General features: G+C 71.9%; 48 protein-coding genes, 3 rRNA genes and 1 pseudogene (1 of these 52 cut by a window edge). 25 read left to right on the top strand and 27 right to left on the bottom strand.

What is annotated here, in order from left to right:
- The coding region (locus HDA43_RS34215) for a hypothetical protein (RefSeq protein WP_218911528.1) at positions 1-196 on the bottom strand (196 nt) is incomplete at its 3' end.
- Between the two features lie 47 nt (positions 197-243).
- Between HDA43_RS34215 and HDA43_RS00005 the strand changes: the two genes are divergently transcribed.
- Positions 244-1,233 carry a hypothetical protein gene (locus HDA43_RS00005; RefSeq protein ID WP_179817695.1) on the top strand — a complete coding sequence of 330 codons (990 nt, stop codon included), beginning with the start codon at positions 244-246 and terminating at the stop codon, positions 1,231-1,233.
- Positions 1,234-1,375: 142 nt separating this feature from the next.
- On the opposite strand, the gene HDA43_RS00010 is transcribed toward HDA43_RS00005, so the two are convergent.
- Positions 1,376-1,768 carry a cell division protein SepF gene (locus HDA43_RS00010; protein ID WP_179817696.1) on the bottom strand — a complete coding sequence of 131 codons (393 nt, stop codon included), beginning with the start codon at positions 1,766-1,768 and terminating at the stop codon, positions 1,376-1,378.
- Positions 1,769-1,959: 191 nt separating this feature from the next.
- On the opposite strand from HDA43_RS00010, the gene HDA43_RS00015 reads away from it, so the two are divergent.
- Positions 1,960-2,748 (top strand): PhzF family protein, encoded by a 789-nt coding sequence (locus HDA43_RS00015; protein ID WP_179817697.1) that lies wholly within the window; start codon positions 1,960-1,962, stop codon positions 2,746-2,748.
- A gap of 367 nt (positions 2,749-3,115) precedes the next feature.
- Here HDA43_RS00015 and rrf read toward each other — a convergent pair.
- The 3 genes from rrf to HDA43_RS00030 all read right to left on the bottom strand — a co-directional run bounded on the left by rrf (position 3,116) and on the right by HDA43_RS00030 (position 8,444).
- Positions 3,116-3,232 (bottom strand): 5S ribosomal RNA (rrf, locus tag HDA43_RS00020).
- A 172-nt stretch (positions 3,233-3,404) separates the two neighbouring features.
- Positions 3,405-6,530 (bottom strand): 23S ribosomal RNA (locus HDA43_RS00025).
- A 395-nt stretch (positions 6,531-6,925) separates the two neighbouring features.
- Positions 6,926-8,444: ribosomal RNA gene (locus HDA43_RS00030) — 16S ribosomal RNA — on the bottom strand.
- The 16S, 23S and 5S rRNA genes sit together here, the layout of an rRNA operon.
- Positions 8,445-9,473: 1,029 nt before the next feature.
- On the opposite strand from HDA43_RS00030, the gene HDA43_RS00035 reads away from it, so the two are divergent.
- The 6 genes from HDA43_RS00035 to HDA43_RS35645 all read left to right on the top strand — a co-directional run bounded on the left by HDA43_RS00035 (position 9,474) and on the right by HDA43_RS35645 (position 17,378).
- Complete coding sequence (locus tag HDA43_RS00035; RefSeq protein ID WP_179822510.1) at positions 9,474-10,850, top strand: glycosyltransferase family 4 protein; 1,377 nt, start codon at positions 9,474-9,476, stop codon at positions 10,848-10,850.
- Positions 10,851-10,961: 111 nt separating this feature from the next.
- Positions 10,962-12,410: an NADP-dependent phosphogluconate dehydrogenase gene (gene gnd / locus HDA43_RS00040; RefSeq protein WP_179817698.1), complete on the top strand. Its 1,449-nt coding sequence runs from the start codon at positions 10,962-10,964 to the stop codon at positions 12,408-12,410.
- 213 nt (positions 12,411-12,623) lie between these two features.
- Complete coding sequence (locus tag HDA43_RS00045; RefSeq protein WP_179817699.1) at positions 12,624-13,400, top strand: hypothetical protein; 777 nt, start codon at positions 12,624-12,626, stop codon at positions 13,398-13,400.
- Positions 13,397-14,500, top strand: coding sequence for a hypothetical protein (locus HDA43_RS00050; RefSeq protein WP_179817700.1), 1,104 nt, complete (start codon positions 13,397-13,399; stop codon positions 14,498-14,500). Before HDA43_RS00045 ends, HDA43_RS00050 begins: the two co-directional genes overlap by 4 nt.
- Complete coding sequence (locus HDA43_RS00055) at positions 14,497-15,966, top strand: hypothetical protein (RefSeq protein WP_179817701.1); 1,470 nt, start codon at positions 14,497-14,499, stop codon at positions 15,964-15,966. The genes HDA43_RS00050 and HDA43_RS00055 overlap by 4 nt, the downstream gene beginning before the upstream one ends.
- Positions 15,963-17,378, top strand: a complete 1,416-nt coding sequence (locus HDA43_RS35645) for an AAA family ATPase (protein WP_312872845.1) — start codon at positions 15,963-15,965, stop codon at positions 17,376-17,378. The genes HDA43_RS00055 and HDA43_RS35645 overlap by 4 nt, the downstream gene beginning before the upstream one ends.
- A gap of 15 nt (positions 17,379-17,393) precedes the next feature.
- On the opposite strand, the gene HDA43_RS00065 is transcribed toward HDA43_RS35645, so the two are convergent.
- Both HDA43_RS00065 and HDA43_RS00070 read right to left on the bottom strand, forming a co-directional pair.
- Complete coding sequence (locus tag HDA43_RS00065; RefSeq protein ID WP_179817702.1) at positions 17,394-18,395, bottom strand: GNAT family N-acetyltransferase; 1,002 nt, start codon at positions 18,393-18,395, stop codon at positions 17,394-17,396.
- Between the two features lie 65 nt (positions 18,396-18,460).
- Entirely contained in the window at positions 18,461-20,002 is a 1,542-nt protein-coding gene (locus HDA43_RS00070) for an MDR family MFS transporter (RefSeq protein ID WP_246423872.1), read from the bottom strand.
- A gap of 156 nt (positions 20,003-20,158) precedes the next feature.
- Between HDA43_RS00070 and HDA43_RS00075 the strand changes: the two genes are divergently transcribed.
- The 3 genes from HDA43_RS00075 to HDA43_RS00085 all read left to right on the top strand — a co-directional run bounded on the left by HDA43_RS00075 (position 20,159) and on the right by HDA43_RS00085 (position 21,995).
- Complete coding sequence (locus tag HDA43_RS00075) at positions 20,159-20,710, top strand: TetR/AcrR family transcriptional regulator (protein WP_179817704.1); 552 nt, start codon at positions 20,159-20,161, stop codon at positions 20,708-20,710.
- A gap of 164 nt (positions 20,711-20,874) precedes the next feature.
- On the top strand, positions 20,875-21,420 hold the full coding sequence (locus tag HDA43_RS00080) for a type 1 glutamine amidotransferase domain-containing protein (RefSeq protein ID WP_179817705.1): 546 nt from the start codon (positions 20,875-20,877) through the stop codon (positions 21,418-21,420).
- Between the two features lie 125 nt (positions 21,421-21,545).
- Positions 21,546-21,995 (top strand): ATP-binding protein, encoded by a 450-nt coding sequence (locus tag HDA43_RS00085; protein WP_179817706.1) that lies wholly within the window; start codon positions 21,546-21,548, stop codon positions 21,993-21,995.
- Here the strand turns inward: HDA43_RS00085 and HDA43_RS00090 are convergent.
- From HDA43_RS00090 to HDA43_RS00100, 3 genes are all read right to left on the bottom strand, one after another.
- Positions 21,960-23,396 carry a WS/DGAT/MGAT family O-acyltransferase gene (locus tag HDA43_RS00090; RefSeq protein WP_179817707.1) on the bottom strand — a complete coding sequence of 479 codons (1,437 nt, stop codon included), beginning with the start codon at positions 23,394-23,396 and terminating at the stop codon, positions 21,960-21,962. The two genes, HDA43_RS00085 and HDA43_RS00090, sit on opposite strands and share 36 nt — an antisense overlap.
- 3 nt (positions 23,397-23,399) lie before the next feature.
- Positions 23,400-23,558: a hypothetical protein gene (locus tag HDA43_RS00095; RefSeq protein WP_179817708.1), complete on the bottom strand. Its 159-nt coding sequence runs from the start codon at positions 23,556-23,558 to the stop codon at positions 23,400-23,402.
- 480 nt (positions 23,559-24,038) lie between these two features.
- Positions 24,039-25,412 carry an NADP-dependent succinic semialdehyde dehydrogenase gene (locus HDA43_RS00100; protein ID WP_179817709.1) on the bottom strand — a complete coding sequence of 458 codons (1,374 nt, stop codon included), beginning with the start codon at positions 25,410-25,412 and terminating at the stop codon, positions 24,039-24,041.
- Between the two features lie 259 nt (positions 25,413-25,671).
- On the opposite strand from HDA43_RS00100, the gene HDA43_RS00105 reads away from it, so the two are divergent.
- Complete coding sequence (locus tag HDA43_RS00105) at positions 25,672-26,091, top strand: DUF2795 domain-containing protein (protein ID WP_179817710.1); 420 nt, start codon at positions 25,672-25,674, stop codon at positions 26,089-26,091.
- 152 nt (positions 26,092-26,243) lie between these two features.
- On the opposite strand, the gene HDA43_RS00110 is transcribed toward HDA43_RS00105, so the two are convergent.
- The 9 genes from HDA43_RS00110 to HDA43_RS00150 all read right to left on the bottom strand — a co-directional run bounded on the left by HDA43_RS00110 (position 26,244) and on the right by HDA43_RS00150 (position 34,626).
- Positions 26,244-26,414: a hypothetical protein gene (locus tag HDA43_RS00110; RefSeq protein WP_179817711.1), complete on the bottom strand. Its 171-nt coding sequence runs from the start codon at positions 26,412-26,414 to the stop codon at positions 26,244-26,246.
- A 230-nt stretch (positions 26,415-26,644) separates the two neighbouring features.
- Positions 26,645-27,166, bottom strand: coding sequence for a hypothetical protein (locus tag HDA43_RS00115; protein WP_179817712.1), 522 nt, complete (start codon positions 27,164-27,166; stop codon positions 26,645-26,647).
- A 161-nt stretch (positions 27,167-27,327) separates the two neighbouring features.
- Entirely contained in the window at positions 27,328-28,662 is a 1,335-nt protein-coding gene (locus HDA43_RS00120) for a DUF58 domain-containing protein (RefSeq protein WP_179822515.1), read from the bottom strand.
- Positions 28,662-29,639 (bottom strand): AAA family ATPase, encoded by a 978-nt coding sequence (locus tag HDA43_RS00125; RefSeq protein ID WP_179817713.1) that lies wholly within the window; start codon positions 29,637-29,639, stop codon positions 28,662-28,664. The genes HDA43_RS00120 and HDA43_RS00125 overlap by 1 nt, the downstream gene beginning before the upstream one ends.
- On the bottom strand, positions 29,640-30,038 hold the full coding sequence (locus HDA43_RS00130) for a hypothetical protein (protein WP_179817714.1): 399 nt from the start codon (positions 30,036-30,038) through the stop codon (positions 29,640-29,642).
- Between the two features lie 61 nt (positions 30,039-30,099).
- Positions 30,100-30,810, bottom strand: coding sequence for a DUF4129 domain-containing protein (locus HDA43_RS36215; RefSeq protein WP_179817715.1), 711 nt, complete (start codon positions 30,808-30,810; stop codon positions 30,100-30,102).
- Positions 30,811-30,821: 11 nt separating this feature from the next.
- Complete coding sequence (locus HDA43_RS00140) at positions 30,822-32,783, bottom strand: Xaa-Pro dipeptidyl-peptidase (RefSeq protein ID WP_179817716.1); 1,962 nt, start codon at positions 32,781-32,783, stop codon at positions 30,822-30,824.
- A gap of 310 nt (positions 32,784-33,093) precedes the next feature.
- A complete protein-coding gene (locus HDA43_RS00145; protein WP_179817717.1) occupies positions 33,094-34,212 on the bottom strand; it encodes an MBL fold metallo-hydrolase in 1,119 nt (372 codons plus the stop codon).
- Positions 34,213-34,323: 111 nt separating this feature from the next.
- Entirely contained in the window at positions 34,324-34,626 is a 303-nt protein-coding gene (locus tag HDA43_RS00150) for an MTH1187 family thiamine-binding protein (RefSeq protein ID WP_218911778.1), read from the bottom strand.
- A gap of 495 nt (positions 34,627-35,121) precedes the next feature.
- On the opposite strand from HDA43_RS00150, the gene HDA43_RS00155 reads away from it, so the two are divergent.
- Entirely contained in the window at positions 35,122-36,117 is a 996-nt protein-coding gene (locus HDA43_RS00155; RefSeq protein ID WP_179817718.1) for a phosphotransferase family protein, read from the top strand.
- Between the two features lie 34 nt (positions 36,118-36,151).
- On the opposite strand, the gene HDA43_RS00160 is transcribed toward HDA43_RS00155, so the two are convergent.
- The 3 genes from HDA43_RS00160 to HDA43_RS00170 form a co-directional block, all read right to left on the bottom strand.
- Positions 36,152-36,643 (bottom strand): hypothetical protein, encoded by a 492-nt coding sequence (locus HDA43_RS00160; RefSeq protein WP_179817719.1) that lies wholly within the window; start codon positions 36,641-36,643, stop codon positions 36,152-36,154.
- Between the two features lie 169 nt (positions 36,644-36,812).
- Entirely contained in the window at positions 36,813-37,571 is a 759-nt protein-coding gene (locus tag HDA43_RS00165; protein WP_179817720.1) for a protein phosphatase 2C domain-containing protein, read from the bottom strand.
- A 57-nt stretch (positions 37,572-37,628) separates the two neighbouring features.
- Positions 37,629-38,423: an MOSC domain-containing protein gene (locus HDA43_RS00170; RefSeq protein ID WP_179817721.1), complete on the bottom strand. Its 795-nt coding sequence runs from the start codon at positions 38,421-38,423 to the stop codon at positions 37,629-37,631.
- A gap of 26 nt (positions 38,424-38,449) precedes the next feature.
- Here HDA43_RS00170 and HDA43_RS00175 point away from each other — a divergent pair, with 26 nt between their 5' ends.
- The 8 genes and pseudogenes from HDA43_RS00175 to HDA43_RS00210 form a co-directional block, all read left to right on the top strand.
- On the top strand, positions 38,450-39,109 hold the full coding sequence (locus HDA43_RS00175; protein WP_179817722.1) for an endonuclease V: 660 nt from the start codon (positions 38,450-38,452) through the stop codon (positions 39,107-39,109).
- Positions 39,110-39,194: 85 nt separating this feature from the next.
- Positions 39,195-40,163, top strand: coding sequence for an ankyrin repeat domain-containing protein (locus HDA43_RS00180; protein WP_179817723.1), 969 nt, complete (start codon positions 39,195-39,197; stop codon positions 40,161-40,163).
- A 141-nt stretch (positions 40,164-40,304) separates the two neighbouring features.
- Positions 40,305-40,853 (top strand): hypothetical protein, encoded by a 549-nt coding sequence (locus HDA43_RS00185; RefSeq protein WP_179817724.1) that lies wholly within the window; start codon positions 40,305-40,307, stop codon positions 40,851-40,853.
- A gap of 197 nt (positions 40,854-41,050) precedes the next feature.
- Positions 41,051-41,623 carry a DUF4396 domain-containing protein gene (locus tag HDA43_RS00190; protein WP_179817725.1) on the top strand — a complete coding sequence of 191 codons (573 nt, stop codon included), beginning with the start codon at positions 41,051-41,053 and terminating at the stop codon, positions 41,621-41,623.
- Between the two features lie 162 nt (positions 41,624-41,785).
- Positions 41,786-42,748, top strand: a complete 963-nt coding sequence (locus HDA43_RS00195) for a LysR family transcriptional regulator (RefSeq protein ID WP_179817726.1) — start codon at positions 41,786-41,788, stop codon at positions 42,746-42,748.
- Positions 42,749-43,055: 307 nt separating this feature from the next.
- The gene (locus tag HDA43_RS00200; RefSeq protein ID WP_312872848.1) at positions 43,056-45,137 is read left to right on the top strand and encodes a M4 family metallopeptidase; all 2,082 of its coding nucleotides are present in this window, start codon (positions 43,056-43,058) and stop codon (positions 45,135-45,137) included.
- 281 nt (positions 45,138-45,418) lie between these two features.
- Positions 45,419-46,885, top strand: coding sequence for an MFS transporter (locus tag HDA43_RS00205; protein ID WP_179817727.1), 1,467 nt, complete (start codon positions 45,419-45,421; stop codon positions 46,883-46,885).
- Between the two features lie 172 nt (positions 46,886-47,057).
- Positions 47,058-47,731, top strand: a pseudogene (locus tag HDA43_RS00210) (transposase); the annotation flags it as partial.
- Positions 47,732-47,749: 18 nt separating this feature from the next.
- Here the strand turns inward: HDA43_RS00210 and HDA43_RS00215 are convergent.
- The 3 genes from HDA43_RS00215 to HDA43_RS00225 form a co-directional block, all read right to left on the bottom strand.
- Positions 47,750-48,514 carry a maleylpyruvate isomerase family mycothiol-dependent enzyme gene (locus HDA43_RS00215; RefSeq protein ID WP_179817728.1) on the bottom strand — a complete coding sequence of 255 codons (765 nt, stop codon included), beginning with the start codon at positions 48,512-48,514 and terminating at the stop codon, positions 47,750-47,752.
- Between the two features lie 53 nt (positions 48,515-48,567).
- A protein-coding gene (locus HDA43_RS00220) for an IS5 family transposase (protein WP_179817729.1) occupies positions 48,568-49,394 on the bottom strand; the annotation gives its coding sequence in 2 pieces (ribosomal slippage) (positions 48,568-49,052 and positions 49,052-49,394; 828 coding nt in all).
- Between the two features lie 244 nt (positions 49,395-49,638).
- Positions 49,639-50,889 carry an alpha/beta hydrolase family protein gene (locus HDA43_RS00225; protein WP_179817730.1) on the bottom strand — a complete coding sequence of 417 codons (1,251 nt, stop codon included), beginning with the start codon at positions 50,887-50,889 and terminating at the stop codon, positions 49,639-49,641.
- A 193-nt stretch (positions 50,890-51,082) separates the two neighbouring features.
- On the opposite strand from HDA43_RS00225, the gene HDA43_RS00230 reads away from it, so the two are divergent.
- On the top strand, positions 51,083-52,294 hold the full coding sequence (locus tag HDA43_RS00230; protein ID WP_218911530.1) for a sensor histidine kinase: 1,212 nt from the start codon (positions 51,083-51,085) through the stop codon (positions 52,292-52,294).
- Complete coding sequence (locus tag HDA43_RS00235) at positions 52,291-52,959, top strand: response regulator (RefSeq protein ID WP_179817731.1); 669 nt, start codon at positions 52,291-52,293, stop codon at positions 52,957-52,959. The genes HDA43_RS00230 and HDA43_RS00235 overlap by 4 nt, the downstream gene beginning before the upstream one ends.
- Positions 52,960-53,219: 260 nt before the next feature.
- Here the strand turns inward: HDA43_RS00235 and HDA43_RS00240 are convergent, their stop codons facing one another.
- Both HDA43_RS00240 and HDA43_RS00245 read right to left on the bottom strand, forming a co-directional pair.
- Positions 53,220-53,408: a hypothetical protein gene (locus tag HDA43_RS00240; protein WP_179817732.1), complete on the bottom strand. Its 189-nt coding sequence runs from the start codon at positions 53,406-53,408 to the stop codon at positions 53,220-53,222.
- A 167-nt stretch (positions 53,409-53,575) separates the two neighbouring features.
- The gene (locus HDA43_RS00245) at positions 53,576-54,037 is read right to left on the bottom strand and encodes an alpha/beta hydrolase family protein (RefSeq protein WP_179817733.1); all 462 of its coding nucleotides are present in this window, start codon (positions 54,035-54,037) and stop codon (positions 53,576-53,578) included.
- A gap of 378 nt (positions 54,038-54,415) precedes the next feature.
- On the opposite strand from HDA43_RS00245, the gene HDA43_RS00250 reads away from it, so the two are divergent.
- Together HDA43_RS00250 and HDA43_RS00255 are read left to right on the top strand one after the other, a co-directional pair.
- Positions 54,416-54,883 carry a BP74-related protein gene (locus HDA43_RS00250; protein WP_179817734.1) on the top strand — a complete coding sequence of 156 codons (468 nt, stop codon included), beginning with the start codon at positions 54,416-54,418 and terminating at the stop codon, positions 54,881-54,883.
- Positions 54,884-55,053: 170 nt separating this feature from the next.
- Positions 55,054-57,172 carry the 5' portion of a polysaccharide lyase 8 family protein gene (locus HDA43_RS00255; protein ID WP_246423874.1) on the top strand. It continues 290 nt past the right edge of the window, so only the first 2,119 of its 2,409 coding nucleotides appear in the window; its start codon is at positions 55,054-55,056; the stop codon falls past the right edge of the window.

The following is a 57,172-nucleotide window of genomic DNA, read 5'->3' on the forward strand; positions in this document are numbered from 1 at the left end:
GCCGCCGGCCTCCGATGCCACCGGAGGCCTCGGACGCGCCCGAGCACTGGCTGAGGCCCGCGTCCAGGCGCTTGAGAGGATCCTGCGGGGCGAGGACGCCCTCGAACCCCTCGGCCGCGCGCCCAGCTCGACGGCCGGCGGACCGCGCTCTTCCTCTGCTCGCCCTGGCCGTCGCCGGGCAGGGCGAGCGATCCACGCCTCCTGGCTCGGCTCGCCTTCGGCGAGCTGTCGCTGAACCAGCCGGTGACCCACGGCCAGCGCGCGCTCTGGCTCGCCGCCGCCCGGGGCGCGTACGGCCCCGCCGGCAAGATCTTCGTGCTCCGCAGGCTCGACGCGGTGGCGATCCCCGCGCACACCGAGCCCGAACGCTGGCTGAGCGCGCTGACCCCGCACGAGCCCGCGATGGTGGTACCGCCCTCGCTGGTCGACTTCCCCGAGCTCGCCGAGCTTCCCGAGCTGGCCGAGCCGGTTGAGGCCGCCGCACAGCTCGCCCACCTCCGCGGCCGCTGCACCGAGATCACCTCCACCCGGCAGAACGGTTCCGGCCGCAAACCGGCCACCCCCGAGGGAAGGTCCGCGGAAGCCGAGGAGAAGCTCCTCGTCGCGCTACGCCACCTGATCGGCGCCGCCGAGCCCGAGACACCGCCCGGCCCGCTCATCGACCATCTCCTCGCCGACCTGCGGCCGGGCTCCGACCTGCACCTCGCGGGCATTGCCCTGCACGTGGCCGCGCCCATCGTGCGGTCCGCCGCGGAGACCCTCGTCACGACCACCCAGGCCGAGCCGCCGGAGTCGGTCACCATGCCGATCCTGGGGCACAGCGTGGTGCTCCGTCCCGAGGGTCCGGACCCCGAGTCGCTGGCCGCGGCCGAGGAGCGGATCTCCGTCGAGGGTGTGCCGGACCGCGGCCGTCCCTGGATGGGTTACGCGCTCCTCGTCTTCGGCGTGGCCGTACTGGCGACGGCGTTCGCCACCTCGGCGACGCTCCCCCTCGCGGGCCTCGCGCTGGCCCTGTTCGCGGCGGGCGGCTACGGGCTCTGGCACCGGCGCAGGCGCGAGCGGGCCGACGCCGAGTACGTCACCGCGCAGCTCTCCGAACTGAGGGAACTGGCGGAGGGCGCCGTGTGGGCGCTGCACGAGTACGCCCGGGAGAACGAGAAGCGCGTCCAGGACGCGGCGGCGGACCTCGCCGAGCTGACCCGCCTGCTCCGCAGGGGCCCCCGCGCCCGCTAGGTTCCGTCCTGCGGGTCGTCCCGCCCTCCGCGGGCGACCGGACGGAGACCCACGGAACCGGAACCCGGGTCATACCGCCTCCCGACACGGACGTGCCCGGAGGCGGCGTGGCATCTCCGGGCACGTTCCAAGATCGAAAGGGTCAGCCGGTGGTGATCTCCACGTCGGCGGGCGCCAGCAGGAAGACCTTCTCGGCGATGCGCTCGATACGACCCTCGCAGCCGTAGGCCAGACCCGCCGCGAAGTCGACCATCCGGGTGGCCTCGGCGGTGCTCATGCAGTTGACGTCCATGATGACCGTCTGACCGTCACGGAAGTGCCGCCCGATGAGCGGCGCGTCGTTGTACTTGCGCGGCGTCAGCATCACGATCTGCGAGGGCTCGCTGGTCGAGTGCCAGCGCCTGGCCGCGCGCTCCGACGCGGACTGCCAGTCCTCACCCTCGCCTTCGACGTCGTCCACGTACTCGTAGGACTCGTCGTAGTCCTCCACACCGCTCAGGCCAAGGTATGTCGCCACCTTGCGCACTGCCCCCATCGGCTCGTCCTTTCCTACAGGACCACGCCGCAGCCGGCTTGTCCCTCCACCTTGGACGGTAACCGACGAATTGAAGTTCGCCGCGCGACACGCCCAGGGCTTATTCCCACTTTGTACGGCTAGCGCACTGGTCCACCCGACCCTCATACCCACTTCTGGGCGGATATTGCATCACGACTAGCATTATGGACATGCGCATCTACACGGTCGATTCATTTACCGACCAGTTTTTCAAGGGTAACCCGGCGGGGGTCTGCCTACTCGACAATCCGGCACCGGACGCCTGGATGCAGGCCCTCGCCGCGGAGATGCGGCACTCCGAGACCGCCTTCCTCCTCGGAGGAGAGGCCGGCGAGCCGTACTCGCTCCGCTGGTTCACCCCGGCGACCGAGGTGGCCCTGTGCGGACACGCGACCTTGGCGACGGCGCACGTCCTGTATTCCACCGGAACGGCTCCGGAAACCCTGAAGTTCGCCACGAAGAGCGGAATCCTCGCCGTGACCAGGGACGAAACGGGTCTGATCACCATGGACTTTCCCGCCAAGCCCCTGGAGGAGACCGATCCGCCGGAGGGCCTGACGGAGGCGCTGGGGGTCACTCCCCGGTGGGCCGGCAGGAACGTCTGGGACTACCTCGTGGAGGTGGAGTCCGAGGACGCCGTACGCGCCGTCTCCCCCGACTTCCCCGCCCTGGCGGCCGTGGACGCCCGAGGGGTCATCGTGACCGCCCCTTCGGCTCGTCCCGGCGTCGACTACGTCTCGCGGTTCTTCGCCCCCAGGGTCGGCGTCCCGGAGGACCCGGTCACCGGTTCGGCCCACTGCGCCCTGGCGCCGTACTGGACGGCCAAGCTCGGCTCGGCCACCCTCCTCGGGGAGCAGCTCTCCGAGAGGGGCGGGACGATACGCACGACCGTGCGGGGGGACCGCGTCGAGCTGTCGGGCCGGGCGGTGACCGTCCTCTCCGGCGAGCTCCACGCCTGAGACCCCGAGCGCGTCATCCGAGACCCCGCCCCGGGGCCCCGAACGCTTCCCGGGGACTTCAGGCGTGCCGACCGGGGCCATGGGCGCTTCCCGGAGGCTCCGGGGCGCCGGCGGAGACTCCAGGTCGTGTCGGTCCCGCGGCCCATCGGGAGCCACGACCTCCAGCCGGTTCGCGCCGAACGCGCTCGAACAAAAGCCCGTCTGACGTTTGGACACGAGAATCCCGGCAGATGGAAAAGAACCGCACATACTAAAAAAGCGCCTCACCCGGGCAGTGGAAAAACATGCATGAATCGCAAGAGAACCCCGGAAATGCGGAAAGGGCCGCTCCCCGGTGAAACCAGGGGGCGGCCCTCTCCAAAAGATTGTCCGGCGGCGACCTACTCTCCCACACCGTCCCCGGTGCAGTACCATCGGCGCTGAAGAGCTTAACTTCCGGGTTCGGAATGTAACCGGGTGTTTCCCCTTCGCCATAACCGCCGTAACACTATGAAACACACAAACACACGCACCCGACCCGGAACCGACATCCCGGGGGTGCAGACGGTGCCTGCTGCCTCAGAATCACACAGTGGACGCGAGCAAAACCAGTGATCACGCGCTGCTCCGGACCCGGCGAAGAGTACAGAGCGCTGCAGAAACCACACGAACGCTTTATGGTCAAGTCCTCGGCCTATTAGTACCGGTCAGCTCCACACATTACTGCGCTTCCACCTCCGGCCTATCAACCCAATCGTCTATTGGGAGCCTTACCCCCTCACGGGGTGGGAGACCTCATCTCAAGGCAAGCTTCCCGCTTAGATGCTTTCAGCGGTTATCCCTCCCGAACGTAGCCAACCAGCCGTGCTCCTGGCGGAACAACTGGCACACCAGAGGTTCGTCCGTCCCGGTCCTCTCGTACTAGGGACAGCCCCTTTCAAGTCTCCTGCGCGCGCAGCGGATAGGGACCGAACTGTCTCGCGACGTTCTAAACCCAGCTCGCGTACCGCTTTAATGGGCGAACAGCCCAACCCTTGGGACCTACTCCAGCCCCAGGATGCGACGAGCCGACATCGAGGTGCCAAACCATCCCGTCGATATGGACTCTTGGGGAAGATCAGCCTGTTATCCCCGGGGTACCTTTTAGCCGTTGAGCGACGGCGCTTCCACATGCCACCGCCGGATCACTAGTCCCAGCTTTCGCTCCTGCTCGACCCGCCGGTCTCACAGTCAAGCTCCCTTGTGCACTTACACTCGACACCTGATTGCCAACCAGGCTGAGGGAACCTTTGGGCGCCTCCGTTACCCTTTAGGAGGCAACCGCCCCAGTTAAACTACCCACCAGACACTGTCCCTGATCCGGATCACGGACCCAAGTTAGACGTCCAAAACGACCAGAGTGGTATTTCACCAATGACTCCACCGGAACTAGCGTCCCAGCTTCACCGTCTCCCACCTATCCTACACAAACCGTTCCAAACGCCAATGTCAAGCTGTAGTGAAGGTCCCGGGGTCTTTCCGTCCTGCTGCGCGTAACGAGCATCTTTACTCGTAGTGCAATTTCGCCGGGTCTGCGGTTGAGACAGCGGGGAAGTCGTTACGCCATTCGTGCAGGTCGGAACTTACCCGACAAGGAATTTCGCTACCTTAGGATGGTTATAGTTACCACCGCCGTTTACTGGCGCTTAAGTTCTCACCTTCGCACACCCGAAGGCATGCTAAGCGGTCCCCTTAACGTTCCAGCACCGGGCAGGCGTCAGTCCGTATACATCGTCTTACGACTTCGCACGGACCTGTGTTTTTAGTAAACAGTCGCTTCCCCCTGGCCTCTGCGGCCCCCACCAGCTCCGAGTGCAAGACTCATCACCAGCGAAGGCCCCCCTTCTCCCGAAGTTACGGGGGCAATTTGCCGAGTTCCTTAACCGCAGTTCACCCGATCGCCTTGGTATTCTCTACCTGACCACCTGAGTCGGTTTCGGGTACGGGCCGCCATGACACTCACTAGAGGCTTTTCTCGGCAGCATAGGATCACCCACTTCGCCACAATCGGCTCGGCATCACGTCTCAGACCCATGAGAGGCGGATTTGCCTACCCCTCGTCCTACACGCTTACCCCAGGAACAACCATCGCCTGGGATGGGCTACCTTCCTGCGTCACCCCATCGCTTACCTACTACCAGATCAGGTCAGGCGTTCACCCTGACGCCCGCTCCGAAGAGCAGACCGGGTTAAGGACCCTTAGTATCACTGGGTTCAGTATGGGCGCATCACAGCGGGTACGGGAATATCAACCCGTTGTCCATCGACTACGCCTGTCGGCCTCGCCTTAGGTCCCGACTTACCCTGGGCGGATTAGCCTGGCCCAGGAACCCTTGGTCATCCGGCGCAGAAGTTTCTCACTTCTGATTCGCTACTCATGCCTGCATTCTCACTCGCACGGCCTCCACAACTGGATCACTCCGCTGCTTCGCCGGCCGCACGACGCTCCCCTACCCATCCACACCCCTCGACAAAAGCCAGGGTTGATGTGTGAATGCCACGACTTCGGCGGTGTACTTGAGCCCCGCTACATTGTCGGCGCAGAATCACTTGACCAGTGAGCTATTACGCACTCTTTCAAGGGTGGCTGCTTCTAAGCCAACCTCCTGGTTGTCACTGCGACTCCACATCCTTTCCCACTTAGCACACGCTTAGGGGCCTTAGTCGGTGGTCTGGGCTGTTTCCCTCTCGACTACGGAGCTTATCCCCCGCAGTCTCACTGCCACGCTCTCACTTACCGGCATTCGGAGTTTGGCTGACGTCAGTAACCTTGTCGGGCCCATCGGCCATCCAGTGCTCTACCTCCGGCAAGAAACACGCGACGCTGCACCTAAATGCATTTCGGGGAGAACCAGCTATCACGGAGTTTGATTGGCCTTTCACCCCTAAACACAGGTCATCCCCCAGGTTTTCAACCCTGGTGGGTTCGGTCCTCCACGCGGTCTTACCCGCGCTTCAACCTGCCCATGCCTAGATCACTCCGCTTCGGGTCTGCAGCATGCGACTCAAACGCCCTATTCAGACTCGCTTTCGCTACGGCTACCCCACACGGGTTAACCTCGCCACACACCGCAACTCGCAGGCTCATTCTTCAAAAGGCACGCAGTCACATCACAGACACCCCGAAGAGTGTCTACGCTCCTACGGCTTGTAGGCACACGGTTTCAGGTACTGTTTCACGACCCCTCACCGGGGCACTTTTCACCTTTCCCTCACGGTACTAGTGCACTATCGGTCATCAGGGAGTATTTAGGCTTACCAGGTGGTCCTGGCAGATTCACACAGGATTTCTCGGGCCCCGTGCTACTTGGGATCCCCTCCAGCAGTCGACAGGATTTCGCCTACCCGGCTCTCACGGTCTCCGGCGCCCCTTCCCAGAAGCTTCGGCTACCCCATCGATTTCTCACTGCTCGTGGCTCCGGCAGAAACCACAAGAAGGTCCCACAACCCCGAACACGCAACGCCCGCCGGCTTTAACACGCGCCCGGTTTAGCCTCTTCCGCTTTCGCTCACCACTACTCACGGAATCACTATTTGTTTTCTCTTCCTACGGGTACTGAGATGTTTCACTTCCCCGCGTTACCACCAACCGCCCTATACATTCAGGCGGAGGCAACACCACATGACTGGTGCTAGGTTTCCCCATTCGGACATCCCCGGATCAACGTCTGGTTGGCGACTCCCCGGGGCTTAACGCAGCCTCCCACGTCCTTCATCGGCTCCTGATGCCAAGGCATCCACCGTGTGCCCTAAAAAACTTGGCCACAAAGATGCTCGCGTCCACTATGCAAATCTCAAACAACACGCAGCGACCATCACGACCCCACCACCAGACACCCACCCCACAAAGAGGCGAGCCGGTATGACAGGCGGACGGTCCCGCAGAGGGAAACTCAGAACCTCACCAGCCGCGCGGTCTCCCGCGCAGCTGCTGGTCCGTTTCCTCAGGACCCAACAGTGTGTTCACCCGGACCTCACCCCGACGACCCCGTTCCCACTCCCCCATACAGGGGCGGTACTAGCGGCCCGGCGACCCGGTCCGACTGACTAGCCAGTGCTCCACTAATGAGCGCACCGTGCGCGAGACGTTCGCTCGCGGCCACGGCATGGACCGACCAGGCCACCCAGCGGGTGAACCGGATCAGCCGGTGCTCCTTAGAAAGGAGGTGATCCAGCCGCACCTTCCGGTACGGCTACCTTGTTACGACTTCGTCCCAATCGCCAGCCCCACCTTCGACCGCTCCCCCCCAAAGGGTTGGGCCACGGGCTTCGGGTGTTGCCGACTTTCGTGACGTGACGGGCGGTGTGTACAAGGCCCGGGAACGTATTCACCGCAGCGTTGCTGATCTGCGATTACTAGCGACTCCGACTTCATGGGGTCGAGTTGCAGACCCCAATCCGAACTGAGACCGGCTTTTAGGGATTCGCTCCACCTTGCGGTATCGCAACCCTCTGTACCGGCCATTGTAGCATGTTTGCAGCCCAAGACATAAGGGGCATGATGACTTGACGTCATCCCCACCTTCCTCCGAGTTGACCCCGGCAGTCCCCCATGAGTCCCCACCACCCCGAAGGGCGTGCTGGCAACATGGAGCAAGGGTTGCGCTCGTTGCGGGACTTAACCCAACATCTCACGACACGAGCTGACGACAGCCATGCACCACCTGTCACCCAGTCCGAAGAGGGCTCTGTCTCCAGAGCTTTCCGGGCGATGTCAAGCCTTGGTAAGGTTCTTCGCGTTGCGTCGAATTAAGCAACATGCTCCGCCGCTTGTGCGGGCCCCCGTCAATTCCTTTGAGTTTTAGCCTTGCGGCCGTACTCCCCAGGCGGGGCGCTTAATGCGTTAGCTACGGCGCGGAAACCGTGGAAGGCCCCCACACCTAGCGCCCAACGTTTACGGCGTGGACTACCAGGGTATCTAATCCTGTTCGCTCCCCACGCTTTCGCTCCTCAGCGTCAGGTAAGGCCCAGAGAACCGCCTTCGCCACCGGTGTTCCTCCTGATATCTGCGCATTTCACCGCTACACCAGGAATTCCGTTCTCCCCTGCCTACCTCTAGCCAGCCCGTATCGAATGCAGACCTGGAGTTAAGCCCCAAGCTTTCACATCCGACGCGACAAGCCACCTACGAGCTCTTTACGCCCAATAATTCCGGACAACGCTTGCGCCCTACGTATTACCGCGGCTGCTGGCACGTAGTTAGCCGGCGCTTCTTCTGCAGGTACACGTCAACTTCGTCCCTGCTGAAAGAGGTTTACAACCCGAAGGCCGTCATCCCCCACGCGGCGTCGCTGCGTCAGGCTTCCGCCCATTGCGCAATATTCCCCACTGCTGCCTCCCGTAGGAGTCTGGGCCGTGTCTCAGTCCCAGTGTGGCCGGTCGCCCTCTCAGGCCGGCTACCCGTCGTCGCCTTGGTAGGCCGTTACCCCACCAACAAGCTGATAGGCCGCGAGTCCATCCCCAACCGAAAAGACTTTCCACACGCATCCCATGCGGAAGCGTGTCGTATCCGGTATTAGACCCAGTTTCCCGGGCTTATCCCAGAGTCAGGGGCAGGTTACTCACGTGTTACTCACCCGTTCGCCGCTCGAGTACCCCGAAGGGCCTTTCCGCTCGACTTGCATGTGTTAAGCACGCCGCCAGCGTTCGTCCTGAGCCAGGATCAAACTCTCCAAACAATGTCTACAGAGTTTCTCCCGGCTGAAAGCATCCCCGTCCCGGCAAAGGAGACGAGGTGCATCAACCAAAGGAATCCGTCCTCCCACCGAGGCGGGTGGGACGGGGTTGTGCATCATGCACTGGCTTTTAACACACTGTTGAGTTCTCAAGAAACGGACGCGTTCACCGTCGATCCGGACCCTCAGGCCCGTTTCTCCGGGGCGTTTCGTTCGTTTCGTTGTGCCTTTATTCTTTCAGACCGGCTTTTTCGTGTCAAACCGCTCTTTCGGAGCGATTTTCTTCGATTCCACCGACCCGAAGGGAATTCGGGCGTCCCGTTTCCGGGACAACCCCTCTAACTTACTCCGTCATCCGATTCATGTCGAATCGAACGCCGCCGGGACACAGAGATCCCAACGGATGGATCAAGTAGTGGGGTGGCTCTGAGATCACGGCGACTCCGCCGTCTCCCTCAGGCCTGGTGAACTTTATGAACACCGGGCCGCATCGTCAAATCGACCGCGCGCCTGCGGCCCTCGCTGGTCCGCCGGCCCTCCGGCCGGGGAAAGGGCGCCTTCTGACGCCTCCCACCGGCACCCGGCCCCACCCTCCGTGGACCCGGAGCGTGGACCCGATACCGGTGCTATTAAGAAGAACAAGTGGATCGCCGGGTTTGTTCCCGGATCTCCGCCTCCACCGGAGAGCGCGTCCGCTGGCAGAACACGCTCCCCGGCACGAACGCCGTGCCCCCGGCCTGATCCCGTACCGGCGATGGGCGTCCCACGCGAGAGCCGCCCCGCCGCTTGGCGGCAAAGCGGGAACAGACCCGCGGCAAAGCGAGAACGGACCCGCAGCGAAGCAGGGACGGAGGGTGCCTGTCCCCGCGGAGACGAAGCCGTGGCTCCGCCCCCTGCCCGGGAATGTTCTTCGCGTTCCCGGGCAACCAGGAGACACGCGGAACGGTTCTCAAGGCCGTGTGGACGTTCACCTCCGCGTGAGCATCCACACGAGCCACTTCTACAGGGGGAGACACGCAGGTGACGGGGAGAATGCGCGTGGCGGCCAGGCGTGCGGGGGTACGTCTGCTGGACACGGTCAACGGGAGGCGCGCGCGGCGCGCGCCGGCGGCCGACACCGGAACGGTCCGGATCCTGCTCCAGCACGCCTACGGCATGGGCGGCACCATCCGGACGGTGCTGAACCTGGCGGGCCATCTCGCCCGGGAACGCGACGTGGAGATCATCAGCGTGGTCCGCGCGGCCGAGCATCCGTTCTTCCCGATCCCGCCGGGGGTGCGGGTGACGTTCCTGGACGACCGGACGCGACCGCGCGGCCCGGTCGCCCGCCTGCTGTCGCGCTTCCCGAGCGTCCTGGTGCCGAAGCAGGAGAACGTGTACGGGTCCGTCTCGCTGTGGACCGACCTCCGCCTGGTGGCCTATCTGCGGTCCATGCGGACCGGCGTGGTCATCTCCACCCGGCCGGGGTTCAACCTGATCACCGCGCTGTTCGCGCCGCCGGAGGTGCTGACGATCGGCCAGGAGCACGTGGCGCTGGAGGTCCACGCCCCCGAGATGCGACGGCTCATCAAACGGCGGTACGGCAGGTTCGACGCGTTCGTCACCCTCACCGAGGCCGACCGTGCGCACTACGCCAAGGTGTTGCGACACGACCCTCCGGCCCGTCTGCTGTGCATTCCGAACGCGGTCCCCGAGCTGGCCGGTGACGTCTCCTCCCTGGAGGAGAAGAGCGTGGCCGCCATCGGCAGGCTGGTGCACGCCAAGGGCTTCGACCGCCTCGTCAAGGCGTGGGCGCCGGTCGCGGAGGCGCACCCGGACTGGGTGCTGCGCATCTACGGCGGCGGTACCCAGAAGGCCGAGGAGCGGCTCCGCGCCAGGATCGAGAAGGCCGGTCTGACGGGCAGGGTGCTTCTCATGGGCAGTTCGAGCGAGATCGGCGCCGAGCTGGCCAGGTCGTCGATCTACGTCGTCAGCTCCCGCTACGAGGGGTTCGGCATGACGATCCTGGAGGCGATGAGCAAAGGCGTGCCCGTGGTGAGCTTCGACTGCCCGCACGGCCCCAGGGAGATCATCACCCACGGGCGCAACGGGCTGCTGGTGCGCCCGCAGAAGCCTGCGCTCCTGGCAGAGGCGATCTCGCGGCTGATCGAGGATCCCGGGCTGCGCCGTACCCTCGGCCGGAACGCCCTGCGCACGGTGCCCGCCTACTCCCTTGACGCGGTCGGCGCCAGGTGGGACGCGCTGCTCGACGATCTTCAGCGTACGGCGCGCGGCGGCGTCGAGACGCTCCCGGTCCGCGACGAGACCCGCGGCGAGACCCGGGAGGAGACCCGCGGCGAGGTCCGCGGCGAGACCCCCGGTGAGGCCGACGGTGAGGCCGACCGCACGCCGTACCCGATCGCTTCGTAGTCCCGAGGGGTCCCCCTCGACGCTCTCCTCGGCGGCGCTTCGGGGGGCCCCGGCACCTCCGGACATGGGCCCATGAAATCGTGGGAGAAAGCCCATGATCGGGAGTTGAAGATGACGAAGGCGCGTATCGGAGTCACCGGTCTGGCCGTGATGGGAGCCAACCTCGCGCGGAACCTGGCCCGGCACGGGCACACGGTGGCCGTGCACAACCGCTCGCGGTACCGGACCGACGCCCTGCTGAAGGAGTACGGCCACGAAGGGGAGTTCGTCGCCTGTGACACCCCGGAGGAGCTGGTCGCAGCGCTGGAACGGCCCCGGCGCGTTCTCATCATGGTGAAGGCGGGCGCGCCGACCGACGCGGTGATCGAGGAGTTCGCCCCGCTCCTGGAGCCGGGCGACATGCTGGTGGACGGCGGGAACGCCCATTTCCTGGACACCCGGCGTCGGGAGGCGGCGCTGCGGGAGCGGGGGATCCACTTCGTCGGCACGGGCGTGTCCGGCGGCGAGGAGGGCGCGCTGCTCGGGCCGAGCATCATGCCGGGCGGGTCCAGGGAGTCCTACGAGGCGCTGGGCCCGCTGCTGGAGGACATCGCCGCCAAGGTGGACGGCGTGCCCTGCTGCACGCACATCGGGCCGGACGGCGCGGGGCACTTCGTCAAGATGGTCCACAACGGCATCGAGTACGCCGACATGCAGCTCATCGCCGAGGCGTACGACCTGCTGCGGCAGGCCCTCGGGATGAGCCCGGCCGAGATCGCCGACGTCTTCGAGGAGTGGAACCGGGGCGAGCTGTCGTCCTACCTCATCGAGATCACGGCGGAGGTGCTGCGGCAGGTGGACGCCGCCACCGGCCGGCCGCTGGTGGATGTGATCGCCGACCGGGCCGAGCAGAAGGGCACCGGCCGCTGGACCGTCCAGAACGCGCTGGAGCTGGGCGTCCCGGTGAGCGGCATCGCCGAGGCGGTGTTCGCCCGGTCGGTGTCCGGCCACACGGAGCTGCGGCGGGCCGCGCGGGACCTGCCCGGCCCGGCGGACGCGCCGCAGGCCCCGCCGGCCGGGGACCGTGAGGGCCGCGCGGAGTTCGTGGAGGACGTACGGCGGGCGCTGTACGCGTCGAAGATCATCGCCTACGCGCAGGGGTTCGACCAGATCCGGGCCGGCAGCGCCGAGTACGGCTGGGACGTCGATCCGGGCGCGCTGGCCACGATCTGGCGTGGCGGGTGCATCATCCGGGCGGTCTTCCTCGACCGCATCCGCGAGGCGTACGAGCAGGAGAGCCCTCCGGTGACGCTGCTGACGGCGCCGCTGTTCGCCGAGGCGCTGGGCCTGGCGCAGGAGCCGTGGCGGCGGGTGGTGGCGACGGCGGCCGGGGCGGGCGTCCCGGCGCCCGGTTTCTCGACGGCGCTGGCCTACTACGACTCGCTGCGGGCGGGCCGGCTGCCCGCCGCGCTCGTCCAGGGGTTGCGCGACTTCTTCGGCGCGCACACCTACCAGCGGTCCGACCGGGAGGGGACCTTCCACACGCTGTGGTCCGGCGACCGTACGGAGATCGAGGTCTGACGGCGGCGGGGACGGGCGTCTCCGGGTGAGCCCGGACGGCTCACCGCACGGGTGAGGGACGCCCGCTCCCGCGGCGGGCACCGGGCGGCACGACTCAAAGAGCGGACACCGGGCGGCACGACCCGAAGAGCGGACACCGGGCGGCGCGACCCGAAGACTGGAATTCGCTGGAATTCCCAGGAGACTGGTGGAACTCCTGTTACGCTCCGTGCCGTGAGTGAATCATTGGACGCGTTGGAACGGCGGATCGCCGACCTTCGCGCCGAGGTCCGCCGCGCGGTCAAGGCCAGGGAGCACTCCCTGGCCCGGTCGTTGCGCGGTGAGCTGCGCCGGATGGAGCACGAGTGGGACCGGGCCGTCGGCGCCGAGGAGCTCCCGGCCCCCGAGCCGGAGGCGCCGCTGCTGCCCGTCCGGGAGCAGGTGCACCAGGCCCTGGCCCTGCTGGGCGTGCCCGCCGCCCCCAAGCTGATCGTCGCGGTCAACGACGCGTTCTTCTCCCGCGCGCTGCGCGGCTCCCAGTTCACCAGCCTGCGGCGGGACGAGGAGCGCTCGTTCCGGAGCGACCCGTACGCGCGGCCGTACTACCTGTGCGCGGCGCTGACCGACCGCCTCTCCCCCGCCCGCGGGCTGCTCGCGGTCAGCACGTGGGCGCCGGAGCTGCGGGTGCTGGGGCCGCTGAGCCCGCGCGTCGACTTCCTGACCTCCGCGGTGCGCGTCGCCGAGCACCTGGCCCGGCTGCCCGAGCCGCCGTCCGGCGCGGTGCGGCTGCTGACGCGGATGGCGCAGAACATCCCCGGCGCGGCCGAGGGCTTCGCGCCGGCCGACCCGGTGACCGCGATCCGCGCCGCGCGAGCCGAGCTGGAGGTGCACCGGGCGGCCGACGCGGCGCAGCGGGCAGAGGTCGCGGCGCGGGCGGGCAGGCGGCTGCCGGACGTGGAGCGCCTGTTCGGCGCCGCCACGCTGGGCGCGCTGAAGGAGGCGGCCTGTTGAGGGGCAGGCTGGACGAGCTGCGCGGGCCGGTGCCGCCCCGCGCCCACGACGCCAGGGCCATCGCGGCGCTGGCCGCCAACCCCGGCTGCGCCCGCCGGGCGGTGCTGGACGCCGCCGGGGTGGACAAGGACCTCACGGCGCGGCACGTCGGTTTCCCGGCCCCGTTCGGCCAGTCCCAGTTCGCGATCACCCGTGGGAACGTCTTCGAGGCGCTGGTGAAGGAGAACGGCTGCGCCGAACTGCTGCGGCTGCTGCGCGAGCTGCTCGGGCTGCCGATCGCGCAGGTGGGCTACCAGGACGTGGAGAGCGTCGGCTCCCACCTGCGCCACTCCCACACGCGCGCCCTGATCGACCGGGCGGCGCGCGAGGGCGACGACGCGGCGGCCTTCTACGACCATCCGCTGCTCAGCCTCCGCATCGCCGGTCAGACCTCCTATCTGGAGCCCGACGTGGTGGCCTTCCAGGTGGGGGGCCGCTTCCACATCGTGGAGATCAAGTCGTTCGCGGTGATCGACGGCCAGGCCGAGCCGGAGAAGGTCGCGGCGGCGGCCCGGCAGGCCGCCGTGTACGTGCTGGCGCTGCGCGCGCTGCTGGCCGATCTCGGGCACGACCCGGAGCGGGTGTCGCACGACGTGGTGCTGGTGTGCCCGGAGAACTTCGCCAACCGGCCGGTCGCGACGCTGGTGGACGTGCGCAGGCAGCTCGCGGTGCTCCGGCGGCAGCTCGACCGGATGACCCGGGTGGACCACCTCGTCGAGGAGCTGCCCCCGGGGATCACCTTCGACCTGGCCCCCGACGCGGAGGGGACGCCGACCCGGCCGGCGCGGGAGGTGGCCGGCGCGCTGCGCCAGGTCCCGGCCCGGTACGCGCCGGACTGCCTGTCCGCGTGCGACATGTGCATGTTCTGCCGGGACGAGGCCCGCTGCGGCGGCTCCACCGACCAGCTCGGCCGCCAGGTGCGCGACCAGCTCGGCGGGGTCTCGGGCGTGGCCGAGGCGCTCGCCCTGGCCGAGGGCGCCGCGGAGCCCGCCGAGGGGCAGGAGGAGATCGCCCAGCTGCTCCGCCTGGCCCACCGCCTGCGTGAGGAGAGCCTCGGATGAGCACGCTGACGGCGCTGGCCCGCCTCAAGGCCGTCCGCGACGGGACCGCGCAGCGGATCACCACGGTCCGCCACTGCCACCTGGCCCCGCGCCCCATGGTGTTCGTGCCGCTCCAGCTCGCCGGGGAGGCCCTCGCCCCGCTGGCCGCCATGGTCGGCACCGACCCGGACCATCCGCGGCTGCTGGTTGTGCCCCAGCCGCGCAACCGCGACCTGCGCTTCGCCTTCGCCGCGGAGCTGGCCGAGGTGCTGCTGCCGTACGTCGAGGGGTTCGCCAAGACCACCGAGACGGTGGAGCGCAAGAGCGGCGACCCGTACGAGCGGTGCCTGGAGGCGCCGCAGATCCTGGTGCCGAACCGCTCCGCGGCGGCCTTCACCGGGCTGCTGGGCCGCTCCACCCGGTTCCGCCGGGCCGACGGCCCCTACCCGGTGCACCCGTCGGTGCCGCTGCTCGGTCGGTGGCTGACGTACTTCGCCGACCGGTCGCGGCGGCCGGGGTCGTGCCTGATGACGGCGATGACGGAGGCGTTGTCGGCGCACTGGGCGACCGGGCAGAGCGCCCTGGAGGACGCCAACCTGGCGGCGCTGGTGGGGTGGATCGACCCGCCCGCCGGGATGGACGGCAGGCGGGCCGCCGAGGAGGCCGAGGACCCGCTGCTGTGGCCGCCCGCCGGTCCGGCCACCGACCCGGGGTTCGACAACGAGGTGCTCGGCCCGGCCGTCCGCGCCTACGAGGAGGCGCCGACCGCGCGGGCGGTGGAGCGCGTCGCCCAGGCGCTGCGCACCCAGCTGGAGCCGACCTGGCGGCTGATGTGGCGGGCGGTGGAGCTTCTGCGCGCCCTGCCGGAGGGCTCGCGGGTGGCCGGCCGCTGGGAGACCGACCGGGGGTCGTTCACCCGGTTCCTCGAACTGATCGCCGAGGGCGGGCCTCCGCAGGCGCGCCGGGACGGCGCGGTCGGCGCCGCGGCGCGGCTGGCGGCCCTGGAACGGGCGCGGGCGAGCTACGACGTGCAGCGCGCCTACGACGACCCGCTGGTGATGGCCGAGTACCGCCTGACCGGTGAGGCGTTCACCGGGACGGTCGTCTCCGCCGATCCGGAGAACACCGAGGGCGAGGGCCGCTCGCGCAAGCTGCGCCCGCTGGTCACGGTCCGCACCGCCGACCCGGCGCGGCTGACGCCCGGCGCCGTGCTCGGCAGCCCCGACCGGCGCGGCCACGCCGCCGAGGTCGTGGAGGTCGACGGCGACGAGATCACGCTGAAGGTGACCAAGGGGATGGGCCGCGGGAAGGTGGCCGCCCCCGGGGCGGTGCCCGAGCCGGGCGAGCGGGTCACCTACACCACGCTGACCGACGACTTCCAGTCCTCGGCGGCGCTGCCGGAGCCCGAGCGGACGCCGTGGACCCACGGCGGCCCGCCGGAGGAGTACGTGCCCGATGACGACGACGCGCGGGAGGAATGGTCGTGAACGTTCACCGGGGGACGCCGGGGGCGCGCCGCACGGGGGTGCTCGGGGTGGTGCCGGAGGCGCGCCCCGAGGCGCTGCCGTACGGCCCGGCCGGGATGCGCGGCGCGGTTCCCGTCGTGTCGCCGCAGCGGGAGGCGGCGGCCGTGGTCGAGGCGGTGCTGGCCGACCTGCCGCGCCACCGGGGCGTGGTGGTCGACTCCCCGCCCGGGGCGGGCAAGTCGACGCTGGTGGTCCGGGCGGCCGGGCACATCGCGGAGACCGGCGAGCCGCTGATGATCGTCGCGCAGACCAACGAGCAGGTCGACGACCTGGTGGACCGGCTGGCGACCGAGCACCCGGACCTGACGATCGGCCGGTTGTCGGCGAGCGGCTACGTCACGCCCGGCCGCGTCCTGGGCCACCCCAACGTGTCGGTGGCGGGCAAGCTGCCCGACCTGGGGGATCCGGCGGTGGTGGTGGCCACGGCGGACAAGTGGGCCTGGATCGGCGACCGCACCTGGCCGTGGGCGATCGTGGACGAGGCGTACCAGATGCGCTCGGACAAGCTGCTGCGCATCGCCTCGCTGTTCGAGCGGGCGTTGTTCGTGGGCGACCCCGGTCAGCTCGACCCGTTCTCGATCGTGGACGGCGACCGCTGGGCGGGGCTGTCGTGGGACCCGGTGCAGAGCGCGGTCTCGGTGCTGCTGCGGCACAACCCCGACCTGCCGGTGCACCGGCTGCCGGTGTCCTGGCGGCTGCCCGCCTCGGCGGCGCCGGTGGTGTCGGAGGCGTTCTACCCGTTCACCGGGTTCCGCGCCGGGACCGGTGACGCCGACCGGGCGCTGGAGCTGACCGTGAACGGCATGCGCACCTCCTACGACCGGGCGCTGGAGGAGGCGGCGGCCTCGGGGTGGGCGCTGTACGAGCTGCCGAGCCGCCACACGGTGCGCACCGACGCCGAGGCGGTGCAGGCGGTGGCGGTGCTGGCGGTACGGCTGCTGCAGCGGGCGCCGGTGGCGCACTCGGAGCGGGGCAGCCACCGGGTCACGGCCGACCGGATCGCCATCGGCGCGGCGCACCGCGACCAGGTCGCCGCGATCCGCGCCGCCGGGGTGCCCGAGGAGATCACGGTGGACACCGCCAACCGGCTGCAGGGCCGGGAGTACGACATGACGATCGTGCTGCACCCGCTGTCGGGCCGCCGCGACGCCACGGCGTTCCACCTGGAGTCGGGGCGGCTGTGCGTGCTGACCTCACGGCACCGGCACGCCTGCGTGGTGGTGGCGAGGGCGGGCATCCCCGAGCTGCTGGACGCCCACCCGTCGGCCGAGCCGGTGCAGCTCGGGGTGCCGGTGAAGTTCCCCGACGGGTGGGAGGCCAACCAGGCGGTGCTGGCGCACCTGGCCAAGCACCGGGTGGCCGCCGACCACTGAGGCGCCCCGGGACGGTCAGAGGGTCCGCCGCCAGACGTCGATGGCCAGCACCTGGCGCATGCCCACCGACAGGTACAGGTCCAGGGCTGGGGTGAGGTTGCCCGCGTCCACGTGGAGGTAGGTGCCGATCCGGCCGCGCCGTACGTCGTCGGCGAAGGCTGCGCGCAGCATGAACCGGCCCAGACCGCGCCCCCGGAAGGCGGGCAGTACGGCGAGCCGGCGGACATAGCCGCAGTTCTCGTCGCCGGCGAAGGCGTCGGTGCCCAGGAGCATCGCCACCGGCTCGCCGTCGAGCCGGGCGACGGCGAGCTGCGCCCAGTCGGTGCTGGCGGAGGAGCCGAGCTCGGCGTGCCACTCGTCGTAGTCCTTGGGGGCGAACCCGAAGTGCCGGGCGAATCCGGCCTGCTCGACGGCGTGGGCCTGGCGGCGTACCTCCTCGGTGGCGCCCCGGTGGACCGTCACGCCGGGCGGCGGCTCCGGCGGGGCGAGGGACGGGCCGTGGTCGGCCCGGAGCCGGATGAAGCTGGTGGTGTGTGCGAAGCCGCGGGCGGTGGCGAGGGCGCGCTTACCGCTGTCCTCGCGGTACATGGCGATGTCGGTCACGGCGCGGTCGTGGCCGAGGCCGGTGGCGATGCGGCGGGCGCGGTCGAGGACGGTGTCCCACAGGCGGCCGGTCAGCTCGGGGGCCGCGGGGTGGACGACCACGTCGATCTCCACGGCGCCGCCGTCGCCCCTGCGGCAGGCCCAGGCCCAGGCGACCAGGCGCCCGGAGGGGTCGTGGACGAGCCAGCCGTCGGCGCCCGGGTCGAAGGAGGGGTCGTTCAGCTGGTCGGCGACGTCGTCCAGGGTCATGTCGGCCTTGCCGATCACCTGGGTGTCGCACAGGGAGATCAGTTCGTGGACGGCCCCGGCGTCGCCGGCCGCGGGCCGCCGGGTGGTGTACCCGGCGGCCGTGACGGCCGGCGCGGTGGCGTGGCCGGGCTCGTGGACGGGGGGCGCTTCGATGGTGTCTTCCATGTCCCCGAGTGTGTCCGGCCCGACTTGCCTTCCGCTGGGCCGCGGCTTGGCGCCCGCCCCGGTCCCTACTCCAGGACGGGGGCCGGGGTCTTGGTCTCCTCGGCCGGGCCGCCCTGTTCGGGGGCGCCGCGCAGCGGGATCTCCTTGACGAAGACGGCCAGCACCGGCACCAGGACCGCGAAGAAGATCGCCCACCAGAAGACGCCGGCGATCGAGGAGGCCAGCGAGTCCAGGAAGCCGACCCGCACCTGGGCCGGGAGGTGGGCCAGGGTGGCGGCGTCGGCCCGGCCGCCGCCGCCGGCGAGCTCGGCGCCGGCGGGGCCGAGCTTCTGGGTCAGGCTGTCGGACAGGTGGCGGTTGAAGATGGCGCCGAACAGGGAGACGCCGAACGAGCCGCCGATGGACCGGAAGAAGGTCGCGGCGCTGCTGGAGACGCCCAGGTCCTTCTGCTCCACGCTGTTCTGGGCGATCAGCATGGTGGTCTGCATCAGGAAGCCCATGCCGAGGCCGAGCACCGCGATGAACACGCCGGTCTGCCAGGTGGGGGTCTTGGCGTCCATCAGGGAGAGCAGCCACATCGCGAACGCCATGACCACGCCGCCGATGACCGGGTAGATCTTGTACTTGCCGGTCTTGGTGATGGCCTGGCCGACGAACAGCGAGATCACCATGGACGAGGCCATCATCGGCAGCAGGAGCAGGCCGGAGTTGGTGGCCGTGGCGCCCTGGACCGTCTGCTGGAACAGCGGCAGGAAGGTGATGGCGCCGAACATCGCGAAGCCGAGCAGGAAGCCGATCAGCGAGATGAGCGTGAAGTTGCGGTTGCGGAACAGCTGGAGCGGCATGATCGGCTCGGCGGCGCGGAGCTCCACCGGGATGAACAGCACCAGGGTCACCAGGGCCGTCGCGGCCAGGCCGATGATCTGCGGCGAGTTCCAGGCGTAGTCGTTGCCGCCCCAGGTGGTGATGAGGACCAGCGCGGTGATGCCGATGGACAGCAGGATCGCGCCGAGCCAGTCGATGCGGTGCTCGGTGCGCAGCTTGGGCAGCTTCAGCGTGACCATCAGCAGCGCCAGGGCGACGAACCCGACGGGCAGGTTGACGTAGAAGGCCCAGCGCCAGTCGAGGTGGTCGGTGATGAAGCCGCCGACGAGCGGTCCGGCGATCATGGCCAGGGACATGACGCCGGCCATGATGCCCTGGTACTGGCCGCGCTCACGCGGCGGGACGAGGTCTCCGACGATGGCCATGGCGTTGACCATGAGGCCGCCGCCGCCGAGGCCCTGGAGCGCGCGGAAGGCGATGAGCTGCGCCATACCGTCCTCGGGACCGCCCAGCAGGTCGGATCCGGCCATGCCGCACAGCACCGAGCCGACCATGAAGATGACGATGGAGGCGATGAAGATGTTCTTCCTGCCGTACAGGTCGCCGATCTTCCCCCAGATGGGGGTCGAGACGGTCGTACCGAGGACGTAGGCGGTGACCACCCACGACAGGTGCGACAGGCCCCCCAGTTCCCCCACGATGCGGGGCATCGCCGTACCGACGATCATGTTGTCGAGCATCGCGAGGATGATGGCGAGCATCAGCCCCGGTAAGACGACCATCACCTCGCGCCGTCGCCCTGGCGCGACCGCGGTCTCCGTCATTTCTCCCGCCCCCTAAAGATCTTGCTTACTTGCCGTCCGGCTAGTGTCAGATATGATGGGAATGTAGGACGATCACTTACCGGCCGTCAAGTCAATTCCGCCGCAAAGGGAACCATGAGCGAACACGCCGACACCCGCACGCGCATCCAGGAGACCGCCCTCCGGCTCTTCACCGAGCAGGGCTACGAGGCCACCTCTCTCCGGGAGATAGCGGAGGCCCTCGGCGTGACCAAGGCGGCACTCTACTACCACTTCAAGAGCAAGGAAGAGATCATCACCAGCCTCGTGGAGGACCGGATCCGCACGCTGGAGGAGCTGATCGCCTGGGCCGGGAGGCAGCCCCGCACCGAGGAGAGCCGCCGTGAGCTGGTCCGCCGCTACTCCGCGGACCTGCACCGGGGCAAGCACCGGGAGGTCATGCGTTTCTTCGAGCGCAACCAGACCTCGCTCAAGGGCCACCCGGTCATGCAGCAGATGCACGAGCGGATGTTCAGCCTGTTCGACTTCCTCATCGAGCCCGGCGATCCGCCCACGGCCCGGCTGAAGAGCGCGATGGCGCTGTTCGCCCTGCACGCGGCCTGGTTCGTCCTGCGGGACGAGACGCTCACCGACGACGAGCGCCGGACGGCGGCGCTGGATGTCGCCCTCGACCTCGTCCGGCGGTGAGCCCGGCGCGGTGAGCCCGCGCCGGACCCGCCGCCGAACCCTCCGCCCGCGCGCCTCCGAGCGCCTCCGCGCGCCCGCCATCGCCCCGCCGCGGCTCGCATGGATACCCATGACCGGGGCATGGGCCCCTTGAAGCCCAAGAAAGCACGTCAAAGGGGGGCACCATGCTCAACAACAAGACGATCGCGTTCCTCGTCGCCCCGGAGGGCATCGAGCAGGTCGAGCTCACCGAGCCGTGGAGGGCGGTCGAGCAGGCGGGCGGCACGCCCAGGCTGATCTCCACCGAGGCGGGCGAGGTCCAGGCGTTCAACCACCTCGACAAGGCCGACAGGTTCCCGGTCGACGGGACGACCGGCGACGTCCGGGCCGCCGACTTCGACGGGCTGGTGCTGCCGGGCGGCGTCGCCAACCCCGACTTCCTGCGGACGGTTCCGGAGGCCGTACGGTTCGTCAAGGAGTTCTTCGAGTCGGGCAAGCCGGTGGCGGCGATCTGCCACGCGCCCTGGACGATGATCGAGGCCGACGTGGTACGGGGCCGGATGCTCACCTCCTGGCCCAGCCTCCGGACGGACCTGCGAAACGCGGGGGCCACCTGGGAGGACAAGGAGGTCGTCGTGTGCACCGGGGGACCCAACACCCTGGTCACCAGCCGCAAGCCCGACGACCTCAAGGCCTTCTGCCAGGCCGCGATGGACGCCTTCTCCGCCTGACCGTCCCGGTCCCCCGGGCAGGCAGGGGGCGGCGGGCCGCGCCCGGAGCGGCCCGCCGCCCCTTTCCGGTTAAGACCGCAGGGTGAGGGCAGGGCACTGGAGAGTCATCTGTTGAAGGAGGAACTGTGGAGGCCACGATCTCGCTGCGCCTGCCGCGTGACGCCGCGAGCGTCCCGGTGATCAGGCAGCTTCTGAACGCCTCGCTCGGCGCCCTGGGAGTGGAGCCGCAGATCCGGGACGACATCCAGCTCATGCTCTCGGAGGCGTGCTCCAACGTCATACAGCACGCCGAGCCGAGCGACGACTACATGGTGAGCACCGAACTGATCCGCGACAGGTGCGTCATCAAGGTGGTGGACGCGGGCAACGGTTTCGACTCCTCCATGGCGCGCGCCCCCTCCCCCACCTCCGAGCACGGCCGCGGGCTGCTCATCATGCAGGCGCTGGCCGACGACGTCAGGTTCGTCAACCGGCCCGAGCGGGGATCGATCGTCTGCCTGGAGAAGACCCTGCGGTTCGTGGACGACGCCCCCGGGCGCTCACTCCTGCTCGACGAGGAGCTTGAGCTCGGATAGGGAGTCCCGGAGGTAGTCGGTGACCAGCCAGACGTCGGGGACCATCTCCCGGCAGGCGATCACGCCGACGTCAAGTGAGCCGTCGTAGGAGAAGACGGTGATGTTCAGGCCGCCGCTCACGTCGGTGATCACCGACACGGGGTGGTAGGCGAGCAGCCGGACGCCGCTCACGTACAGCGGCAGCTGCGGGCCGGGGACGTTGGAGATCATCACGTTGATCGGGCCCGCGGTACCGGCCAGCAGATTGAAGGCCGCGCGGGCGGCCAGGCCGGTCAGCGCCGAGGGCATCATGTCGCTGACCTCCTGGATCCAGCGGGCCGGGGCGAGCGACGCGCGGCCCTTGATCAGGGACATCGCGTCGTGCACGGCCATCAGCCGCTCCACCGGATCGGCGACCTGCGTGGCGAGCGTGGTGATCATCAGGGTGACCTGGTTGCCCGCGCCGTCGCCCTCGGGGACCCGCAGCGAGAACGGCACCCCGGCCACCAGCGGCTGCTCCGGCAGCGCGTCGTGCTTGATCAGCCACTGCCGCAGCGCTCCGGCGCAGACGGCCATCACCACGTCGTTCACCGTGACGCCGAAGGTGTTCTTGACCTGCTTGACGTCCGCCAGCGGCAGGGCGGTGAAGGCGAACCTGCGGTGCGCGGTGATCCGCCCGCTGAACGGCGTGCGGGGGGCGGTGAGGCGGGGCATGACCGGGGTCTCGGGCTCCCCGGACAGGCGGCGGGCCAGGTCGCGGGTGACACGGGAGATCGGCCGGGCCCCCGGCAGCTGGGACAGCACGGGGATCTCGTCGAGGTGCGGGACCGCGTTGACGAGGAACCGCACGGTGTTCGCCGGGTTGAGGACGACGCCCGCCACCCCCCTGGCGATCATCTCCGCGGTGTCGACGCCGCCGTCCGGCGCCGGCTCGGGCACCGACGGGACCTCGGCGGGATCGGGTGAGGTGTCCAGGAGCGCGGCGAGGACGTCGGCGCCGGTGACGCCGTCGATCGCGGCGTGGTGGACCTTCATGTACAGGGCCGTCCGGCCGCCCGCCAGGCCGTGGATCAGGTACATCTCCCACAGCGGACGGCCGCGGTCCAGCGGACGGGCGTGCAGCCGCGCGACCTGGTCGCCGAGCTGCTCGTCGCCGCCCGGCGCGGGCAGCGCGATCTCGCGCACGTGGTAGTCGAGGTCGACTCGGGTGTCGTCGGCCCAGTAGGGACGGTCCAGGCCCAGCGGCACCGTGACGAGCCTGCGCCGGAACGGCGGGGCGAGGTGGAGCCGCCGGGCGAGCAGGGAGAGCAGGCCGGCGCGGGTCAGCCCGCCCTCCAGGATGGCCAGGCCGGCGATGTTCGCGACGTTCGTCGGCGTCTCGAAGTTCAGGAACTGCGCGTCCACCGGGTTGAGCTGCCGCATCTCCTACCTCCCTGGTCCCCTGTCACCATCCTGCTCCCATACGGTCGCCAGGGCCAGCACCGCGAGGCCGGTGAGCAGGACCACCGAGACGAGCAGGAGCGCCAGCCAGACGAGCGCGAAGACGACCACGAGGGTGACGAAGTCGCTGATCAACTGCAGCACCCGCGGAACCGTGCCCGGATCCGCCCGCGCCACACCGCGGCGCGGCGGGCGGACCGGGGTGGGAGAGGGAGTTCTCACCCGGAGGTTCCATGTCCGGGCCCGCGGCGGGGCCGGTGCGATCGGTGCGGCCGGTGCGGCCGGTACGGTCGCCTCTCGGTGATCAGGAAAATTAATATTATTGACCGATATACCTGAAAAGAAGCGCGAATATCGGAAGAATCTATGCCGAGGGACGGTGGCCCTCGGTGCCGGCCGTACCGGCCGCCGTGTCGCCGAGCCGTCCCTCGCGGTCCTCCCGGACCGCCGCGGCACACCGCCGCGGCCGTCCCACGATCCCGGACCGGCCCGCTCGACCCCCTGGGGCTCGTCCCCTGGCGGGCCGGTCCGTCCTCCTCTCACGGCGCCGCGGATCGCGAACGGCCGTCCGGCCGCACCGGCGGGGTCCGCACCCTGGGCCCGGCTCCCCGCGCGGTGCCGTGGTCAGCCGATCCAGACGGCCTTGAGGTTGCAGAACTCGCGGATGCCGTGCGCGGACAGCTCCCGGCCGTACCCGGAGTTCTTGACGCCGCCGAAGGGCAGCTCCGGGTAGGAGGTGACCATGCCGTTGACGAAGACCGCCCCGGCCGCGAGGTCGGTGACGAAGCGCTCCTGCTCGGCGGGGTCGGTGGTCCAGGCGTTGGCGCCGAGGCCGAAGTCGGTCACGTTGGCCAGCTCGATCGCCTCGTCGACGTCGGCGACCCGGTACAGCGCCGCCACCGGGCCGAACACCTCCTCGGAGAACATCCGCATCTCCGGGGTGACGCCGGCGACCACCGTCGGCTGGTAGAACCAGCCCGGCCGGTCGGGGATGTAGCCCCCGCACAGCACCCGCGCCCCGCGCCCGACCGCGTCGGCCACCAGCATCTCCACGTCGTCACGGCCCTGCTCGGTGGCGAGCGGTCCCACGTCGGTCGCCTCCTCCATCGGGTCGCCGACCCGCAGGGCCTCCATCCGCGCCACGAAGCGCTCGGCGAAGGCGTCGTGGACGTCGGCGTGCACGACGAACCGCTTGGCGGCGATGCAGGACTGGCCGTTGTTCTGCACCCGTGAGGTGATCGCGGTGGACACGGCGGCGTCGAGGTCGGCGGAGGGCATCACGACGTAGGGGTCGGAGCCGCCCAGCTCCAGGACGGTCTTCTTTATCTCCCCGCCGGCGACGGAGGCGACCGACCGGCCGGCCGGCTCGGAGCCGGTCAGGGTCGCCGCCGCCACCCGCCGGTCCCGCAGCACCCGCTCGACCTGGTCCGAGCCGATCAGCAGGGTCTGGAAGCAGCCCCGGGGAAAGCCCGCCCTGGCGAACAGCTCCCCGAGGTAGAGGGCGGTCTGCGGCACGTTCGAGGCGTGCTTGAGCAGCCCCACGTTGCCCGCCATCAACGCGGGCGCGGCGAAGCGGATCGCCTGCCACAGAGGGAAGTTCCACGGCATCACCGCCAGGACCGGCCCGAGCGGCTGGTAGCGCGAGTACGCCCGCCGCGCCCCCACGGCCGGGGCGTCCGCCGGCTCGTCGGCCAGGAACTCCTCGGCGTGCTCGGCGTAGTAGCGCATCCCCTTGACGCACTTGGCCACCTCGGCTCGGGCGGCGGCCAGCGTCTTGCCCATCTCGGTGGTCATGAGCCGGGCCACGTCCTCCTGCTCGGACGAAAGGAGGTCGGCGGCGGCGCGCATCCACTCGGACCGCTGCTTGAAACCGGTCGTCCGGTAGGTGGCGAACTCGGTGGCGGCGAGCGCGAGGCGTTCCTCCACCTCCTCGTCGCCGAGCGGCTCGAAGGTCTTCAGGGTCTCGCCCGTGGCCGGGTTGATCGTCGCGATCGGCATCGGTACCTCCTTCTCGGCCGCCGCCGTCCCGGGCGACGTCGGGCGGTCGACACCGGTGGGCAGGGAACTGGACAGGGAAGACCTATCCGCTCAGGACCGTGGGAAACGGGACGGCCGGGCCGGGGCCCGGCGATGTTTGGGAGCGCCGTAACGGGTACGGCCCCTTTCGTGACATCCCCGTTCCGAATGACCCGCGGCATCGCGCCGCGTTTTCCCTGACCGAGACGGACGTCTCGTGGATCTTCACTGGAGGATGCAGATGAGCGCCGAACGTGGCAGCGCCAAGCACGGTCCGCAGATGGACGAGTACCAGAAGCACGAGAGCGAGGGCGCGATCCGCGGTGGCGGCCCCACCCACGCGGAGGAGTGGGCCGACCCGGAGGGCATCCGGGCCTCCGACGACGACGCCGCGCCCAGGAGCTACCCGCCGGGGCACGAGCCCGGCGCCGCCGAGGGGATCAGCGCCGAGGGCGTGGACCGGCGCAGCGACATGGCACGGTGGCTGACCGACGCCGAGTGGCCGGCCGACCGCGACGAACTGCTGGCGCACGCCGACGCCAAGGCGGTCCCCGACGGCGTGGTCGCCGTGCTGCGGACCCTGCCCGCCGGGGAGAGGTTCCGCAACATCGGCGACGTGGCCAGGGCCGCCGGTCTGGGCGGCGAGAAGCACCGCTTCTAGACGGCGGCCCGCGCCCGGTGGCCATCTCGTCACGGCCGGTGGGCGCGGGCCGTCCGCGTGTCCGGGGGCACGGCCGGAGACCGGGTTCCGTTCCGCGGACCGTCCCGCCCGCCGCGGCCGGTCAGGCGGAGACCCGCGGAACGGAACCCGGATCAGCGGCGTGCCCCGGAGGAGCGCAGCAGCCTGGTCACGAACGTGACCACCACGGCCACCAGGCCGATGATCAGCGCCCACTTGACCAGTCCGACGAGGAAGCCCAGGATCGAGCCGAGCAGGAAGAAGGCGAGCACCACGGCCGCCACGATCAGGAGGATTCGTCCCATGGCCCCCACGCTACGCCGGGGCACCGGCCCGTGGCGGGTCCGGACGCCGATGTCAGGGGCGAGCCAGGGTTTTCCCTCACCTCGCGATCCGTGATCCGGGACGCTCCCCCCTGAGACCCGGGCCCGTGCCCCGCGTACGGCGACCGCCGCGGAGCCTCCCGACTCCCCTGCCCCGGGACGGAGCGGGGCACGAGGAGCGGGAAACGAGGGTACGAGGCACGGGCGGAGCGTCAGGACCGGGTGAGGGCGAAGGCGACGGCGAGGGCCCCGGCGGCGCCGAGCACGACGGCCACGGCCGGGGACGGCCCGGCGGGCAGGGCGACCAGCGCGGTGAGGGCCGCGCAGACGGCGGCCGACGCGGCCAGCACTCCCCCGGTACGGCCGGCCCAGGCGGTCAGCAGCGGCACCGGGAGCCGGGCGCGCACCGGCACGTGGGCCGCCAGGGCGGCCATGGCGTGGTGGACGTACAGCAGCGACCCGATGGCCAAGGCCGTGAGCGGCGACGGGTCGTGGCCGTAGGCGACGGTGGTCACCAGCCAGGCCCCGACCGTCGTGACCTCCAGCGCGAGCACCCACACCCCCTCCGGCTCGGCGGCGGCCAGCAGGCCCAGCAGGGCGGCGAACAGCGGCATCATGGCCCCGGCGCGGTAGTCCGGCGGCATCGCCGCGAGCAGCGCCGCCGTCCCGCAGGCCCAGACCAGGAACCGCCAGACCAGGGAGGGCAGCGCGGCCGTCGCCGCCCGGGACGGCACACCGGTCGCCGCCCGGCGGTCCAGGCCTCCCTCCGCCCGGCGGTCCGGGCCTCCCTCCGCCCGGCGGTCCGGGCCTCCGGAGCGCGGTTCCGCCCCTCCGGGGTCCGCCCGCCCGGGTCCGGGACGCCGGGGTCCGGGACGCCCGGCGGGGCGCGGGCCGCTCATCGGCGCGCCGCCGCGATCCGGGCGACGTCCCGCAGGACCGCGTCGAGGCTTCCCGCGCCGTGCCACGCCTCGACCGGTACCCCGGCCTCGCGCAGCCGCCCGACGGTGTTCTCCCGCTCCAGGCGCCAGAGGCGTTCGGCGACGTCCGACCACTCGCCCGTGGCCCGGCGGCGCAGCCCGGGCGGCAGGGTGTCCACCGCGACCAGGGGGCGGCGGGCGCGGGCCAGCGCGGCCAGGGCGGCGGCGCTACGGGAGTCCAGGAGCGGGGTCAGCATGACGACCAGGGCGTTCGGCGGCAGCCCGGCCACCGGCGGCCGGTCGCCGGACGTCTCCCGGCCCTCGGGCATGGGCCTGGTCTCGGCCAGCCAGGCGAGCTGGGCCAGGTGGTGGCGCCGTCCGGTGCCGGGGCGCAGCCGCCGCATCCGGGGCCCGAACTCCATCAGCCAGACCCGGTCGCCCTGCCGGACGTGGTGCTCGGCGATCGCGGCGGCGGCCCGGACGGCGGTGTCCAGCACGCTCGGCACGCCGTACTCCTCGCCGCCCGCCTCGTGCAGGACGTCCAGCAGCAGCACGATCTCGGCGTCGCGCTCCGGCCGGGTGGCGCCGACGTACGGCTCGCCGGTCCGCAGGGTCGTCCGCCAGTCGATGCGGCGCGGCCGATCGCCGGGCCCGTAGGGGCGCACCCCGGCCAGTTCCCCGCCCTCGCCGAAGCGGTGGGAGCGGTGCACGCCCGACATCCCGCCGGGGCGGGGCACCGGGGCGCGCGAGGTGAACGGCCCGGCCAGCGGCAGGACCCGCACGCCGGCCGCGGGCAGGGTCAGCGTGGGGAACGCCAGCAGGCCGTCGCAGGCGACCGCGCGAACCCGCACCGGCCCCAGCAGGTGGACGCCCCAGCGGTGCGCCGTACCGGTGATCTCCACCATGGCGGGCGGCAGCGTGACGTGATGGCCCGCCGCCAGGCCCAGCGTGGGAGAGGCGGCGGGGCCGACCACGCACAGCGTCGCGCCTTCGGCCTCCACGGCGACCGCGACCTCGACGGCGTCGTCCTCGACCGCGTCGGCGATGCCGCCGGTGACGTCGGCGCCGCCCAGGCGCAGGGCGGCACGCGGCGGGCCGCCGGGGCGGGCGCGCAGCGTCCAGACGGTGCCCAGCGCGAACGGCACGGCCATGGCCAGCAGGTCCGGCCGGCCGAGCCCGACCGCGAGCAGGCACAGGCCGCAGCCGAACATGGCGGCGCGGCGCAGCGCGGCGGTGGGCGCCCAGCCGGCGGCCGATCCGCCCGGGTCCGCCGGCGCGGCGGCCCGTTCGGGGGTCCTGCGACGCGAGCGCATCACGTGCCGCCGGTGTAGGCGGGCAGCTGCTCCGACAGCGGCGCCGGGGTGCGGGCGCAGATCTCCTCGATGACCGAGACGGGGTCGACGCGGCGCAGCCAGGTCTCCGGGCGCAGCCCGATCCGGTGGGACAACGCGGCCGGGGCGACGCGCTTGACGTCCTCGGGGACCACGTAGTCGCGGCCGTCGAGCGCCGCGCGGGCGCGGGCGGTCAGCAGCAGGGCGAGCGAGCCGCGCGGGGAAGCGCCGACCTGGAGCTGGGGGTGTTCCCGGGTCGCGGCGGCCAGCGCGACCATGTAGCGGCCCACCGAGTCCTCCACGGCGACGTCCTCCAGCGCCCGCTGCATCTCGCCGAGCGTCGCGGCGTCCACCACGGGCTCCAGCACGGTCTCCTCCCTGCGGCGGGCCATCCGCCGTCCCAGCATCGTCCACTCCTCCTCCGGGGAGGGGTAGCCGAAGGACACCCGCAGCAGGAACCGGTCGAGCTGGGCCTCCGGCAGCGGGTAGGTGCCCTCGTACTCGATCGGGTTGGCGGTGGCCAGGACGTGGAACGGCGCCCGCAGCGGGTGGGTGACGCCCTCGACGCTGACCTGGCGTTCCTGCATGGCCTCCAGCAGCGCCGCCTGGGTCTTGGGCGGGGTGCGGTTGATCTCGTCGGCCAGCAGAAGCTGGGTGAAGACCGGACCGGGCCGGAAGACGAAGTCGCCTTCGCGCTGGTTGTACAGGAACGACCCGGTCACGTCGGCGGGCAGCAGGTCGGGGGTGAACTGCAAGCGGGTGAAGTCCAGGCCGAGAGTCTGGGCGAAGCAGCGGGCGGTGAGGGTCTTGGCCAGGCCGGGGAAGTCCTCGATCAGCACGTGGCCGCCGGCCAGGATCCCGGCGAGCACCAGCTCCAGGGCGTCGCGTTTGCCGACCACGACGGTGCCGACCCTGTCGAGCACCTCGCGGGCGCGCGCACCGACGTCGGCGAGTTCCATCTATATCTCCTCGATGCGCGTGAGCAGGCGGGCCAGCTCCGCGCGGGTAGGGACCGCCGTCACGGGGGCGGTGAGCAGTTCGTACAGGTCGGGGCCGAGGATCTCCTCGGCGCGGCCGGGGCCCGCCGTGCCGTGGCGGCGGCGGAGCCGTTCGGCGGTGATCTCGGCCAGGCGCGGCTGGACCCGTGTGCGGAACCGCTGCGGGTCGTCCCGGGCGGAGGCGAGCCGGTGCTCCCACCAGCGGGCCGTGGCGAACGCCCGGTCGGACGTCTCGGGGCCGTCGGACGCCGGGGGCGGCGCGGGGGGCTCGGGCGGCGGCACCGGAATCCGGCGGACGATCACCGCGGCCAGTACGGCGGCGGCGGCCAGCACGCCGAGGTGCCACAGCAGGGCCGTCACGACGCCGGCTCCGCGTCCGGCGCGGCGGCGGCCGGTACGCCGGGGTGCCGCTGCGGGGCCGTCACGACGCCAGCTCCGCGTCCACCTCGGCCAGCGCCGCCCGCGCCTCGGCGCGCAGCGAGCCGGTCACCTCGTGCGGGGCGTAGCGGGCCCGGCGGTAGGCGGCGGCGAGGCGGTTCAGCGCGGGCTCGCCGACCCGGTGGCCGGCCAGCAGCCGGGCGACCAGCTCGGCGGGGGTGTCGGCGGCCAGGCGCGGGGTGCCCGCGCCGGCGGCGGCGTGTTCCAGGCGCAGCCAGCAGGCGATCACCGCGCGGCGCGGGTCGCCGCCCGCGTCCAGGTCGGCCAGGCCCGCCCGGAGCGCGGCCCGGATCTCACCGTCGGTGGCTCCGGCCGCCGGTTCCTCGCGTGCCGGGGCGGCCCTCTTCGATCCGTACTCCAGGTGGTTGATCGCCCGGAGGAAGGTGACCAGCAGGACGGCGGCGAAGGCGGCGCCGAGCACCACCAGTGTCCAGAAGGGGACCCCGCCCAGTGTGCCCGCCTCGATCTGCGGCGGCTCACCGGGGCCGGGGGCCGGTGACGGGCCGGTGCGCCCGGCGGGCGGGTCGGGTGCGAGGGCCCGCAGGTGAAACGTGGCGCCGGGCCGGATCGCGCTCGCCGCGATTCCCGCGGCGAGCAGGCCCAGCACCACCAGGACGAAGGACGCCCATCCGGGCCACCGGAACCGCCGGGACTCCGCGGCTCGCGGGGTCCCGGCGGTTCCGGTGCCTGTCACGCGCGGTCGGGTCACAAGGCGGACCGGCCACCGACGAGGGGCAGGGTCACCGAGCTCGCGCCCGGGTCGACCGAGACGAAGGTCCCGGCGGGCAGGCGGAGGGTGAAGTCGCGGTCGGTGGAGATGAGCACGACGCCGATCCGGTGTCCGGCCTTGACGATGTAGTCGTTGGGCTGGAGCTTCAGGTCGAAGTCGTAGAAGCCGCCCTCACGCAGCGGCTCGGTCCGGGCGGCCGAGTGGCGGTTGCGCACGTCGAGCCATCCCCTGGTGATGATCTTGTAGGGGGCGGTCTCCGTGACGTGCCGGGCCAGGCGGGCGCAGCCGGTGTCACCGGGCACGCCCTGGCCGTAGCAGACCGGGGTGGCGTCGTAGGCGACGCGGCCGTAGGCGCGGGCATCGGTGCCGTAGTCCACGAGCAGCGCCGTCAGGTACGGCGAGCGCCCCTTGGCGTAGGCCGCCCGGACCGACACGGACGGGGTGCCGGAGATCCGGGCGTCCTTGGTCAGGGCGGGCGACAGGTAGGCCAGGCGGTTGGGGTCGGTGGCGGTGACGTTCTCGGCGAGCTGCTCGGCGGTGCGGGCGTTCTGGTCGGTGAACGACTCGATCGCGTGGCCGCGCCGCCCCTCGGCGCCCAGGGCGCCGTTGCCGCCGTTCTCCCCGGCCTTCGCGGCGGACAGACGCAGCGTCACGTCGCGGGTGCCGGGCAGCGGCCAGGAGGCGTACCGGCCCCACTGGCCCGGACCGGACTCCACGTCGGCCTGCGGCTCGTCCATGATGCCGTTGCGCAGGCCGTACAGGTTGAAGTCGAACCAGCGGTGCAGCTGGCGCAGCCACTCGGCGTTGCGGTCGGCGAAGGAGAAGGGGTTGAAGTGGGCCCCCTGGTGCAGCCAGATCTTGCGCGGCACGTCCCGCTTGGCCAGGGCGTCCCACCACTGCACCGCCTGGGAGGTCTTGACGTTCCAGTCGTTGAGGCCGTGGACGAGGAAGACGCTGGCGCGGACCCTGTTCACGTCGCGGAGGTAGTCGCGGGCGGCCCAGAAGGCGGTGTAGTCGCCGGTGACGCGGTCCTGGTCGCGTTCGATCGCGTCCATCAGCCTGCCGCACGCCTCCTGGCCGTTCTCCCGGGTGAGGACGTAGCGGGCGAGCACGTCGGCGTCCTCGCCCTGGAAGCCGCCGGGGGCGACCACGCCGCCGCCGGAGCGGTAGTAGTCGTACCAGGACGAGATCCCGGCGATCGGCACGATCGTCTTGAGGCCCTTGACGCCGGTGGCGGCCACGGCGTTGGGCAGGGTGCCGTTGTAGGAGACGCCGATCATGCCGACGTTCCCGGTGGACCAGGTCGCCCTGATCTCGTTGCCGTCGGCGTCGAAGCCGCGGGCGCGGCCGTTGAGCCAGTCGATGGCGGCCTTGGGGCCGGCGGTCTCGTTGGCCAGGCCGGTCGTCGGGCAGCCGGTCGCGCGGCCCGAGCCGAGGTTCTCCACCAGCGCGACGGCGTAGCCGCGGGGGACGAAGTAGTTGTCGTAGTAACCCGGGAAGGGCGGCTGGTCGGCGCGGGCGACGCCCTGCCGCTCGTCGAGGCCGAACATCTCGTCGCGCAGCTCGTTGAACTTGTTGCGCCGGTAGTCCATGCCCGCCGGGTCGGAGCCGTCGAGGTCGACGACGTGGTTGGGCACGTCGTTGCCGCCGGCGTAGTAGGGGCTGGCCTCCATGATGACCGGGACCTTCAGCCCGGACTCGGTCTCCTTGGGCCGCATGATGTCGACGGCGACCCGGTCGAGCCGGCCGTCCGCGTCGCTGTCCGTACCCGCGACCTCGACGAACACGGTCTGGGTCACGGCGTCGGCGCGTGAGTACACCGGCTGGGTCTCGTTGTTCTGGATCGGCGCGGTCGCGGATCGCGCGGCCGCCGCGGGCAGCGCGCCGGAGGGTACGGCCACCACCAGGGCGATCAGAGCTGTCTTCCATCTGCGCATCGCGGGAGACTCCGGGGGGTCGGGGAATCAACGACTCCGGTCAATCTCCTGCGAAACAATCTTCTTCTGCAATATCGGGCGGATAACGAATCAAGCGCTCACCTCATTGGGCAGGTGACGACGCTCCCCGCGGAACGCGGAACGCGGAACGCGGCGCGGCGGCTCCGGCGGCTCCGGCGTGCGGCCCGGAACCGGAGCGGCACCGCTCGGGCCCCGGCGGCCAGTGTGGCGGAACCGGAAGGCCGGGCCCCGGCGGTCAGCGTGGAGGAGCCGGCCGGCCGGGGCCCGAGCGGTGAGCGGGCCCGGACGCTCAGCGGGGGCCGAACATCTCCCACCAGCTCTCCACCAGCGGGATGTCGTCCACGTCGATCCGGTCCCCCGGGCGCGGGACGGCGATGCCGACGCCCCGGGCCTTGCTCTCCCGCCAGAGACGGTCGACCGGCTCGGCCCACGCGTGGAACGCCAGGTTGAACGTCGCCCAGTGGACGGGCAGGAACAGCCGCCCGCCCAGGTCCAGGTGGGCGGCGACCGCCTCCTCCGGCGTCATGTGGATGTCGGGCCAGGCGGGGCTGTAGGCGCCGATCGGCATGAGCGTCAGGTCGAAGGGGCCGTGCGCCGCGCCGATCTTCGCGTAGCCGTCGAAGTAGCCGGAGTCCCCGGCGTAGAAGACCCGGCGGTTCTCGCCGATGACCGCCCACGACCCCCACAGGGTGTCGTTGCGGGTGAGCGTGCGCCCGGAGAAGTGCCGGGCGGCGGTGGAGACGAACCGCAGCCCCGCGACGCTCGCCTCCTCCTCCCAGTCGAGCTCGACGATCCGCGGCGCGGGCACGCCCCAGCGCTCCAGGTGGGCGCCGATGCCGAGCGGGACCAGGAACGGCGCGGTGTGCGATGCGGTGAGCGCGCGGACCGTCGCCCGGTCGAGGTGGTCGTAGTGGTCGTGGGAGATCACGATCGCGTCGACCGGCGGCAGGCTCTCCATCGGGGCCGGCATCGGGTGCAGCCGCCGCGGGCCGACCAGCCGGGACGGCGACACCCGGTCGCTCCACACGGGGTCGAACAGGACCCGCCGCCCCTCGATCTCCACCAGCGTGGTGGCGTGGCCGTACCAGACGGCGCTCAGGCCGTTCTCCGACGGCGGTACGGCCGGCGACGCCACCAGGGGCACCGGCGCGCTCGGCCGCCGCCCGTCACTGTCGGCGGCCATCTCCCTGAGCATCTCCGGGAAGCTGCTCGGCGGTGGGGTGTACGTGCTCGGCACGGGGTTGTGGAAGGCGCCGTCGCGGAACCGCGGAGAGCGCCGCATCCGCTCCAGCCGCTCCCCCTTGGCCCGGCCGCCCAGCTCGGACGGCACCTCCCTGACCGCCCACCCGAGCGCGGCCAGTGCCAGCCCGCCCGCGAGGAGCCTCCCGGCCGATCCTCTTCCCGCCATCGGTCACCACTTCCTGGAATGTGCCTGGTATGTCTTCCGGGTCATTTTTCCGCTTCGCCGTACGGGACCCGGCAGGGGGGCCGCCCTCGTGGTCCCCGGCGCCGCGGACGGTCACCGTTCCAGATGCCGCTCCACGGTGGCGACCTTGCTCTCCATCCGGCCGCCCCCACCCGCGCGGATGTCGGCCTTCAGCACGAGGCTGACCCGGCCGCACCGGGCCTCCACCGCCGCGACCGCGTCCCTGACGACCCCCATCACCTGGTCCCAGTCGTCACCCTCGATCGTGGTGAACATGGCGTCCGTACGGTTCGGCAGGCCCGACTCGCGAACCACCCGCACCGCGTCGGCGACGAGCTCGCCGACGTCCTCCCCCGCCCCGATCGGCGTCACGCTGAACGCCACCAGCACCGACATGACCTTCTCCTCCCCCGGCGGCGACGCCTGCGGCCCCGCCGGACGGCTCATTCTGCCCACCCGCCCGTGCATGCCCAACCGCGTGGGCGCGGGCCTGCTTCCCCGCGAGGGTGAGAGATCCGAGGCCATAGATCGCCGCAGGCCGGCGCTCACCCGAACTCCGGTCTCTTCGAAGGCGAGATCCGGCCGGCCGCGCAGTCCTGCGCCGGACGCGACAAATCGACCGCGGCACGGTAGAACAACACCGGAAGCCCCCGGTGGCGGTAGATCCGGTTGTGGTGATCAATCCCTCTGCCAGGGGCTTCTCACGTCGCCGGCCGAACACCGGAGCCGCGGTCATGCCGTGACCGGCAGATCGCCGCTCGGGGACGAAAGGCTCACTGACCCCGGAATCCGCCTGCGTCAAGGTGGAGTCACCACCTCCGTGCCGACCGCCTTCGGCCGGCGACGGCACCGATCCCGGCTGCCCGCATCCCCCCAGACTGAGGAGCCCCCATGGAATTCCGGCCGATCGAGCGCTGCGCACAGGCGTTCCAGCAGTCGGTGACCGCAGAGGAGATCCAGGCGATCTGTCATCGTGTCCTCGGCGCTGACGCCCGTGTCGTCTCCGCCGTCGAGCTGGGCCTGGGGATGTACAACACCACCTACCGCGTCACCGTGACCGGGCAGGAGCGACCGGTGGTCCTGCGGGTCGCCCCGGAGCCGGAGCGGCAGTTCCGATCCGAGCGGCAGCTGATGCGCAACGAGTATGCGAGCCTGCCGTGGCTCACGGCGATCGCGCCGCTGATGCCGCGGGTCGTCGCGGCGGACTGGTCACACGAGGTGATCGGCCGGGACTGGATGGTCCAGAGCCTGCTCGACGGCGTGCCCGCCCCGGACCGTCTCGGCGCCTATCCGCGTTCGGCCCGGCCCGGGTTCTTCCGGCAGATGGGCGCGATCGCCAAAGCGGTGCACGCGGTGCGCGGCCCGCACTTCGGCCCCGTCACGGGTCCGTCGTACATCACCTGGAGTCAGGCGGTGATCGCGTCCCTGCGGGACATCGCCGCCGATCTGGACGGTATCGGCTTGGACGCCGCCGACCTGCGCGAGGTAACGGCCCTGGCCGCCGAGCACCACCTGCTCCTCGACGAGATCACGGAGCCGCGCATGCTCTCCGGCGACCTGTGGACCGTCAACGTGATGCTGGACGCCACCGCCCCGGAGCCCGTGATCACCGGCGTCCTGGACCTGGACCGGACCTTGTGGGGCGATCCAGCGGCGGACTGGACGATCCGGATGGCGCTGGCCAGGCCCGGCACCGAGCGGGACGCGTTCTGGGACGACGACGGCTACGGCGCGCTGGACCGCTCTCCCTCGGCGGTGTGGCGCTCGCGGATCTACGAGGCCCGCCATATCGGGGCCATCCGCCTGGAGCGCCACCGCCTGGGCGACACCGGGGGCGTCCGCGGCACCTACGACGACCTGGCAGCGGTACTGGCCGAGCTGACCTGACCGCGGCGCCGCCGGCATGGGGTGCCGTCGGCCGTCAGGAGGCCGAGGTCCGTCCGACCGCGGCGGACAGCCAGACGGCCAGCGCGGTGAGTGCCACGATGGCGATGACGATCAATGCGGGAAAGTACCAGTCCGGGAAAAGAAGCCCGAGATCGGCATCCCCAGAGGGATAAAGCACGATCACGTACGTGCCCAACACGGCCAGGACGAGAGTGAGCATATAGACCACGCCGGCGGCCGTGCACAGCACGAGGCCGCCGGCGGTGGATCGGCGGCTCAGCCGGCCACCCAGCGCGGCGAGCACGGCGGCCTCGGCGGCGAAGATGAGAGCGATGCCGAGCGTCACCCCCCGCGCCGACGCGACCTCCCCGTCCAGCCGGCTCGGCAGCGGGGGGTCTTCGTGCAAGGAGTCGAGCCCCGTCTGGGCGGCCGACCGGAGCGCGATCAGGGTCGCTCCGGCGTACGGCAACGGCGCTGCCAGAGCCCCCAGCAAAGCGGGCGAGCGTTTCAGGTGCCGCAGATTCATGATCGATCAGACGGCCGGCCCGCACTGAACGTTCCATGACGGATCATCTCAAGACGCCTGAGACGGCCCGGCGGATCGGCATCCCGGCACGGGCCACCCTGCCGCCCGTCATTGAGACCGGCCGGAATCCGGCGGAGCGGCAACGCTCAGCGGCCCAGCCCGTCGACGGTCACCAGGTCACCCAGGCCGCGGTGGCGTCGTCGTGGACTTTGGCCGTGGGGTACGGCGCGCCGTGCTCCAGCTCAGCCGCCCGCACCTCGGCGATGAGCCGGCCGGGCCCGTCGGAGCCGGCGACGGCGACGAGCCGCTCCCACGTCCAGCCGTACGCCTCGACCAGGCGGGTCACGCCGTCGGTGGCCAGCAGCGCGCCCGACACGTCCGCCAGCGGCACCGACCCGGCCCGCGCCTCGTACGCCGCCTCGGGGACGACGGACGCCACCCAGAACCCGCCGGGCCGGTTGCGCAGGCCGCGGACCAGTTCCCGGCCGTACGGCCGCCCGCCCGGCAGGTGATCGAGGCGGTCGTCGTCGACCACGGTGACGGCGCCGCCGGTGTGCCGCAGCACGATCGGCGAGTCGCACAGCACCAGGTGGTCCAGCACGTCGCCGCGGCGGCGCAGGACCGCCATCGTCGACGACGGGCTGTCGGGGCTGGTCAGGTCGCAGGTGTTGCCGTGCGCCGCCATCGTGTCCCGGATGGCGGCGGCCACCAGGTCGGGCAGGCCCTCCCGCGGCCCCGTCGCGAGCCGGTGGGCCAGGGCGCCGCCGAGCCTGGCGACCAGCCACGGCACGTCGTGCACGCAGCCGGAGGCGACGCCGGCCGGGGCGGTCGCGCCGTCGAGCACCGCGACCCAGTCGGGGCCGGCGACCACGAAGTCCTCGTTGTGCGGGCGGCCGGGAGCCGCGGCGGTCTCATAGGCGATGCGCATCGGGTACCGGTCTCCGTCGGTTTCGGGCCCGGCCGCCGGGGATTCTCCCTTGCGGCCTCAGGAACCGCCCGCCGGCGCCTCCGGGGGCGCGGGGCTCGCGGTCGCCGGGTCGCCCCGCCGTACGGTGCCGGGGCGGGTGACCCGCATGATGACGCCGAACTTGTTCGCGTGCTCGGCGATCAGCCACTTCTGCAGCTCGGGCCAGCGCTCCAGGCCGTGCGGGTCCCAGCTCGGCACGGCGCAGCGGATGCACGGCCCGGTGCGGGGGCCGGTCACCGTGAGCTCCGTCTCGCCCGCGGTGATTACGGTCCCCGGACCCCAGTCCTCCTCGGCGAAGGCCGGCGCGTCGAGGTCGAGGTGCAGGTTGGGCCGGAACCGGAGCACGTCCAGCGGCGCGCCCAGTTCCTCCTCCAGCGCCGCGCGGGACGCCTCACAGGTCACCAGGACGGTCGGCCCGCGGTCCTGCTGGCCGTCGGCGGCGCGCAGGCTCAGCGGGACGCCCAGGGACTCCCGCAGGGCGGCGGTCAGGCCGGGGTCGTCCCAGTGCCAGACGGTGCCGTCGGGGGCGGTCAGCACGGGCCCGCCCGCCGTACCGCCCGTGCCGTCCGGGACGTCCGTACCGGACGGGAGGATGTCCGCCGCGGGCAGGGCACTGCTCCAGTGGAGCATCTCGGCCCGCTGCCGTACGGTCAGCACTTTGCCGCCGTGGTGCTCGCGCCCGTCGACCAGCGAGTAGGCGCGGTCCCCGGCCAGTCCGCGTTCGTCGAGGCGCGCTCCTTCGAGTTCCTCGCCGCGCAGCGACTTCACCGGCCACCTGAGGACCCGCTGGACACGACCCCGATACACACTCATGCCACAAAAATACCGATCATAGGTTCATGCAGACACAAGCCCCCCGGTCCGTCGCCGAGGCCGAGGCGATCCAGGACGAGTTGCGGCCACTGCTGGACCTCACCGGGCCGGGTCCGCGGCGGCCCTCCTTGGTGGCCGGGGTGGACGTGGCCTACGCCGGGGACCGGCTGGCCGCGGCGGTGGCGGTACTGGACGGCGGCACGCTGGAGGTCGTCGAGCAGGTGACGGTCGGCGCCCCGGTGGCCTTCGACTACGTCCCCGGCCTGCTGGCCTTCCGGGAGCTGCCCGCCCTCCTCGACGCGCTGGGCCGCCTGACCGTCACCCCCGACCTGATCGTGTGCGACGGGTACGGCCTGGCCCACCCCCGCCGTTTCGGCCTGGCCTGCCACCTGGGCGTGCTGACCGGCCTGCCGGCGATCGGGGTCGGCAAGACGGCCTTCGTCGGCTCCTACGCCGAGCCGGGCCCGGAGCGGGGCTCGGCGAGCGACCTAACACTGGACGGCGAGGTGGTCGGCCGCGTGCTGCGCACCCGGGACGGGGTCAAGCCGGTCTTCGTCTCGGTGGGCCACCGTGTCGACCTGGACACGGCCTGCCACAACGTCCTCGCGCTGACCCCCTCCTACCGTCTCCCGGAGACCACCCGCGTCGCCGACCGGCTGTCCCGCCGGGCTTTGGCGGGTCTCTGATCCGGACACCGAGGAAATGTCGGCTTAGGCTGGTTTGATCCTTCAGCGTGTTTGATCCTTCAGCGTGATGAGATGGGACCGGAATGTGAGTGACGACGGGTGGAGCGGCGACGTCGGCGTCTGGCGTGACACGAACCTGGAGGAGATCAGGGCGCGCCTGGCGAGCGGGTTCGACCCCGGCCGGCGGCTCTTCTGGCTGCGCTCGACGCCACTGCACCAGGCGGCCCAGGAGGGCGCGACGCAGGTGATCGAGCTGCTGCTCGCCGCGGGCGCCGAGGTCGATCCCGCCGACCGGTACGGCGCGACCCCGCTGTGGGAGGCCGTACGGCACGGCCAGGAGGACGCCGTCCGGACGCTGCTGGACGCGGGCGCCGACCCGTGGCGGCCGTGCATCGCCGGACGCTCCCCCGGCGTGCAGGCCCTCTTCACCGAACTGGCCGACATGTTCGCCGACCTGCCCGGGGCGCCGCGCATCGGGCACCGGCTGCGCGACCTCCAGGAGACCGTCGACGAGATGATGTTCTCCTACGAGGACTACGCCGAGGGCTTCTGCCTGGCCTTCGTCGGCGGGGTGAGCGAGGAGGAGGTCGTCCGGCGCCTGGGGTCCTCCCCCGGCCTGTGCCCGCCGGTGGCGGCCGGCGCGCTGCGGGAGACGGAGCTGACCCGCGGCGGCGAGGTGCTGCGGGTGGCCTGCCCGCCCGGCGGCGGGGTGGTGCTCGCCCAGCCCGAAGGCTCCCTGCCGGTGCGGGACGGCGTCGCCCGGATGGTCACCACCGGGGGCGGCGTGCTGGCCGGGGCCTTCCCCGACTGCGGCTCCTCGGTGGACATCTGGCGCGACGGGTTCAACGTCGGGCGGCCCTCCGTCTACGACCAGCTCAGCGACGACAGCCCGCTGGAATTGTGGATGTGCCACTTCGGCGACTGCGGCGCGCACCCCTCCACCTCCGCCGAGCGGATCCTGGCGCTGATGACCCTGCTGACCGGCGTCTACGTCACCGAGGAGTGGCTCTGGAGCGCGCCGATGCGGCTGGTCCCCGTCGCGTCGGCGACCTGACGGCCCGCCGGCGCGGCGGGCGGGCGCGAGGTCGGATCCCGGGCGGGCGCGGAGCCGGGTCCCGGATGGGATCTCCGGGCGGCGCGGCGTTCGCGTTCGGGACGGGCGGGCGTGAGGCCGGGTCGGTAGAGTCGCACGACCATGGAAAAGCATACGATCACCGCGACGTGGGATGAGATCCCCGAGGACGCCGACGATCTCGCCCTGGTCAGGGGCGGCTACCGGACCTATCTCTGCTTCTGCGGCAAGCGGCTTCCCGACCGGGCCTCGGCCGAGCTGCACGCCCTGGAGACGCAGCAGTGCACCGCCTGCCTGGGCTCCACCACCGAGGACGTCGTGCCGGGCTACTCGCAGACGTGCACGGCCTGCGCCGGCACCGGCCGCCGCAAGGTCCAGGTCACCTGGAACCTCGCCTATGCCGAGGCCGAGAGGATGATCACCCCCGACGTCGTCCGCACGATCATCGCGCCGATGAGGGAGCCGTTCCGCCTGTCGCAGGTGGCCGACGCCGTCCGCGACGCCCTGGGGCTCCCGGTGGGCCGCCTGCCGGTGGGCCCGCGGGTCCGGGAGATCCTCCGCCGGCTGGAGGCGGCGGGGGAGCTCATCCTGGTCTCGGCCCCCGACGAGATGCTGCGCGGACCCTCGGTCGTGCTCTACCGCGACCCCTACTGGCAGCACGCCTCGGACTGAAGGCCCCGGCCGCGTCCGGGCCCGATCCGCCGCCCGGATCCGCCTCCCGGATCCGCGGCCGGCCGCGCCCCGCACGTGCCTCCCGGAACGCCGCCGGTTCGTCCTCGCGTTACCGTGATACCCGAACGGGGTATCCGGTTCCATGGGCTGCGGGCCGGTCGGTTCGCGATCCGGGAAGAAAGGAAGGGGCGACGGACATGGACCACACGGACCACGCCGGCCATGGCGGCGGCGCGCATCCGCACGGCGGCATCCACCCCGGCGGGCATGATCACACCGGCACCGGCTCCGGCGGGCACGACGGATCCCAGGGCGGCCCCCACGGCCACGGTGACGCCTCCTGGCGCACCGCCGTACAGGCGACCCTGCACTGCCTGACCGGCTGCGCCATCGGAGAGGTCCTGGGCATGGTCATCGGGACCGCGGCCGGGCTGCACGCGGGCGCCACCGTGGCGCTGTCGGTCGCGCTGGCCTTCGTCTTCGGCTACGCGCTCACCATGCGCGGCATGCTCAGGGCCGGCCTGAGCCTTCGCCAGGCGCTGAAGGTGGCGCTGGCCGCCGACACCGTGTCCATCGTGGTCATGGAGATCATCGACAACACCGTGATGGTCGCCGTCCCCGGGGCCATGGACGCGGGCCTGACCACCGTGCTGTTCTGGGCGTCGCTGGCCTTCTCCCTCGCCCTGGCCTTCGTGGTGACGGTGCCGGTCAACCGCTGGATGATCGCCCGCGGCCGGGGGCACGCCGTCGCCCACGCCCACCACCACTGACGGCGCGAGGCGGGACGTCCCGACCCGGGCAGGCCGCAGGCGGCCACGCCCCACCTTTCCCCGTCCGGCCACGCGGCCAGGCGGGGACGTCGCCTCCAGGCGTTTCCAGGCGTTTCCGCCACAAGACTTATCGGAAAGATTATTAACTATTAATCTGCCGGTGTGGACCTGGAAGTACGTCATCTACGCGCGATCTGTGCGATCGCCGACTCGGGCAGCATCTCCAAGGCGGCGACCACGCTGAAGATGTCCCAGCCGGCGCTCGCCACGCAACTGCGGCGCATCGAGCGGATGTTCGGCGGACCGCTGTTCGAGCGGGGCCGGGACGGAGCCCGGCCCACCCAGCTCGGCGCCTGGGTGCTGGTGCGCTCGCGCTCGCTGCTGCCCGCCTTCGACGAGCTGCGCCGGGACGGCATGCGCTACGCCGGGCAGGCCGCCGAGCGGGTCACGGTCCGGGTGGGCTGCATGTCCAGCCACCTGGCGATCAACGTCATCAAGTGCCTCGGGGAACTCCTGCCCGGCGCCGACGTCGTCGTCCGCACCGAGGAGGCCATGGACCTGCTGCCGGGGCTGCTGGAGTCCGAGCGGCTGGAGCTGGCCACCCTCGGCGACTACCCGGGGCACGAGCTGTCGCCGCCCCCGGGCGTGCGGTACGCGGGCGTCGCCGTCGAGCCGATCTTCGTCGGGCTGGCCGAGTCCCACCCCCTCGCCGGGCGGGAGGAGATCGAGCTGCGCGACCTCGCGGCCGAGGACTGGAGCCTGCACGCGCTGGCCGAGACCGGGCACCGGGAGCACTTCTGGGCGGCCTGCGCCGGGCAGGGCTTCACGCCGCAGATCGCCTACTCCGCCGACCTCGGCCTCGCCCTCGACCTCATCGCCTCGGCCCGGTGCGTGGGGATGTTCCAGGCGACGAGCAAGGGTTACCCCGGGATCGCCATCCGGCCCCTCACCGGGACCCCGCTGCGCTTCCGCCACATGATCGGATGGACCGAGCTGGGTCCGGTGGCCCCGCACTCCGCCGCGCTCGTCCAGGCGGTCACCGCCGCCTACTGGGCCGGAGTGGGCCGCTCCCCGGTCTACGCCGCGTGGCTGGACCGCCACGGCCCGCTCGCCTCGCTGACCTGAGGCCCGCCCGGCGTTCGCCGAGCGCGCCCGAGGCCGCCCCGGCCCACCGGAGGTCTGCCCGGACCCGGTTGAAGCCCCGCCCGAATCCGGCTGAGGCCCGCCCGGCCCCACCGCCCCGCCTTCCCCATATGGCCGGGTTATGCAATTTCGTGGGGTACTCGGCCCGCCGCGGCGATGTCAGTTTTGGTCCAGCCCGAACCGTCGGAACGCCTCCCGGCGGGGCTCCCCCACGGGGCCCGCCAACGGGCGTCCCGGGCTCCTCGCGTCCCTCCACCCCCCAGGGGAAACCGAGAAGGAGTCACCCCGCGTGAATTCCAAGGCCAAACTGGGCGCGGTCGCCGTACTGGCGACCGTCGCCATGACCACGGGCCCGGCGGCGAGCGCCGCCGTCCCCGCCGCCGCGGCGCAGGCGGTCCCCGCCGCCCGCACCGCGCCCGCCGACCCGCCGGCGTTCGCGCCGCCCGGCCCCGAGGCGCGCAGGCGCGCGGCCGCCAGCGCCGCCGACGCCCTCTCCGCCAGGTCCGGCGCGCTGTTCAAGAGCCCCGACGACACCTTCACCCTGGCCAGGACCGTCATCGGAACCCGCGGCCTGCAGTACCTCACCTACGCGCGCACCTACCGCGGGCTGCCGGTCTACGGCGGCGACGTGATCGTCGCCACCGACGGCACGGGCGACCAGGTCGGGTCCGTGGTCTCGGGCCAGCAGGCCGAGATCAAGGTGGACGTGAAGAGCAAGATCGGCGCCGACGCCGCGGCCGCCACCGCCCGCCGCCTGCTGCCGACCGTGGAGAGCACCGACACGCCCCGCCTCGTCGTCCACGCCGCCGGTCCGCGGCCCCGCACGGCGTGGGAGGTCGTGGTCACCGGAGCCGCCGCGAACGGCACTCCGAGCGTGCTGCACGTCTTCGTGGACGCCCGGGACGGCTCGGTCGTCGACTCCTACGACGACGTGCGCGCCGGCACCGGCAACTCCTTCTACAACGGCAACCCGGTGACCATCCAGACCTCCGGCTCCGGCGGGTCCTACTCGATGACCGACGGCACCCGGCCGGGCCTGCGCTGCGGCGGGCAGAACGGCGCCGCCTACACCGGCGCCGACGACTCCTGGGGCAACGGGCGGGGAACCGACCTGGAGACCGCCTGCGTGGACGCGCTGTACGCCGCCCAGCAGGAGTGGGACATGCTGCGCTCCTGGCTGGGCCGCAACGGGTTCAACGGCTCGGGCGGCGCGTACCCGGCCCGGGTCGGGCTGACCGACGTCAACGCCTACTGGAACGGCTCCTACACCAACTTCGGGCGCAACCAGGCCGGCAGCCAGCAGGCCACGCCGATGGACGTGGTGGCCCACGAGTTCGGCCACGCGATCTTCCAGTTCTCCGGGTCCGGCGGCGCGGGCAGCGGCAACGAGGCCGGCGGCCTGAACGAGTCGACCGGTGACATCTTCGGCGCGCTGACCGAGCACTTCGCCGCCAACTCCGCCGACCCGCCGGACTACACGGTCGGCGAGGAGGTCAACCTCACCGGCAGCGGCCCGATCCGCAACATGTACAACCCGGGCGCACTGGGCGACCCGAACTGCTACAGCTCCGCCATTCCCAACACCGAGGTGCACGCGGCGGCCGGCCCGCAGAACCACTGGTTCTACCTGCTGGCCGAGGGCAGCAACCCGGCGGGCAAGCCGTCCAGCCCCGTCTGCTCCGGCCCGTCCCTGACCGGCGTCGGCATCCAGAAGGCCGGGCAGATCTTCATGGCCGGGCTGAACAGCAAGACCACCCCGTGGACGCACGCCAAGGCCCGCGCCGCCACCGTGGCCGCGGCCCGGCAGCTCTTCCCCGGCGGCTGCACCGAGGTCAACGCGGTCAAGGCCGCCTGGTCCGCCGTCAGCGTCCCGGCGCAGAGCGGTGAGCCGACCTGCACCCCGAACCCGACCGGCAACGACTTCTCGGTCGCGGTGAGCCCGTCCTCGGCCACGGTGCAGCCCGGCGGGTCGGCGACCGCGACGCTGTCCACCCAGGTGACCTCCGGGAACGCGCAGACCATCACGCTGAGCGCCTCGGGCCTGCCCTCCGGGGCGACCGCGTCCTTCAGCCCGGCCTCCATCAGCTCCGGCCAGTCCGCCACCGTCACGGTCGCCACCTCGGCGAACACTCCGGCGGGGACGTACGCGGTCACCCTCACCGCGACCGGTCCGGACGCCGGCCACACGGCGCAGCTCACCCTCACCGTCGGCGGCGACGGCCAGGGCGGCGGCACCTGGGCGGCCTGGACCTCCTACGCCGTGGGCGACACGGTGACCTACAACGGCGTCGGCTACCGGTGCCTGCAGGGGCACACCTCGGTGCCCGGCTGGGAGCCGCCGAACGTCCCGGCGCTGTGGCAGCGGACCTGACCCGCTGACGGCTCCGCGACCCGGTACGGCGGGCGGCCACGGCCGCCCGCCGTACCCGTTTCTCCCTCTCCTCCGCTCACGGGTTCTCCGCCGTGACCTGCCCCGGACGGTCGGTATGGTGAATGACCTGACGAAAAGGGGTAGGTACGCGCTTCTGAACAGCGGAAAGTGCTCCCCGACGGAGAGAACGAGGCGGTAACGATGACTCCCATCCCTCGGCCGACGCCGCTCGGAACCCGGCACGGCGCTGGACGGACCGGCACGCGCCGGCTTCCGGTCCTGTGAGCGCCGGGGCCCGGCAGGGAGGCACCTCGACCACGCGGGACGACCAGGCCGCCGACCCGCGCCGCTGGAAGGCGCTGAGCGTCTGCCTGGTGGCGGGTTTCATGACGCTGCTGGACGTCAGCATCGTCAACGTCGCCCTGCCCTCCATCCGCACCGGCCTCGAAGCCCCGCAGAGCGACCTGCAGTGGGTGGTCTCCGGCTACGCGCTCACCTTCGGGCTGGTCCTGGTGCCCGCCGGGCGGTTCGGCGACATGTACGGCCGGCGCAACGCCTTCGCCTTCGGCGTCGCCCTGTTCACCCTGTCCAGCGCCGCCGCCGGGATCGCGCAGAACTCGACCTGGCTGGTCGTCGCCCGGCTCGTCCAGGGCATCGCGGGCGGGCTGATCAACCCTCAGGTCAGCGGGCTCATCCAGCAGCTCTTCCGGGGCGCCGAGCGGGGCAAGGCGTTCGGGCTGCTCGGCGCCACCATCGGCATATCCACGGCCATCGGCCCGATGCTCGGCGGCGTGATCATCCGCCTCGGCGGCGAACAGGACGGCTGGCGCTACGTCTTCGACGTCAACGTGCCGATCGGCGTCCTCGCCATCGTCCTGGCCTACCGCTACATCCCCAAACCGGCGGAGAAACGGCCGCGCAAGAGCATGGACCCGGTCGGCGTGCTGCTGCTGGGCATCGGCGTGGTGCTGATCCTGCTGCCGCTGGTGGAGAGCCAGGAGTGGCACGGCACGGTGAAGTGGCTGCTGCCGGCCGCCGGGGTCGCGGTGCTCGGCGTCTTCGTGGCCTGGGAGCGCCGGTACGCCCGTCGCGGTGAGCCGGTCGTCGACCTGGCGCTGTTCCGCAGGCGCTCCTACGGCCTCGGCGCCCTGATCGCGGCGCTCTATTTCGCGGGCTTCACCGCGATCTTCTTCATCCTGACCCTCTACCTGCAGGAGGGCCTGCACTACTCGCCGCTGGCGGCGGGGCTGGCGAGCACGCCGTTCGCGGCGGGGTCGGCCGCGGCCTCGGTGTTCGGCGGCCGGATCGTCACCCGGCTCGGCCGCCCACTGGTGGCGGTGGGCCTGGTGCTGGTCGGTGTCGGCCTCATCGCCGTGGAGATCGCCGTACGGTTGGTGCCCGGCCAGCACGTGGCCTGGGCGATCGCGGTGCCGCTGCTGGTCGCCGGCGTGGGCAGCGGACTGGTGATCTCCCCCAACCAGACGCTCACCCTGTCGGAGGTCCCGGTGGCCCACGCCGGAAGCGCCGGCGGCGTGCTGCAGACCGGGCAGCGCATCGGCACCGCCGTCGGCATCGCCGTGGTCGGCTCGGCGTTCTTCACCCAGGTGGCCTCCTCCCACGGCGACTACGCCACGGCGTTCCGGCACGCGCTGTACGTCACCATCGGGTTCGTGGTGGTGACGCTGGCGGTGGCCTTCGCCGACATCCTGGCCGACCGCCGCTCCCCCGGGGAACGACCGGTCCACTGATCGCGTACGGCGGGCGAGGCCGGACCACGACCGGCGGGCGGTCCGGCGCCCGCTCGCCGTACGGCACGCCCGCTTCTCGAACCCGTCCTCGGGAACCTGCGAGACGTGCTCGGCCCCGACCTCGTCGTCGTACCGTCCGTGCGGCGGCGGAGCGATGTTCTCCCTGAGGTGGCGCATCGCCACTCCGGGCTGCTCCGACCGTACGATCAGACGCCGCGTCAACTACTGGGCCCAGATTGGAACAGCTGAGAAGATCCACGCGCTCGCCCTACAGGCGTACGACCGTATGATCGGCCTGCAACTCGACGAACTCTCCGTGGATGGCTGCATCACCAGGGCACCTGGCGGCGAGGAGAGCGCCGGTCGCTCCCCGGTGGACCGAGGCAAACAGGGCCTGAAGCGTTCGGTGGCCACCGAAGCCACCGGCGTCCCGCTCGGCATCGTCTCGGCCGGTGCCAACCGGCACGATTCCCCGCTGCTCGTGCCCACCCTGAAGGTCGCCAAGGAACAGGTCGGCGAGCTGCCCGACCGGGTCAACGTGAACCTGGACCGCGGCTACGACAGCGACAAGACCCGTTCTGCGCTTGGGGAGTCGGGCTTCACCGGCGAGATCGCCCGCAAAGGCATCCCCGCCCCGATCCAGGCCGGCAAGAGGTGGGTGGTGGAGCGGAGCCACGCATGGATGAACGGCTTCGGCAAGTTGCGGCGCTGTACCGAGCAGCGCAGCCGCGTCGTGGCTTCTATCTCCACCTGTCCGCAGCGATCGTCATGCTGCGTATGCTCATCCGCCGCGCGACCCCGCGCTACCGCTGGGACGGCCGCCCCACCACCCGACGCCTCAAGTGATCCATTTGCCGGTCGGTCTCAGCCCCAGTCCTGCAGCTGCTGGAGCAGGTCGGCGTCGCCCTCCATCCGCAGCGAGCCAGCCGGGATGCGCATGTACATGAGCAGGGCCATCTCGCTCGCCGTGCCGTAGATGGCGGCGGTGGGCTTGCTCTCGGCGGCCTCCGCCGCGGTGAGGCGGGTGAAGCGGGAACCGGCGGCGTCCACCGTCTGGCGCCAGGAGCCAGCCTCGGCTGCGTGGTAGTCCATGGTGGCGGGCTCGCCCGGCCACGGGACCGTGCCGGTGCAGACGGTGGCGAGGAACTCCTCGATGGCGTCGCCCGCCTCGGTCGTCGGCAGCTCCTGCGGGGTACCGGAGGCCAGCTGGGCGTCGTAGGTGTGGATCAGCGACTCCGGGACGCGGCGGCGGGCCACGGCGGCCACCGTGTGCGGCGAGGCCAGCGGCTCCCACCAGGCCCAGCAGCCCCGGTCCGGGCCGGCCTCGCGCAGAGCAGTAAGCAGCTGCTCCGTCGAGTCGGCCAGCCAGGTTATGAGGGCCTCGCGCTCCCTGGGCGCCGCCAGCCCGTCCTTGCTCGGCCGCTCGTCGCCCGGCGCGGTGTTCAGCACGATGTAGGCCCAGAAGCGGTCCCCCTCACTGAGGTGGTTCGCCAGGTCGTACAGCGTCCAGCCCGGGCAGGACGGGACATCGGCGTCGAGGCTGGGGGCCGCGGCGACGGTGGCGCGGAACGCGGCGGACCGCTCGTCAATCATCCGCAGCAGGGTGGGGAAGTAGGGATGCTCAGGCACGCAGACCTTGTATCACCCGGACCGGGACTCTCGCACTCGATTAAGAGCGTGTCCTACATGGTGAGTTTGAGATGTCGCTTGTGGCAGGTGATGGCTGCAGCGAGGGTGAGAAAGGCCAGGTAGGCGTAGGGGCGACGCTCGTAGCGGGGTGACAGGCGCCGGTAGCCGAACAGCCAGGAGATGGTCCGTTCGATCACCCACCGATGGCGGCCCAGTCGCCGGCCGGACTCGACGCCCTTGCGGGCTATACGCACCCCGATGCGCTTGCCGCGCAGCCATCGCCGCAGTTCAGAATGGTCGTAGGCCTTGTCGGCGTGGAGCTTGCCGGGCTTGCCGATCTTACGGTATCGGCCCGAAACAGGGTCGTGTCTCGATTGGAGACGAGTCACCATCGGCTTCAGCTCACGGCTGTCAGGGGTGTTGGCCGCCGAGAGGCCGACGACCAGGGGCAGTCCGGCCGCGTCCGACAGGACGTGCAGCTTGGAACCGGGCTTACCCCGCTCCACGGGTGAAGGACCTGTGTGTTCGCCCCCTTTTTGGCGCGCACGTGCGCCGAGTCGAGCACCACGCGTGACACATCCAGCAGGTCATCGGCGGCCAGCCGGTCCAGGACGGCCTGGTGCAGCCGCTCCCAGACCCCGGCCCGCGACCAGATCAAAAACCGGCGATGCACAGTGGACTTCGACGCTCCGAAACACGGCGGCAGCGCCCGCCAGGCACATCCGCTGACCAGCACATAGACGATTGCGGCGAACACCGCCTCATCAGCGACACCGACGATCCCGCCGCCCTGCGGGCGCACCCGGGGCGCCGGCAGCAACGGCCGCGCGATCTCCCACAACCCCGCCGGGACGATCCAGTCCCACTGCCCGCCGTCCATGGTGAATTCAACGAATCACCCACCATGTAGGACACGCTCTTACTCATCGTCGGTAGGCCCCTGGGACGTCCGGTTCCGGGGGCTGGGAAGAACCGGACACCACGGATCTCGGCAGCCGATCGGCACCGCCTACCCTGCCATGGGGCGGTCTTCAGCGTCCGGTTCGACCCCGGCGACCCGGACGACCGAGAGGTTCCCCTCCCGGGAACCGGCCGCGTGAGCGGAGAGCCGACACCCCCCGAGGTCAGGGGATGAGGGAGACCTCGGGGAAGCGGGTGCCGGGGCCCTCGAACAGGTGGGTCGGCCTGCCCCGCAGGTGCAGGTCGAAGAAGGCCCCGACGTAGGCGCGCTGGGCCGCCACCGAACGGCCGGGATCGATCGTGCCCACGTAGTCCGCGAGCGGCACCTTGGGGAGCTTGGCCGCGATCTGCGGCAGCAGCGGCTGCAGGTCGGTGAACGAGCCGTGGGCCGCGCCCCTGAAGCGCAACTCCCGCTTCCATCCGGTCGAGGCCCGCCAGAACGACTTCCAGCCCGGCTCGCTGTCACGCGTGTGGGTCTCGGCCGCCAGCTGTAGGAACGGCCTGGTCACGCCATATGTGGCCACCGGGCCGACATAGGCGCCGTCGAGGTTGACGCCCGCGTCCACGCGGGCGTCCTCGCGAATCAGCTGCGCGGCGACCGACCCGCCCAGCGACTGTCCCAGCGCCCCCACCCGCGAGACGTCGGGCGCGCCGAGCATCCCTGTGGGCAGCGTGCCGCCGATCGGACGGCCGTGGGCCAGGGCGGTGACCTGGTCCAGGACGTAGCGCATATCCGCCAGGCGCGCCGCCGCGTGCTCGGCCAGCAGCTCGGCGATGACCTTCGGCGTCAGCTTCGCGGGCAGCGGCAGGGCGCGCACCAGGCGTCGGCCTGGAAACTCCACCTGGTCGGCCTCGTAGGTGTGGTCGACGGTGACGACCAGGTAGCCGCGCGAGGCCAGGTCCTCGACCAGGGTGGTGCCCAGCGTGCGCGGCCCGCCGTCTCCCGAACCGAACAGCACCACCGGCAGCTTGCCCGCACGCGGCTCGACCGGCGCGCCCACGCGGGCGTGGGTGCGTGTGGCGGTCCAGGCGACGGAACCCTTGGCGATGCCCAGGGGCGGCGCCGAGTGCCGATCCCAGTCGGCGGCGGCCAGTGGCGCCATGTGCGGCGCGAGCGGGCCGCCGCCCGCCGCCGGGTACCACAGGCTGATCATCAACTCCCGGTACGGCCTGGCCGCCACCAGCGGGTCGGGCCGCGAGCGGTCGACCAGCCGCATGGCCACGGTCCCGACCGGATAGGGACCGCCGGGCGCGGGCAGGCTCACCCGGATCGGGCTCCCGGCGTCGGCGCCGGCCGCGGGCAGGGAGACCGCCAGCACCAGCACGGCCAGCCCCGCGGCCTTGCCCGCGGTTTTCGAGACGGCGGACGCCGGGCTCTTGGAAACGGCGGACGGGCCGGTGGCCTCGGCACCCATCGTCCGATCCGTGTTTCTCGTGGCATGGGACATGCGAAAGCTCCTCGAACGGAAAAGGATGTCCGACGAGGCTGGCAGCCCGGCATGCCCGCGGGCCAGCGGCGGAGGTCGCACGCGCGCATGCGACTTTCGGATGACGGTCGTCCCCGGGGATGACCGGGAGCCGACCCGCGGGGCGCCTAGGGTGACGTGCATGGAACCAGCCGGCCATCTGGCGGCCCGCCTCACCGCGCTGAGCCGATGGTCGACCGTGCCCGCCGACGCGCTGCTCGCCGCCGCGCTGTTCCTGGCCACGCTCGGACCCGGCCAGGTGCCGGCGGGTCCCCCGTGGCTGCTCGCGCTGCATACGGCGCTGGTGGCGCCGCTGGCCTGGAGACGGCGCGCTCCGATGACGGTCCTGGGCGCGATCGGCCTCGCCGCCGCCGTCCAGTGGGCGCTGGACGTGCAGCTTCCCGCCGACGCCGCCCTCCTGACGGCCCTGTACACGGTCGCCGCGCGCCGCCCGTTGCGCCACACCCTGCCGGCGGCGCTCGCGCTGCAGGCCGGGGTGCTGCTGGCCGCCGCCCGCTGGGCGCCGCCCGGCCGGTTCCCCTTCACAGTGGCCGCGCTGAGCGCGATGGCGGCCGCCGCCCTCATGGCCGGCCTGTGGATGCGGGCACGGCGGGCGTACGTGACCTCCTTGGAACGCGACCGCGAGCGGCGGGCACGGCTGGCCGTCGCCGAGGAACGCGCGCGGATGACCCGCGACATGCACGACATCGTCACCCACAACCTGTCGGTCATGGTGGCGCTGGCCGACAGTGCCGCCTACGTCCGCCACAGCGCGCCGGACCGGGCCGCGGCGGCGATGGAGCAGATCTCCGCGACGGGGCGCCAGGCCCTGCAGGACATGCGCCGCTCCCTGGGCATCGGCCGCGGCCGCGCCGCCTCGGGCGAGGACCGCCTCCAGGAGATGCTTCGGCCTGCGCCCGGGATCGCCGAGCTCGGTCCGCTGGCCGAGCGGATGCGCGCGGCCGGGCTGGCGACGTGTGTCCGGGTGGCCGGTGATACCGAGGCGGTTCCCGCCGCCGCCCAGCTGACGATCTACCGGCTGGTTCAGGAGGCGCTGACGAACACGCTGCGGCACGCGCCCGGGGCCCGCGCCGATGTGCGGGTCGAGGTGTCGTCGCGCCGCGCCGAGGTGGAGGTCACCGATGTTCGCGGCCCGGCCGTGCCCGGCTCCCCCGGGCCCCTCGACGCCGGGACCCGGGTGTCCGGGCCCCGCTCCGGGCTCCCGGGCGACGGGCGCGGGATCGCGGGCATGCGGGAACGGGTGGCCGCCTACGGCGGGACCCTGGACGCCGGGCCGGTGGCGGACGGCGGATGGCGGGTGCTGGCCGTACTGGACCTGGGGGCGCCACGATGATCCGGCTGCTGATCGCCGACGACGAGGCTCTGCTGCGGATGGCCTTCCGCATGGTCTTCGAGGCCGAGCCGGACATGGAGGTGGCCGGGGAGGCGGATGACGGCGAGCAGGCCGCCCGGCTGGCGCGGCACCTGCGTCCGGACGTGGTGCTGATGGACGTGCGCATGCCCGGCCTGGACGGCATCGAGGCCACCCGCAGGATCGTGCGCGACAGCCCGCGCTCACGCGTGCTCATCCTGACCACCTTCGATCTGGACGAGTACGCCTTCGCCGGGCTGCGGGCCGGAGCGGCCGGGTTCCTGCCGAAGAACACACGGCCGCAGGAGCTGCTGGGCGCGATCCGCGCCGTCGCGGCGGGAGAGGCGGCGCTGTCGCCACGCGTCACCCGCCGCGTGCTGGAGAGGTTCGCGCCGCAGATGACGCCGGGGCCCGCTGAGCGGGACGAACGGCTGGCGCGGCTGACCGCGCGCGAGCACGAGGTGCTGACGCAGGTGGCGCGCGGGCTGTCCAACGCCGAGGTCGCCGCGGTGTTGCATCTGGCCGAGGCGACGGTCAAGACGCATTTGAGCCGCGTACTGGTCAAGCTCGGGCTGCGTGATCGCGCCCAGGTGGTGGTCTTCGCCTACGAGAGCGGCATCGTCCGCCCCGCCGCCCCCGACCTCTGACCGCGCCGGCCTGGTCGCGGTCGGCCGGCGACCCGCCGGCTTCCGGCCGCGGGCTTCCGCATGGTGGTCTCCCGTGAGGTGATCCCGCCATGTTGTCATGATCGACGAAGTGCCGGTGCGGCACCGGTCAGGTCACGGCGTGGGAGTCATGGGCGTGTGGTGCCCGATCCATCGGGTCAGGGTGACGAGGTAGTGGGACGCCAGGAGACCGTCACCGCCCATCTGGACGCGATGGTCGGCCCCGGGGAACACCTCCGCGGTCAGTCTCGCCCGGGGGTGACGGTCCGGGCGGCACGCCGCAGCGCCGAACAGGCGGACGCTCTCGGCGACGGGACCAGTTCGTCCGCGCCACCGAAGATCGCCAGATGCGGGCAGCGCAGGCGCGCCGCGTCCGGGATGGGGTCGTGGTCCTGCTTTCGTCTGAGGAACTCCCAGAGGCGCTCGTCCACCCCGGCCCAGTAGGAGGCGAACGCGGGTGACGGACTGGCCGAGCCGACGAATCTCGTCGCCGCGGCGAAGTCCGCGCCGTCCCGCCCCGCTTCGACGAGACGGTCGTACAGGGCCAGGGTCCGGTCGGTGTCCCCCGCGTCCGCCCCCGCCCGCCGCAGGGCGCCGGTCAGGGCGTGACGTCCTGGACCGCCGGGGTGGTGCCGGGGCAGCCGTTGGTGACCACCCAGGGCAGGTCGTCCCGGACGGCGGCGGCGCGCAGGACGACCCAGCCGCCCTCGCTGTGACCGAACAGCCCCACCGCGCCGGCGCGTACTCCGGGCCTCGCGCGCAGGAAGTCCAGCGCGGCGGCCGCGTCGGCGGCCAGGTCGCCGATGGTCGCGTCGCGCCAGTCACCGGACGACCCGCCGACGCCACGCTTGTCGTAGGACAGCACCGCGACCCCGGCGTCGGCCAGGTGCCGCCGGATCGGAGGGAAGTAGATGTCGTTGTCGCGGTCCGACGGTCCGGACCCACCGACCATGACCACGCCCGCCGCTTCCCCGCCCCGGTCGGGGACCGTCAGCGAACCGGCCAGCGTCACCTCCCCGTTCCGGAAGGTGACGTCACATGGGCGCGGACCGGTCGGCATGGGACCAGCCTATTGATCGAAGCCCGCTTCTACGCCAGGACGGAAGAGCGAGGACGAACTCGCCGGCGAGGCGCTCCTGACCGCTCGCGTCCGAGGCCGCGGAGCACCGTTCCGGTGAATCGCCCCTCGGCCGCCAGGCGCGCCACGGCCGGTTGCGGCCGCTCGATGTCCCAGGGCACGGGGCCGTCGTGGTGCGACGCGTCCCAGGGCTGTCCGGTCATCCGTTCTTCCGCCTTCCGCCTTCCGCCTTCCGCCTTCCGCCTTCCGCCTTCCGCCTGACAGCGTGGCGCCGCTTCGGATCGGTGACTCTTAGTTACTGGACTGTTACATTGCGCCACGAACGGCCGTGGACACGGCCCGACAGCACGGGAGCTGCCCATGCGACGCACCATCACCACCAGGATCGGCATCCTCGCGGCGGTCGCGATGCTCGCCCTCGCCCAGCCCGCCGCGGCGAAGCAGGCCGACGACGTGAGCCCGCGCGCCGCCGACGGCGACGCCTACTTCGAGTTCGACTACCCGCCGGCCCCCGACAAGTTCATTTTCAAGCTCAGCGACCCCGCCAAGATCAAGCAGGCGCGGGACATCCTGAGCGGCGCGGAGCGGGACCGCACCCATGTCATGGGCAGGATCGTCAAGCGTCCCGCGCCCTACAACCCCGGCTGGGACTTCACCCTCGACCCGGCCTCGACCTCGTTCTTCGAGGTCGCCATCGAGGTGTGCGACGCCTCGATCCGGTACGTCGAGGACCACCTCGACGAGGCGGGAGGCGCGTTCCTGCCCGGCGGCCACTGGTGCCCGTGGGGATCGCGGCTGCTGCGGGAGGTTCACGCGCCGACGGGCTGACCTCCCGGAAGGCCCCGGCGCGGTGCCGTTCGGGCACCATGACGCCGTCCCGCGCCCGCCCGGTCCTCCAGCCGGGCGGGCACGGCCGTTTCACCGTCGGCCGCCGGACCGGCAGGCGGTCTCCCGGCCGTTCCGGTCACGCGGCGGGTCTCACGCGTGATAATCCCGGCATGACCGGCATGATCGGATACTCCCGGAGATCGCTGCTCCGCCTCGGCGGAACCGTCGCGGCCGGGGCTCTGGCCCTGCCCCCGGCCGGACATCCGTGGACCGGGCGCCGGGACGGCGCCCGCCGGGGGGATCCCCGGGAGGACGGCCCCTTCGCCGCGCTGCGCCGCGCCTGGCGGGACGTCACGGCCGGGTCGGGGTTCGACGCGGCGGCCGAGCCGTACCGGAGCCGGCTGGCGGAGCTGGGCGCGGCGGCGGCGCGGCACCGGGACGCCATGCGTCCGGGCACGTCGTCGCTCTGGCCCGGCCTGCCGTTCCCCTCCTTCACCGCCACCCCGGCCCGGCTGCGGGCCATGGCCCGCGCGTACGCGCTGCCGGGGACCGGCCTGACCGGCGACGCGGACCTCGCCGCGGCCGTCGCCGACGGCGTGGACCACTACCGGCGGCGGGTGTACGCGGCGGACGCCGAGGCGACCGGCAACTGGTGGCACTGGCGGATCGGCGTCCCGCGGGCGCTCCTCGACGCGGCCCTGCTGACAGACCCCCACCTGGGGGAACGACGGGCCGGAGCGCTGCTGGAGGCGGTGGACCACTTCGCGCCCGAGTGCGTCCTGGACGACTACGACGGGACGAGCACCGGGGCCAACCGGGTGGACCTGTGCACGGTGCGGCTGCTGCGCGCCGTCCTCGCCGCCGACCCGGACGGCGCCGCGCGGGCCGTCGCCGCGCTGTCTCCGGTCTTCCCCTATGTCACCGACGGCGACGGGTTCCACCGCGACGGATCGTTCGTCCAGCACACCTGGGTCCCCTACCAGGGCACCTACGGGGCGTCGCTGCTGTCGGGGCTCGCGACCCTGTTCGCGGTGCTGCGCGGCTCGCCGTGGGAGGTCACCGACCCGAACCGGCAGGTCGTCCTCGACGCGGTGGAGAGGTCGTTCGCCCCGTTCGTCCACGACGGCCTGTGCATGGACCTCGTCAGCGGGCGCGCCGTCGGCCGCGGGCCGTACGGTGACCACGCCCGGGGGCGCGCGATCGCCGCGGCGGTCCTGCTGCTGGGCGAGACGGCCTCCGCCGCCGAGCGGGCCCGCTGGCGGAGCATGGTCAAGGGGTGGGCGCTGCGCGACACCGTCCGGCCCATGCCGCGGACGGCCGAACGCGAGGACCTGGGGTTCCACGCCCGGCTCGTCGCGCTCCTGGACGACGACGGGGTCCCCGCCGCCGCCGAGCCCGCCGGGCACCGGCTGTTCCCGGAAAGCGCCCGCGCCGTCCACCGGGGCCGGGGCTGGTGCGCGGGCCTCAGCATGGCCTCGGACCGGATCGGCCACTACGAGCACGGCAACGGCGAGAACCTCCGCGGCTGGCACACCGGCTCCGGGATGCTCTACTGGTGGGCCGAGGGCCACGGCGACCAGTACTCCGACTTCTTCTGGGACACCGTGGACCCCTGCCGCCTGCCCGGCACGACGGTCTCCACCCGGCGGCCCGCCGACGGCGCGGGCGAGGCGTGGGGCGACACCCGCCCGCCGGTCCGCTGGGTGGGCGGCGCCACCGACGGCCGGTACGCGGCGGTCGGCCAGCACCTGACCGGCCTGGAGAGCACGCTGGAGGCGTTCAAGTCGTGGTTCTTCCTCGACGACGCCGTGGTCTGCCTGGGCGCCGGGATCAGCTGCGCGGACGGCGTTCCGGTGGAGACCGTCGTGGACAACCGCAGGACCGGCGCGCGCCTCACGGTGGACCGTACGGCGGGCTGGGCGCACCTTGAGGGGCACGGCGGCTACGTGCTGCCCTGCGCCCGGCTGCGCACGCTCCGTGAGGAACGCACGGCCGCGCCGGAGCGGCCGGCCGCCGGGCGCGCGGCAGCCCCTGCGGACGGCGGGCGCGCGGGAGCGGCGGGCGCGGAACGGGCGGTCTGGGACGCCACCCGGCCGGGTCCCGTGACCAGGGGCTACGTGACGCTCTGGCTGGACCACGGCGTCGATCCCGCCTCGGCCGGCTACTTCTACCTGCTGATGCCGGGGGCGAGCCCGGCCGCGACCCGGGCCCGCGCCGCCGACCCCGGCTGGGTCCGCGTGCTGGCCGGCGGCCGCCACCGGCAGGGCGTCCACGTGCCGTCGCTGGGGG

This window comes from Streptosporangium sandarakinum (genome assembly GCF_013409935.1).
Lineage (GTDB): Bacteria > Actinomycetota > Actinomycetes > Streptosporangiales > Streptosporangiaceae > Streptosporangium > Streptosporangium nondiastaticum.

What these genes read in the sequence shown, in the direction of transcription:
- HDA43_RS00010 (WP_179817696.1), bottom strand. Translation starts at nt 1,768, where the DNA reads ATGGGGGCAGTGCGCAAGGTGGCGACATACCTTGGCCTGAGCGGTGTG.
- HDA43_RS00015 (WP_179817697.1), top strand. Translation starts at nt 1,960, where the DNA reads ATGCGCATCTACACGGTCGATTCATTTACCGACCAGTTTTTCAAGGGT.
- HDA43_RS00035 (WP_179822510.1), top strand. Translation starts at nt 9,474, where the DNA reads ATGCGCGTGGCGGCCAGGCGTGCGGGGGTACGTCTGCTGGACACGGTC.
- gnd (WP_179817698.1), top strand. Translation starts at nt 10,962, where the DNA reads ATGACGAAGGCGCGTATCGGAGTCACCGGTCTGGCCGTGATGGGAGCC.
- HDA43_RS00055 (WP_179817701.1), top strand. Translation starts at nt 14,497, where the DNA reads ATGAGCACGCTGACGGCGCTGGCCCGCCTCAAGGCCGTCCGCGACGGG.
- HDA43_RS00065 (WP_179817702.1), bottom strand. Translation starts at nt 18,395, where the DNA reads ATGGAAGACACCATCGAAGCGCCCCCCGTCCACGAGCCCGGCCACGCC.
- HDA43_RS00070 (WP_246423872.1), bottom strand. Translation starts at nt 20,002, where the DNA reads ATGGTCGTCTTACCGGGGCTGATGCTCGCCATCATCCTCGCGATGCTC.
- HDA43_RS00075 (WP_179817704.1), top strand. Translation starts at nt 20,159, where the DNA reads ATGAGCGAACACGCCGACACCCGCACGCGCATCCAGGAGACCGCCCTC.
- HDA43_RS00080 (WP_179817705.1), top strand. Translation starts at nt 20,875, where the DNA reads ATGCTCAACAACAAGACGATCGCGTTCCTCGTCGCCCCGGAGGGCATC.
- HDA43_RS00090 (WP_179817707.1), bottom strand. Translation starts at nt 23,396, where the DNA reads ATGCGGCAGCTCAACCCGGTGGACGCGCAGTTCCTGAACTTCGAGACG.
- HDA43_RS00100 (WP_179817709.1), bottom strand. Translation starts at nt 25,412, where the DNA reads ATGCCGATCGCGACGATCAACCCGGCCACGGGCGAGACCCTGAAGACC.
- HDA43_RS00105 (WP_179817710.1), top strand. Translation starts at nt 25,672, where the DNA reads ATGAGCGCCGAACGTGGCAGCGCCAAGCACGGTCCGCAGATGGACGAG.
- HDA43_RS00110 (WP_179817711.1), bottom strand. Translation starts at nt 26,414, where the DNA reads ATGGGACGAATCCTCCTGATCGTGGCGGCCGTGGTGCTCGCCTTCTTC.
- HDA43_RS00120 (WP_179822515.1), bottom strand. Translation starts at nt 28,662, where the DNA reads ATGCGCTCGCGTCGCAGGACCCCCGAACGGGCCGCCGCGCCGGCGGAC.
- HDA43_RS00125 (WP_179817713.1), bottom strand. Translation starts at nt 29,639, where the DNA reads ATGGAACTCGCCGACGTCGGTGCGCGCGCCCGCGAGGTGCTCGACAGG.
- HDA43_RS00140 (WP_179817716.1), bottom strand. Translation starts at nt 32,783, where the DNA reads ATGCGCAGATGGAAGACAGCTCTGATCGCCCTGGTGGTGGCCGTACCC.
- HDA43_RS00145 (WP_179817717.1), bottom strand. Translation starts at nt 34,212, where the DNA reads ATGGCGGGAAGAGGATCGGCCGGGAGGCTCCTCGCGGGCGGGCTGGCA.
- HDA43_RS00150 (WP_218911778.1), bottom strand. Translation starts at nt 34,626, where the DNA reads ATGTCGGTGCTGGTGGCGTTCAGCGTGACGCCGATCGGGGCGGGGGAG.
- HDA43_RS00155 (WP_179817718.1), top strand. Translation starts at nt 35,122, where the DNA reads ATGGAATTCCGGCCGATCGAGCGCTGCGCACAGGCGTTCCAGCAGTCG.
- HDA43_RS00160 (WP_179817719.1), bottom strand. Translation starts at nt 36,643, where the DNA reads ATGAATCTGCGGCACCTGAAACGCTCGCCCGCTTTGCTGGGGGCTCTG.
- HDA43_RS00165 (WP_179817720.1), bottom strand. Translation starts at nt 37,571, where the DNA reads ATGCGCATCGCCTATGAGACCGCCGCGGCTCCCGGCCGCCCGCACAAC.
- HDA43_RS00170 (WP_179817721.1), bottom strand. Translation starts at nt 38,423, where the DNA reads ATGAGTGTGTATCGGGGTCGTGTCCAGCGGGTCCTCAGGTGGCCGGTG.
- HDA43_RS00175 (WP_179817722.1), top strand. Translation starts at nt 38,450, where the DNA reads ATGCAGACACAAGCCCCCCGGTCCGTCGCCGAGGCCGAGGCGATCCAG.
- HDA43_RS00185 (WP_179817724.1), top strand. Translation starts at nt 40,305, where the DNA reads ATGGAAAAGCATACGATCACCGCGACGTGGGATGAGATCCCCGAGGAC.
- HDA43_RS00190 (WP_179817725.1), top strand. Translation starts at nt 41,051, where the DNA reads ATGGACCACACGGACCACGCCGGCCATGGCGGCGGCGCGCATCCGCAC.
- HDA43_RS00225 (WP_179817730.1), bottom strand. Translation starts at nt 50,889, where the DNA reads ATGGGTGCCGAGGCCACCGGCCCGTCCGCCGTTTCCAAGAGCCCGGCG.
- HDA43_RS00230 (WP_218911530.1), top strand. Translation starts at nt 51,083, where the DNA reads ATGGAACCAGCCGGCCATCTGGCGGCCCGCCTCACCGCGCTGAGCCGA.
- HDA43_RS00235 (WP_179817731.1), top strand. Translation starts at nt 52,291, where the DNA reads ATGATCCGGCTGCTGATCGCCGACGACGAGGCTCTGCTGCGGATGGCC.
- HDA43_RS00245 (WP_179817733.1), bottom strand. Translation starts at nt 54,037, where the DNA reads ATGCCGACCGGTCCGCGCCCATGTGACGTCACCTTCCGGAACGGGGAG.
- HDA43_RS00250 (WP_179817734.1), top strand. Translation starts at nt 54,416, where the DNA reads ATGCGACGCACCATCACCACCAGGATCGGCATCCTCGCGGCGGTCGCG.